We start from the raw sequence: 57,671 nt of genomic DNA, 5'->3' as shown, positions 1-57,671 counted from the left end.
TTGCGATTGGGGTTGAGCAGACATTGCTCGGTCGTCACCACCAGACCGGTGCCATCGCCGTCAATCGCGCCGCCTTCCAGCACCCAGTCATGCGTGTCCACCCCCAGCCCCGCATCGCGCGCTATGTCTGCGCCAATCTCGGTATCGCCGGGCATCTGATATTTACCGCCCCAGCCATTGAAGCCAAACCGTACGGCGCGGCGGGTCTGCCCGTCAGTCACGATCAGCGGACCTGTATCACGCAGCCAGATATCGCCATAGCTGCGTGTGTCCAGAGTAACCGCATCGCTGACCAGTTCCGCTGCACGCGCATGGTTGGCCGCATCACGCACCAGCAAGCGCACGTCTTGCCCGCTATTCGCAACAGCATTGGCAAAGGCGGCAATCTGCTCCTGCGCGCGGGCAAGATAGCCCGGCCATTCATCACCATCATGCGGAAAACCGACCCATATCCAGTCCTGCGGTGCCCATTCGGGCGGCACGGTGAAAGTCATGGATCGGCGTTTCCGGTCAGAGTGTCGGTCAGGTTTCAGCAACCGGTTTGGGAGGCGGCACAGCTTTCATCGCGCGTCGCTTTAAACTCGTCGCCTTCCACCCAGTTGGGCCAGCTCGTGCTGTTCGCCAGCATCCGGCCCAGGCGGTAAAACAATTGCAGATCGGCCATCACACCGCTCCAGTCCCAATCTTCGCTGAACTCGTCTTTCGGCCCGTGATAACGGTTTTCGCGGTAATCCTTCGATACCGCTTCACCCGCTTCGCGCCCGCCATCGACCAGATCTTCGCCGCCATCAACATACAGCATCGGTACGCCGCGCTTGGCGAAGGCGAAATGGTCCGACCGGTAATAATAGCCTGCTTCGGGAGACGGGTTGGGGGTTGCCACCCGGCCATCGTCTTCCAGCGCCTTGGTCAGGAAATCATCAAGCCGTGATTTGCCCGGGCCGACGACCGTCACATCCCTCGATGTGCCCGCAATCAGAAAGGCGTCCATGTTTATTCCGCCTACGGTCTGCGCCAGCGGGAAAACCGGATTGGCGGCATAATAATCCGCGCCGAGCAGCCCTTGCTCCTCTGCCGTCACCGCCAGGAAAACCAGGCTTCGTGCGGGCGCGCCCGCCTTCACATGCGCTTCTGCCAAGGCCACCAGAGCTGCGGTGCCGGTGGCATTATCGACCGCACCATTGCAAATATCATCGCCATCGGGCGCCGGGGTGCAGCGGCCCAGGTGATCCCAGTGGGCGGTGTGAATGACATATTCATCAGCCCGTTCGCTGCCTGGCAGAATGCCGATGACGTTCTGCGACTGGTAGGACCGCATATCATTGGCAAAGCGGGTCCCCGCGGTCAGACCAAGCGGGACCGGCGTGAAGCTTTCCTCTCTCGCCGCAGCGGAAAGCGTGGCCAGATCCTGTCCGGCAGCTTCCAGAATTTGCGCCGCCACCCCTTTTTGCAGCCAGCCATTCATAATCGTCAGCGGGGGGGCATTGTCACCGCGCTGGGCATAGGCTTGCGGACCGGACCAGCTGCTTTCGACCACGTTCCAGCCATAGGATGCGGGGTCCGTATCGTGAACAATCAGTGCAGCCGCTGCGCCCTGACGCGCCGCTTCTTCATATTTATAGGTCCAGCGCCCGTAATATGTCATCGCCTTGCCGTTAAACGGTCCCTCGAGGCTTTCGGTGCCAAAATCGGGATCATTGACGAGAATGACGGCGGTCTTGCCCGTCATGTCGATGCCTTCATAATCATTCCAGCCGCGTTCGGGCGCGTTGATGCCGTAGCCGACAAACACCAGCTCGCTATCGGCCAGAATGGTCTGCGCCTCTTCACGGTAACTGACCCCGACCCAATCTTTGCCAAAATCAAAGCTGAGATCAATGCCGTCCCCCCTCACCGCCAAGGGCGCAAAATCCTTGCCGGTAATCTCCACCAGCGGCACTTGCTGGACCCAGCTTTCCCCATTGCCCGGCTGCAGGCCCGCTTGCGCAAAGCGTTCGATCAGCAAGGCGACGGTTTTCTCCTCGCCGATGGTGCCCGGCATCCGTCCCTCAAATTCATCGAGCGACAATGTCCGCGTAATATCGACCATTGTATCCTGCGAGATTTCGCCCGGTTCCACATCGGGAATGTCAAGCTCGGCAGCCGGGGTACAGGCGCCCAGCGCGATCATGGCGGTTGCAGCAATCAGTGTGCGGATCATATCGATGTCCTAACAGTCGGGCGAGCCATCAGCATGGCTGGCAAAAACGGAAATGCGGGAAAAGGCCTCATGGCAAAGCCTCATTGCAAAGGAAGCCGATCGGGGCAAGAGTATAGCGATGGTAAGCAGCACAACAGACGGCGATTGGCCAGAAGGAGATTGGCAATCGGCCTTGGCGCGGGCGCAGAGCCATTCGCCTTTTTTGCGCGGCGCGCTGGCCCGGCAGCCTGAACTGGCGGCGCTGCTGGCAGAGGGAAACAGCGATGCCGCCCTCGCATTGGCCCTGATTGCGGGCGAGGGAACCAGCGACACCGGCATGGCATTGCGGCGCGAGAAGCTGGCGCTGGGTACCGTGCTGGCGATTGGTGATCTGGCCGGCGCCTATCCGGTCGATTTTGTCATGCAGCATCTGTCCGACTTTGCCGACCGGGCGCTGCACACAGCCATCGCCGCAGTGATCGCCAGGCGAGTGCCCGATAGTGCGCCTGCCGGTCTGATCGGGATTGCACTGGGCAAACACGGCGCGGGCGAGCTCAATTACAGCTCTGATATCGATCCGATATTGCTGTATGATCCCGATACGTTGCCCCGCCGGGCGCGCGACGAGCCGGGTGATGCCGCCCAGCGTTATGCGCGGCAGATTGTTCAGCTGCTGTCCGATGTAACAGCGCAGGGGTATGTTTTCCGTGTCGATCTGCGGCTACGGCCTGCATCCGAAGTGAGCCCGCTCGCCATTTCCACGCCCACCGCATTGTCGCATTATGAATCCTCTGCGCTGGCATGGGAGCGCGCTGCATTCATTCGCGCGCGCGCGGCAGCAGGTGACATTCCGGCGGGGGAAGCGTTTCTCGATGCAATCACGCCATTTGTCTGGCGGCGCAGCCTCGATTTCGGCGCTATTGACGAGATCACCCGCCTGACTATGCGCATAAGGGAGGCCTATCAGGGGCCGCTGGTCCCGTTTCCGGAGTATAATCTCAAGCAAGGCCGGGGCGGGATTCGCGAAACAGAATTTTACGCGCAGACGCATCAGCTGATACATGGCGGGCGCGATCCGTCTCTGCGGTCCCGCCGCACGCGTCAGGCGCTGGATGCGCTTGCCGCTTCGGCGATAATCGATCCTGAAGATGCGACTGCTTTGGGGGATGCATATGATGCGCTGCGCGTGATCGAACACCGGCTGCAAATGGTCAATGATCACCAGACGCATAGCCTGCCGGGGGGTGCCGCCTTGGATAATGTGGCGGCGCTGAGCGGCTATCGAGACAGCGCCGCGCTGCTGGCACATCTTGAAAGTATAACCTGCCAGGTCGCGCAGCGATTCGACCGGCTGATAGATGCACAGCCGCCGTCCGGGGCCGCTGCGTCAGCCGCGCAAGGCAGCACTGTGTTGCAGCGCATCAGCCAGCTGGGCCTTGCGGAACCGCACGCCCTGACGGCGCGAATTGCCGGATGGACAGACGGACATATCCGCGCGCTGAAAAGCAGTGCTGCCGTGGCCGCGTTCGAAGCGATTTTACCTGCGCTTCTCGATGCTTTGGCCGCTGCGCCCGATCCGCAGCGGGCAGTGGTGCGGTGGGAGGATTTTCTGCGGCGGACATCCAGCGCGGTCAATCTGTTCCGTCTGCTGGAGGCGCGGCCGGGATTGTTCGACCAGTTGATCCGTATTCTCACCCTGGCGGACCCGCTGGCCGATGATCTGGTCGCGCGGTCGGAACTGTTCGATACGCTGGTCGATCAAAGCGCGCTGGCATTGCCTGACACGCCCGCCGCGGTGGCCGGCAGTATGCTGCGCCCTGATCTGGGACATGATTATGAGCGCACTCTTGACCGCATCCGTATCGTCACGGGTGAAATCCGCTTTGCGCTGGGCGTGCAATTGATCGAGGCTGTGCATGATCCGCTGGACATTGCCGCCGGCCTGTCGCGATTGGCTGAAGCGGCCATGCTGGCAGCGGCGTCCTCCGCGACAGAGGAATTTGCTTCGGTTCACGGCGCCATACCGGGCAGCGAGCTGGCCATTGTCGGTTTGGGCCGTCTGGGCGGCGGCGCGCTGACGCATAGTTCCGATCTCGATATCATCTATCTTTTCAGCGGGGCGTTCGATGCGGTGTCAGATGGTCAGCGGCCTCTGGGTGCGACGCTCTATTACAACCGGCTTGCCCAGCGGATCAGCGCGGCGCTGAGCGTGCCGACCGCGCAGGGCGCGCTGTACGAGGTGGATACACGGCTCCGCCCGCAGGGTGCGCAGGGTCCGCTGGCGGTCAGCATAGACAGCTTTGCCAAATATCAGCGCGAGGATGCGTGGACATGGGAACATATGGCGCTGAGCAGAGCGCGGGTGATGACGGGGTCGCCCGCAATCCGGGCCGAACTGGACCGGACCATTGCGGATATTCTGCGCATCGCGCGCGATGGTGATGCATTGCACGCGCGCATCCTCGCAATGCGCAATCAGATGGCACAGCACAAAACCCCAAAAGGTCCGCTGGATGTCAAGCTGCTGCGCGGCGGGCTCGTCGATCTGGAATTTATGGTCCATTACCTCCAGCTTAAAACGCACACTGGCCTGGTGCCTGATCTGGGCCGGGCGACGCGCGCTCTGGCGGGCGAAGGATTGCTGCCTGATGCGCTGGTTCACGCTCATGATGTGATGACCCGGTTCCTCGTCGCGGCGCGCCTGCTTGCGCCTGGCCTGGAAATGCCCGTATCACACACAGCCGCGGCGCAATTGGCGAAATCCGCCGGATGCCGGGACCCAAATGCGCTTTCAGACGTGTTAACAGCCATACGGCGTGATGTGGCGGAGTGCTGGCAGCAGGTCTTTGGCGAGATATTGGAGATAGACAGATGACCACACCTCTCGAAGCCGGAAACGCGGTGCCCGACATTGCGATGGAAACCCCCGATGGCGGCCAGGTGACGCCATCCGATTTTGCCGGGCGCAAGCTGGTCCTGTTTTTCTACCCCAAAGACAATACGCCCGGCTGCACCAATGAAGCAAAAGACTTCTCCGCACTGAAAGCCGATTTCGAATCAGCTGGCACCGATATTCTGGGGATCAGCAAGTGTTCACCAAAGAAACATCTGAACTTTATCGCCAAGCATGATCTGACCGTCCGCTTGGCGACGGACGGGCAAGAGAACGGCCTGTCTGATGCGCTGGGGATTTGGACCGAGAAACAGATGTACGGCAAAACCTATATGGGCATGGTCCGCACCACGGTGCTGGTCAGCAGAAATGGCATTATCGCGCAGGTGTGGAACAAGGTGAAAGTGAAAGGGCACGCAGAAGAGGTGCTTGCCGCTGCGCAGACCCTCTAGCAAATTCGCGCTTTAGCAAACAGGCGCTATAATCCACCGCGTGAGCACACCGTTACCCTCCCTTAGCGCAGCCATCGCCGCTGCGCTGCTGACCGCTGACCCGCGCGCCAAGACAATGGCGGCGCGCGATGCGGCGCGTGACTGGCGGCTGGGCCGGTTGGCATTGACTTTCGATACGCCCATGCCGGACAGGCCCGCCTGGCCCGATGCGCCGCAGTTGCGTGACCCGCGCGATATGCCGCGACGAACAATGGGGCGCGGTAAGGGCGGGGCGGAAAAAGGGCGGATCGCGCTGTGGCACGCGCTGGCGCATATAGAATTTGTCGCGATTGATCTGGCGCTGGATATGGCTGGCCGGTTTGGCGCGCAGATGGGGCGTGAGTTTGTATCTGACTTCATGGCGGTTGCGGCGGATGAGGCGATGCATTTTGCCTTGCTTGACCGGAAATTGCGCCGGATGGGCAGCCATTACGGCGCGCTGCCTGCCCATGCCGGATTGTGGGAAACGGCCGCGCGCACATCGCATGATGTCGCGGCACGGCTGGCTATCGTGCCGATGGTGCTTGAAGCGCGCGGGCTGGATGTCACGCCTGCAATGCTGGAGAGGGTTCGTGCCCAAGGCGACAGTGGCGGCGCGAAAATTCTGGAGAGGATACTTGACGATGAAATTCGTCACGTCGCCATCGGAACCAAACATTTTATCGCGCATTGTGAAAATTCGGATTGTGAAGATTCGGAAAGATTACCGGGCGATTTACCGCAATCACCGCAAGAACGCTGGAAATCCCTGGTCAGAGAGCATTTTCGCGGAGGGCTTAAGGCCCCTTTTAACGACTCGGCGCGTCTCGCAGCCGGTTTGTCGCGAGACTTCTATGACAGCCTTGCTTCATAAATGTTTCGGAACGTAACCACATAATCAACGAACACGGGCCGGCACCTACACTTCCGGTTAGTTCAATAATGCTCCTCGCGGATATTGGTTCCGTAACCAAGGGAAACTTTGTGGTTGTATCGACTTTGAAACGCGGTTTTGCCGCCGCCGTTCTCGCTCTCGCCGGTTTTACAACCGTTGCTGCGGCACCTGCTCTCGCCAATACCAGCGCCTCTACTGCTGATGTAGCCGCCCCGGTCCGCGATGCGCAGGCAACCACGATCACTGGCGGAGATGCTCAGTTTAGCGAATTGTTCGCCCGGTGGGAAGCGTTGGACGGGGAAGACGAGATCGCACCGGCACCCACCGCTGCGGTGTCCATCCCTTCGCGCATGCCGCTCAACAGCGCGCGCCTTTCCAGTGGATACGGTATGCGGACTCACCCGGTTCTGGGCGGACGCCGGGGTCACAACGGTATCGACCTGGCGGCCCCAACCGGCACACCGGTATATGCGACCGCTGACGGTGTGGTGAGCCGGGCAAACCGCTTCAGCAGTTATGGCCTGTATATTTCCATCGAACATGGTGCCCAGTTGCAAACGCGGTTTGCGCATCTGTCCCGTCTGGCTGTTGCAGCCGGTGACGAAGTGAAAAAGGGCGATGTGATCGGCTATGTCGGTTCGACCGGCCGCTCTACCGGACCGCATCTGCATTATGAAGTGCGGGTTGATGGCCGCGCGGTAAATCCCATGCCCTATATGGCAGAAACCGAAGCGCAGAAAGCTTTCGCGCTCACCGCTTCTCAAAATGGACGCGGCGGCCAATAATTTTGATCTTACGGCATCCCGTTCAATAGGAGCTCTGGCAGATATAAGAAGACATCGGAGAGGGTGTCTGATTTTTGAAACGGCGGTCACCGGCCAATCGGTGACCGCCGTTTTTTATTATCCTTTGGTTTTTGCTTGCCGATCGGGACTGCGTGAATAGGGTGACGCCGAGAGAGGAATCCCCATGCACCCGATCCAGTTCGCTGAAAGCCGCCCCGATCATCCCGCGATCATCATGGCAGGGAGCGGGGAAACCGTCAGTTACCGGGCATTGGACGAAGCGGCCAACCGGCTTGCTCACTGGCTGCGCGCGCAGGGCCTGAAGGACGGTGATGCCTTTGGCGTGCTGATGCAGAACAATGCGCGCTATCACGAAGTGTATTGGGCATCACAGCGCGCCGGGACCGTGCTGGTACCGATATCGACACACCTGACCGCCAGTGAAATCGCATATATTCTCAGTGACAGCGATGCGAAGCTGTTGATCACGACACCGAAATTTGATGCCATCGTCGCCGATCTTCCGGTGGCGAGTGCGGATTTGCCCGCTCTTACATTTGGCGCAGGCGGCGAAGAGGCTCTTGCCGCCATGCCCGCACACCCGATTGCCGATCAGAGCGTTGGCCGCGTTATGCTCTATAGCTCGGGCACGACCGGCCGGCCCAAAGGCATTTTACCCGCGCCGCCCGAAGACCCTGATGTTAAAGCGCCCAGCCCGTTAATGGGTCTGGCGACTATGGGTTTCGGAATAAAAGCCGATGGCAGCGCCCGCTATCTCTCACCCGCGCCGCTCTATCATGCCGCGCCGCTTGGCTGGTCGAGCGCGATCCACCGATTGGGCGGTACGGTGGTGATTATGGAGAAGTTTGATCCCGAAGATGCGTTGGCCGCGATCGAAAAATACCGGATCAATTGCAGCCAGTGGGTGCCAACCCATTTCGTGCGGATGCTCAAACTGCCAGCTGATGCGCGCAGCCAGTATGATCTGTCTTCGCATGAATGCGCCATCCATGCTGCCGCGCCGTGTCCGGCGGACATCAAGCGCGCGATGATTGCGTGGTGGGGCCCGATTATTTTTGAATATTATGCAGGCAGCGAAGGCAACGGCATGACCCTGTGCAGCAGTGCCGATTGGGTCACGCATCAGGGGTCTGTCGGGCGCGCCATCTTGGGCATTATCCATGTCTGCGATGATGATGGCAATGAAATGCCCGTGGGCAAAGAGGGGGTGATTTTCTTCGAAAGCCCCTATCCGTTTCAGTACCACAAAGACGATGCAAAGACCAAAGAGGCCACGCACCCCAAGGGCTGGACGACTTTGGGCGATATCGGGAAGCTGGATTCTGACGGGTTCCTCTATCTCACGGACCGGCGCAGCAATATGATCATTTCCGGCGGAGTGAATATCTACCCGCAGGAAGTCGAGAATCTGCTGGTCAGTCATGACAAGGTCATGGATGCCGCAGTTATCGGCGCGCCATGCCCCGAAATGGGCGAACAAGTCGTTGCCGTGGTGCAGCCGGTGTCAATGGATGATGCAGGGGACGCTTTGCAGGCGGAGCTGACCGGATATTTGTCGGGCGTGCTCGGACGGCTGAAAATGCCCAGGATTTTCGACTTCCGCGCCGCGTTACCGCGCGAAGCCAATGGCAAGCTCTATAAACGTAAATTGAAGGACGAGTATCAGCAGGCCGCACGGCAGGAGGGGTAGCCAATGCGTGATGTTCCCACCATTCAGGGTGATCTGGCCCGCGCGGTGACAGACCCGGCCGCCTATGCCGATTGGGACACTCTGCTCGACACGTTCGACCATATTCGTGCCGCGGCGCCGGTGGTGAAGGTTCTGCCCGATACAGACGGCGTGTTCGATCCGTTCTGGCTGGTCACCGGCTATGATGATGTGATGCGGATTTCGAAGGATAATCAGACCTTCCTCAACAATCCGCGCGCGGTGGTATTTTCACTTGCCGAGGGGATCGAATTTGCCAGGCAGATGACTGGCGGCAGCCCGCATATGGTCGCCAGCCTGGTCACATTCGACGCGCCGATCCACATGAAATACCGCAAGCTGACGCAGGAATGGTTCATGCCCAAGAGCCTGCGTTCGGTGGAGGATGCGATCCGCGCATTGGCACAGGCCACAGTCGGGCGGCTGATTGATGCGGTACAGAACAACGCGGCCGAGGTGGATTTCGTACCGCTGGTGTCGGCCCCCTATCCGCTGCATGTGGTGATGCAGATCATGGGCGTGCCGGAAGAAGACGAGCCGCGCATGCTGATGCTGACCCAGCAAATGTTTGGCGGGCAGGATGAAGATCTCAACCAGTCAGGCATGAAAGATATGACGGCGGAGCAGATCACTCAACTGGTCGCCGGTGCGGTCAAGGATTTTGAAGCCTATTTTGCGGCGATCACCGCAGAAAAACGCGCGCGCCCCACCGGCGATGTCGCCAGCACTATCGCCAATGCCACCGTTGACGGCCAGCCGCTGAATGACCGCGATATGATGGGCTATTACATCATTCTGGCAGCGGCCGGGCATGACACCACCTCCGCCTCGACAGCGGGCGCGATGCTGGCTCTGGCGCGCGATCCGGAGCAGTTCGCGCGGGTAAAGGCGGACCGGTCATTGCTCGCCGGGATTGTCGAGGAAGCGATCCGCTGGACCAGCCCCGTGCAGCATTTCATGCGCACTGCGGCACAGGATGTGGAGATTGGCGGGCAGCGGATTGCGAAGGGCGACTGGCTGATGATCAATTATGTCGCGGCCAATCATGATCCATCGCATTTCAGCGATCCGCGCACTTTCGATGCGGCCCGATCCCCCAACCGGCATTTGGCGTTTGGCGCGGGCGGGCATCAATGCCTCGGCCTGCATCTGGCGCGGCTGGAAATGCGCATATTGTTCGACGTTCTGCTCGACCGGATTGCCGCGATTGAACTGGCGGGTGAACCAGCGCGGTCAAAATCAACCTTTGTCGGCGGGCTGAAGACGTTGCCCTTGAAAATAACGCCCTCGTAAACGGCCCGTTACGAGCAGCAACCGGCATCATCATCCGGCGGGCCCGTGCTGCGTGTCGGCGGCTCCAGCGGCGCTGCTCGGCGCGTGCTGCGACCACTCGCTTCACACCATATTTTGCCGGATCAACAGGCACTGACCGCCACAGCCGGGTGCCGGACTGATGCTGCGCTCGGCTATAATCCAAACCTTCCCTCGCGGCAGTATCGGCATATTTCCTACAATGTGAAGCTGCGCTAACATGGCGGCGCTCTTTCTCATTGCCGGTCTTACCCTGTCTGCTTGCGCAACGGGCTGTCGCAAGCCGCCTAAGGTCACATATGCCCACGGTAAAGGTCACAGCGTAATGCGGCCATTCGCCATTATATCACTGAAAATACGGTGGAAAATGGCAAATGTCGCAGCGTCAAAAAACCGCCTGACCGTCCCTTTCCTACTCAGCGTCCAACAGCCGCTGCGCCATTGCGCGGACGTCGGCGCCCATATCACCGCGCTCCAGTGCGAGCGCCAACGTCGCCTCGACAAAGCCCAGCTTGCTGCCGCAATCGAAGCGGCGGCCCTGGAATGTGACGGCGTTGAACGGCTGGGTGCCGATCATTTTGGCCATCGCATCGGTCAGCTGGATCTCTCCGCCTGCGCCCTTGCCCTGGGTTTCCAGTGTCCGCATCACTTCTGGTTGCAGAATATAGCGGCCCGATACGATCTTGTTGGACGGGGCCTGATCCACAGGCGGTTTTTCAACGAGGCCCTTCACTTCGGTGAGCGAGCCTGACGCTTTGCCCGGATCAATTACGCCGTAACTGCTGACTTCCTCATGCGGCACTTCCAGCACGCTGATCAAATTGCCGCCAACCTCATTATAGGCGTCGACCATTTGCTTCATGCAGCCCGTTCCGCCGCCTTTCTGGGCGACCATCAATTCATCGGGCAGCAGAATCGCGAACGGTTCATCGCCCACAATCGCGCGGGCGCACCAGATCGCATGGCCAAGGCCGAGCGGCACTTGCTGGCGCACGGTAATGATATCGCCCGGCGTGGCGCGGGTCGGATCGAGCACTGACATATCCTTGTCCCGCTCGTTCATTGTGGCTTCGAGTTCGAACGCGACGTCGAAATGTTCGACAATCGCGGTCTTGCCCCGGCCCGTGACGAAGATGATCTGCTCAATCCCCGCCTCGCGCGCTTCGTCCACCGCATATTGGATCAGCGGGCGGTCCACGATGGGCAGCAATTCCTTGGGGATCGCTTTGGTCGCGGGCAGAAAACGCGTGCCAAGCCCCGCAACGGGAAAGACGGCTTTCTTGATGGGTTTATGCTGTGTGGGTGTGTGTTGGGTCATGGGATCCCTGGTTAAAGCGCGGATTGCCATCCGGTCAACTGCCGCAAACCTATTTCGATTGGGTTACCTGCAGGGTTGGTATTGCCCTGACCGCGATTCTGGCTAAACCACCGCGATGGATAAAATCGTAATTCACGGCGGAAAACGCCTATCGGGCAGTATCCCCATCTCCGGCGCGAAAAACTCTGCGCTGACATTGATACCGTGTGCGTTGTTGACCGAAGAACCGCTGACATTGCGCAATTTGCCGCGTTTGGCCGATATTGACGGATTCCAGCATTTGATGACGCAATTCGGTGTGTCCACTGGCATTCGCGGCAACCGGCCGGAGGAATTTGGCCGGGTGGTCACCTATGAAGCAGCCCGGCTGACCTCGACTGTCGCGCCATATGATCTAGTCCGTAAAATGCGCGCCTCAATATTGGTGCTCGGCCCGATGCTGGCGCGGGCGGGAGAGGCGACAGTGTCGCTGCCAGGAGGCTGCGCGATTGGAAACCGGCCGATTGATCTGCATTTGAAAGTGCTCGAAGCGATCGGAGCTGAGATCGAACTGGCAGCTGGCTATGTCCGTGCCCGCGCCCCGGACGGCGGTTTGACCGGCGGTGATTTTACGTTCCCGGTCGTGTCAGTGGGGGCGACAGAGAATGCGCTGATGACCGCCGCCTTGGCCAATGGGACAACGCGGCTGACCAATGCGGCGCGCGAGCCGGAGATTGTCGATCTGTGCAATTTGCTTGTCGCGATGGGTGCAGAGATCGAAAATATCGGTAGCTCGGACGTAATCATTCACGGGGTGAAGACACTGAACGGGGCAACCTATAAAGTGATGGCCGACCGGATAGAGGCCGGCTCTTATGCATGTGCCGCAGCCATCACCGGGGGTGAGGTACGGCTGGAAGGCGCGAATGCAGATGATATGAGCTCAACCTTGCAGGCGCTACGGTCGATCGGTGTGGAGGTGGAGAGCGATAAACACGGCGTGACTGTCGCTGCCAATGGCCCGCTGAAAGCCACCGATCTCACTACGGCACCCTTTCCCGGCCTCGCCACCGATATGCAGGCGCAATTGATGGCTTTGCTGTGCAAGGCAGAGGGCACCAGCGTGCTCAACGAAACGATTTTCGAAAACCGTTTCATGCACGTGCCGGAACTGAACCGGATGAGCGCAAATATCGAAACCAATGGCCGCACCGCGATAGTGCGCGGGGTGCAAAAGCTGACCGGGGCAGAAGTGATGGCGACCGATTTGCGCGCCTCAATGAGTCTGGTGATAGCGGGACTGGCTGCAGAGGGTGAGACACAAGTGCGCCGCCTGTATCACCTGGATCGTGGCTATGAGAGGCTGGAGGAAAAGCTGCAGCTGGCCGGTGCTGATGTCGAGCGCGTGGGTGACGATTAAAACTGACCGAGCCGGTCCACCAACCACACCCGGATCGCGCTGGCAAGGCCCGGCGGAGTGTCGGCCTTGATCCGTTCTGCATCGATGCGCGCGACGAGTGCGTTAATCGGCACACCCTGTGTTTCAGCCGCATTCTTGAGCATATCCCAAAACACAGGCTCCAGACTGATCGAGGTTTTGTGCCGCGCAATCTGTACCGAGCGTTTCACCGGCGGGTGATAGGGCGGTGTGGTTGGCGGATCGCTGTCAGGCATCAGCTGCGTCTTAATACATGTGCTGTCCGCCATTAATGCTCATGGTTGAACCGGTCACAAAACCGGCATCTTCCGAACATAAGAAGGCTACGCTACGGGCGATTTCGCTAGCCTGACCCAGACGGCCGACAGGGATCTTCGCAACGATCTTCTCGAGCACTTCTTCGGGGACAGCAGCGACCATATCCGTATCGATATAACCTGGCGCGATAGCATTTACCGTCACACCGAATTTCGCGCCTTCCTGTGCGAGCGCCTTGGTAAAGCCGTGAATGCCCGATTTGGCGGCGGCATAATTTACTTGGCCGTATTGACCGGCCTGACCGTTGATTGAACCGATATTGACAATCCGGCCCCATTTGCGGTCACGCATCCCGCCAAAGCAGGCCTTCGCCATGTTGAAGCATCCGCCCAGATTGATCCGCATCACCTCGTTCCAGTCGTCAAAGCTCATCCGGTGCATGGTCCCATCGCGCGTGATACCGGCATTATTGACGACGACATCGACCGGGCCGATCTCTTCGGTCACTGCCGCGCATCCGGCGAGGCATGCATCATGATCGCCAACATCCCATTTGTAAGCGACGATGCCGGTTTCGGCAGTGAAAGCGCGGGCTTTTTCATCATTGCCGCCATAATTGGCCACAACAGTGAAACCGTCATCCTTCAAATGTTCGCACACTGCGCGCCCGATCCCGCGCGTGCCGCCTGTAACAATTGCTACCCGTGTCATAAAATCCTCGCTTCAATTACTGCATACCGGCAGTTCCCTTACGGCATTGCGAGTGAGGCGGGAAGTCTTGCCGTGAATCCAGCGAGCCGGCTCATACCTATTTATGTGGCTACGAATTTAAGAGCAGGGCAAGAATAAGGTGTAATTGCCAGCGTTTTAGAAGCGGAACTGCGTTCCGACGTAAACCGCCTGGCTATCCTGGACCGAATCGGTCAACGGGTCCAGCCGGTCGCGATCCTGCGACAAACGCACACCTGCTGTGACATCCAGGTTCTTAGTCACTCGATATGCACCGCCAACATCAACCGATTGTTCGCCCAAAGCATCCAAAGTGCGCGGGGCACGGCCGGTTTTTTCTTCCGCCTCCAACGCGATTCGCGGCTGGAAGCGGTTTGGTTTGCGTTCTGCTGTTCCGGTTACCGGTTTGAAATCGGACAAATCGGGCATCGATATATCACCGATTGCGGAGGAGCGTATTGCGCCTGACATCGATGGTTTGTCCGGCCCGCCCAATTGGGTCGTGAACCCTTGATAGCCGCGCGCCACACCCAGATTATACCGGGTCGGTGCAACCGCTATTGCGCGCGGTACTGCATTACCGCGAGCAGAAGACACAGCAGGCCGCACAGAGATCGCTTGAGCCGTTTCATCATCGATGCGGATCGCGACAGTGACAGTACGATTGCCCGCACTAACCGATTTTGCAGGAGTAAAGCCCAAATTCAGACCTTTATCCCGCATTGTTTTCTGCACCCGTTGGGCAAGCAGTGGATCCACACCGGCAGGCGTAAATGTTCCCAGACCCGTAATTTCCGGCGGCATCAGGGACAGAGCATTGCCGCCCAAGGCAAGACCTGCGCTCGGCAGAGCGAAGGCAACCGCAATTGCCGCGCCCAGCGCGGTTACCACTTTTCGCTTATTTGTAAGACGGGCCGGATTTACCATCGATACTCTGTCTTGCCTTTGTTTGCGCCGATTGTCTTACTGTGCATTGAAGCGTAATCTGCATGAACAGTCACTGACCATTTTTTGACCGCCGATCACTGATGTACGATTGTGAACCCCGCTTGACCAGCTTTTCCACATCATGCCGCCGTTACGGCACGCGACTGTTGCACTGTTCCCACAGATACCCACCACGGGAGGCAGCGAAAATGTGGATGTTCACATCGACATCAGCATGCAATTAAGCAGTCATTCACGGCCGATGGCGTGCTATGGCTTGCTGCTTTGCTGTGTCTGGCTATAGAGATAACCGAGTAGCAACAGGCGGGCCAATGCCAGGCCACTATGCCGGACATGAAGAATAAAGCGATCTGGAACGATTATGACTCTACGTGCGACCCCAAATTCACTTTCCCGGTTGCTGATTGGCACCGCTGCTGTGTCGATGCTGGCTGGCTGCGGGGGCAGTGACCGCCCTACCTCTGATCTCGCCGCAGCGCAGGTCACCACCATCGGCGTCAATTCCTACCTCTGGCGGGCATCGCTCGACACGGTCAGCTTTGCGCCCCTTCTTCAGGCGGATAGTGCAGGAGGCGTAATTGTCACCGCCTGGTACGCCAACCCGACCAATCCGGGCGAACGTGTGAAAATGACCGTAACCATTCTCGATCAGGATTTGCGGGCTGATGCGTTGCGGGTCGCCGCGAGCCGCCAAGTGGCTCAGGGCGGCGGCTGGGTCGATGCGCCGGTACAGGCTGCAACGGTCCAGAAACTGGAAGGAATCATCCTGACCAAAGCACGCGAACTCCGCCGCCAGTCACTGTCCAGCTAAACCGCTTTGCCTGACCGGGTGCCGGTATCTGGCGCGTTATTTTTTCTGATTTTCCGATAGGCCCGATCATGAGTGATACTGGTTTCAATGCCCGCTTTGAGCCAGGGCGGGCTGACACGCGCTGGCAACGGGCGTGGGACGAGGCCGGATGCTTTGTGGCCGATTCGGGCAGCCCGAAGCCGAAAAGCTACGTATTGGAAATGTTCCCCTATCCGTCGGGGCGGATCCATATCGGGCATGTCCGCAATTACACGATGGGCGACGTGCTGGCGCGCTATAAGAAAATGCGCGGGCATGAGGTACTGCATCCAATGGGCTGGGATGCGTTCGGGATGCCGGCAGAAAATGCCGCGATGGAAAATAACGTCCATCCCGGCGGTTGGACGCGGGACAATATTGCCAATATGAAAGCGCAATTGAAGCGGATCGGCTTTGCGCTGGACTGGACGCGCGAATTTGCGACCTGCGATCCGGAATATTACGGTCACGAGCAAGCATTGTTCATCGATCTGTTTAATGCCGGGCTCGTCTACCGCAAAGAAAGCGAAGTAAACTGGGACCCGGTCGATAACACCGTGCTCGCCAATGAGCAGGTGATTGACGGTAAGGGCTGGCGGTCCGGCGCGGTGGTCGAAAAGCGAAAATTGTCGCAATGGTTCCTGAAAATTACCGACTTTGCCGATGAATTATTGGACGGCCTTGGCGACTTGGAAGACTGGCCTGACAAAGTCCGCCTGATGCAGGAAAACTGGATTGGGAAATCGCAAGGTCTGCGGTTCCGTTTTGCCGTGACTGGTGATCGGGAGATTGCCGTCTATTCCACACGGCCTGACACAATTTTTGGCGCAAGTTTCGTCGCGGTTGCTGCAGATCACCCGATTGCGAAAGCAGTCGCGGCAGATAATCCCGAAGCACAGGCATTCATCGAAACATGCAAAGCGGGCGGAACGACTGCAGCCGAGCTGGAAACGGCCGAGAAGCTTGGGCTTGATACCGGTCTCAACGCCATCCACCCAATCACTGGCGGCGCTTTGCCCGTCTACATCGCGAATTTCGTGCTAATGGATTACGGTACTGGCGCAGTCATGGGCGTGCCCGCGCATGACCAGCGTGATTTCGAATTTTCGGCCAAATACGGCTTACCGATCCGGCGCGTTGTCGCGGATAATGATAGCGCAGCAGATGCCCCCGTTACAGAAGCTGCGACCGGTGATGGAGTTCTCGTCAATTCCGCCTTTCTCAACGGCAAAAGCGTGGATGAGGCGAAAGCGATGATCATCGCCCGTGCTGAAGACGAGCAATGGGGCGAGGGCCAGACGGTGTGGCGGCTGCGCGATTGGGGTGTTTCCCGCCAGCGTTATTGGGGCACACCGATCCCTTTTGTTCATTGCAGCGCATGCGGCGTGGTGCCTGCACCGAAAGAAAGCCTGCCGATTGAATTGCCCGAGGATGTCGATTTTCAGACGCCAGGCAATCCGCTGGTGCGCCACGAAACGTGGAAGCATGTCAGCTGCCCCAATTGCGGCGGCGCGGCGGAGAGGGAAACCGATACGCTGGATACATTTGTCGATTCCAGCTGGTATTTCCTGCGCTTTGCCAGCCAGCCTGACGATAAGCCGTTTGATGCAGAAGAAATCGCCAGATGGATGCCGGTCGAGCAATATATTGGCGGCATCGAACATGCGATATTGCACCTGCTCTATGCGCGGTTCTGGACGCGCGCCTTGTCGCATATTGGCCTGATTGAAGCCAGGGAACCGTTTGCCAGCCTGTTCACGCAAGGCATGGTGACGCACGAAACATATTCACGGCGTGACAATGGCCGCGAAACATATTTCACTCCGGGCGAGGTTGAGCGAGGCGGCGACAGGGCTATTCTGAAAGATGACGGGCAACCGGTCGACATTGGCCGCGTCATCAAAATGTCCAAATCGAAGAAGAATGTCGTCGATCCGGATACCATCATTGCCAATTATGGTGCGGATGCTGTGCGCTGGTTTATGTTGTCGGATAGCCCGCCGGAACGCGATCTTCCGTGGTCGGAGGCCGGTATTGAGGGGTGCTCGCGCTTCGTCCACCGCCTGTGGCGCTTATTTGGTCAGTTCGATGCGGCGTCACAGGGGCGCGACAAGGCGCTCGACCGCAAAACGCACCAGACCATTGCGGCGGTTGCCGGGGATATTGAAGCACTGTCTTTCAACAAAGCCGTGGCGCGGCTCTATGAATTAACCGGAGCGACCGAAAAAGCGGCGCCGTCCGAGAGCCGGAATGAAGCGATTCGTTCGATTCTGCTGATGGCATCCCCGATGATGCCGCATCTGGCCGAGGAAGCGTGGGCCAATCTTGGCGGCGAAGGCCTGATTGCGATGGCTGCATGGCCCGATGCTGATCCGGCGTTGCTCATCGATGATGAAGTGACGATTGCAGTCCAGCATAATGGCAAATTGCGCGACACTTTAACCGTGGCCAAAGGTCTGCAGAAGGGCGAAATGGAGGCACTGGCACTCGGCAGTGAGAAACTTATCCGCTCGATTGACGGGGCAGAAGTGCGCAAAGTGATTGTCGTTCCAGACAGATTGGTGAATATCGTTACCTGATGCGCACCGTTCTAGCCTTTCTCAGCCTGGTTATACTGTCTGGATGCGGTTTGCAGCCGCTATATTCTGGCGGCCCAAGCGGTACAGTTGCGCAGGGGCTGGGTGCGATAGATATTGCGCCGATCCCCGGACAGGCGGGCTGGCTGATGCGCAACGCCCTGCGCGACCGGATCGGTGTCGCGACCTCTGGCGAGACGAGGTATCGACTCGATGTCCGCCTTGATGACCGGCTGGAAGGGCTTGCTGTGCTGGGCGATGATACAATTGCCCGCGAACGCCGGATTTTACGCGCGCGGTATCAATTGGTCGACATCAGTGATGGAAGCATCATCCTTGATGCGACTGCTGGATCGGATGCGGGCATCGATGTGGTGTCGAGCGAATATGCCACTATTGCGGCGGAGCAGACCGCGCTGGAAAACCTTTCGCGCCAGGTCGCCGACCGGATCGTGACGCAAGTCTCGTTAACATTGCGTGCCACAGACCGCGACGGCGCGTGAAAGCGACGCAAAAGGATTTCGGCGCTGGCCGCGTCCCTCATGGCGCAAAATCCTGCCGCGTATTTTTCCTGTGCGGGCCCGACGAAGCGGGAGCCTCTGCGGCAGCGCGGTCTATCATTGCCGGGCTTCCCGATGCGGGAGAGGCTGTGGAATTGGCTGGACCGGACCTGCGCAGAGATCCTGTGCGGCTGAGCGATGAAGCGCGATCCTCCTCTCTGTTCGGCGATATGCGGCACATTCTGGTGCGGGCGACTGGCGATGAAGCCCATGATGCGGTCAAAAATCTGATCGAAGGTGCGGATTCGGGTGAGCCGGAGGCTTTCCCCGTAATAATCATCGCCACATCCGCGACCGATAAATCGCGCACGGCCAAGCTGATGGAAAAGCGCAGCGATGCAATGGTTGCGATGTTCTGGCCGCCAGATTTGCCATCGGTCACCGCTTCTGTGCGGACGATGGCCGATGCCGCCGGACTTCAACTCAATGGCGATATCGCCGAGCGGATCGCACGCGCGGCGGGGCTGGATGTGCGGCTCGCCCAATCCGAGGTTGAGAAGCTGGCGCTGTATCTTGATGCCTCGCCCGAAGCGCCTAAAGCGGTGGATATTGACGCGTTGGAGGCGATCGGAGCCAAGACCGAGGATGACGGTTTCATGCCGCTGGTAAATGCTGTTCTGTCGGGCGAGACGGGCAAATTACCGGGCGAACTGCGGCGGATGCATGAATTGTCGATCAATCCGGTCGGACTGTTGCTGGCGATGGAACGCCGCGCGGCGCAATTGGCGCAATTGTCAGCAAAAATCGGTCCGCATGGCGATATTGGCGGAACGATCCAGTCGGAAAAGCGCGCCCGGCGGATATTCTGGAAAGACGAACGCGACCTGTCTGTACAAATCCGGCGCTGGCGCGGGCGAAAGCTGGAGCGTTTGCTGGGCAAACTGACGGCCATGCACCGCGCATTGCTGAGCAACAGTCAATCTGCCGAACTGCTTTTGTCACAGGGCCTGACGGAAATAGCACGAGCCGCCGCCGCGAGACGAAACTAACCAATCTGGCTAATGCAATATTTTGCCTTAACCAAAATTAGGGATTATCAATTTTTGGGAACGGTAAAGGTGCCCGTCACACGCCCGCCAGATGATGATGTGCCTATGCTGTCATCGCCTGTGACAGAGGATGATCCTGACGCGCTGCCATCAACGCTGGAGACACCGCTTTGCAAGTCAATGACCAGGCGCCCACCATTCAGCGTGTCGCCGCCGCGCCGTAAGCGGACATTGCCCGCGAGCGTGATGATCCGCCGGTTAAAGTCATAAATCGCCGTGTCACCGCTGGCCGCTTCGTTGCCGCGCGTTACCTGGACACCGCCGGTCGCCGTAATGCGCTGAATCTGGAATGTGCCGACATCGGTATAGTTGATGATTGTGCGCGCTGCACGCAGCCGTAATCCGGCCTGCGTAATGTCGACATTGCCCGACAAGACGGCGCGTTTTTCGCGGTCCTGCAACTCGCTGCGATCGGCGGCGAAATTCACCGGTGCCTGCGAATTATGCGCGGCGATGGCCTGGGCTTGCAGCTGCATGCCGCCCATCGCAGCAAGCGTTATGACAAAGCCCAAACCGGCATGCTGGACGGCTTTTACAATTCTGGTTTTCATTGCGGCACTCCCAACCGGCCGGGGATCATACGTAGCTTGGTATCGCCTTCGAGGATAATATTCCGCGCGGAAAGATCAGCAGTCATCACATTGGCGGAAAAGGATCCTGCGTTGGATGATCCTTCTACACCGCCGCTGCCGACAATGCGTTTGGAATTAAGATCAACCGATACGCCGCGGGCAGTCAGAAAATATCCATCGGCTGCGGTTAATTTGACGGTGGACAATACCGTGATCACTTCGGAATTGATATCATACACGCCGCTATCGGTGGCGATCCTGCCCGGCCCTTCCGGCAGTAATATCCGTGCAACCAGATCCTGCATTCTCACCAAACCTTCGGCGCTTGATCGCTGGACCGCTTCACCTGCAGTGAGCGAAAATGGACGCCCAAGATCATCCTGCCCGCGATAAAGCGCATTATCAACGCGCAGCCGTTCATCGATAACCGCCACTTTATTACGATCGAGCAGAAAGCTGACCTCGCCGCGCGGTGAAAGCGGCGTGATAATCATTAAGGCCGCCAGAACGCCGACGCCCATCGGCAAGACCGCACCGAGAATTTTGACCAGCCGGTCGTGCGAACCACCCGGCACAGCAAATTGCTGCCGCGCGTTGCGCCGCTGCTTTGCCTGGTCGGTTTCGATCCGTCTTGCCTGGCCCATAGTGGGTGTCTCTATCCTGGGTGCTTAAGCGTGGCTGAAAATATCAAGTTCGGCCCAGCCAGCGATATCAAGCCGCGCGCGAGTGGGCAGGAAATCGAAACACGCCTGCGCCATATCCGTTCGCCCTTCGCGCTCAAGCCGCACCTGCATCACATCATGCAGACGGTGTAGATAACGGACGTCCGATGCCGCATAATCGCGCTGCGCATCATTGATTTCAGGCGCACCCCAATCTGAACTCTGCTGCGCTTTGGAAATTTCCCCGCCAAGCAGTTCGACGACAAGATTTTTCAGGCCATGCCGATCGGTGTATGTGCGCGTCAGCTTGCTGGCGATCTTGGTGCAGAATACCGGACTGGCTTCAACGCCAAGATAATATTCTATTGCCGCAAGATCGAACCGTGCAAAATGGTACAGCTTTGTCCGCGCCGGATCAGCCAGCACGGCCTTCAGGTTCGGCGCATCATAGGCGCTGCCGACTTTGAAGCGCACCAGATGTTCATCGCCCTGACCATCGCTGATCTGCACCACGCACAGCCTGTCGCGGGCGGTAATCAAGCCCATTGTTTCTGTGTCAACCGCTACCGGGCCCGGCGCCAATACGCCTTCGGGTAGATCTTCTTCATGGAAAAATACTGACATGTCCTATCCCTTAGGCGGGTTGGGGATGGAGGGAAAGGGGTGGCTGGTCGATGGCCAGATTGCGCGGTACCATCTCGCCATGAAGAACGATGCCCAAGCAGACGCAGTCCCCGAAAGTTGGCGGTCAGCGTTGACGCCGGTTCTGAAAAGCAGCGCAGCGCGCAAGCTGGGCGGATTTTTGTCGGCCCAGGAAGCGGCGGGCACGTCGGTATATCCCCCGCGTGGACAGCGATTGCGCGCTTTGGAACTGACACCGCTCGGATCGGTAAAAGCCGTGATTCTGGGGCAGGATCCATATCATGGGCCCGGTCAGGCGCATGGCTTGAGCTTCTCTGTACCCGAAGGGGTAAAAATACCGCCTTCACTGGCCAATATTTACAAGGAGTTGGCTAGCGATCTGAATATGCCGATTCCGCGTCATGGCAATCTGGAGGCCTGGGCCAGAGAAGGCGTGTTGCTGCTCAACACCGCGCTGACCGTTGAAGCGCATAAGGCCGCAAGCCACGCGGGCAAGGGCTGGGAACACATTACCGATGCGATCATCGCGGCAGTGGCGGCGCGAGAGGCGCCCACGGTGTTCATTCTATGGGGCAGTCACGCGCAGAAGAAAGCGGATATAATCTCCGGTTTGGCCATGCACACGCAGCATCTGATACTCAAAGGGCCGCATCCCAGCCCGTTATCGGCCTATCGCGGCTTTTTCGGCTCACGCCCGTTCAGTGCAGCCAATATATTTCTTGAAAGACATGGCAGGGGCGCCATTGATTGGCGGCTGTCGTCTGCTGGATAGTCCGGGGTCGAGGCCTCGTCGGCTAAATCTCGGTGCTTAGCAATTGCGTTTTCGGCCCGCTGCGCGCGGCCAATTTTCCAGCCGCGAGATCAGCGGCACGATAAACGATCGGGATTTCGGGTAAGAGCAACCCGTAATGCGGCTCGAAGGCACTGCGGCCTCTACCGCATTGGCATTACCGGTTGCGTCCTGCACTGGTTTTCGATGCCGATTGTTTAGCACTATCGCGGCACGCCAAGCGGCTTGCTGGCTCTTAACCGTACCATGTGCCCATTTGATCGCCATCAATGCAGCGATTGTCCATGTGTATGCAGGCTATGCTTTAAGCAATTATTTGGGGCTCTAAGCAATTATTTGGGGCTCTAAGCAATTAATCAGGGCTCTAAGCAGTTAATCGGGCAAATCGCTCACACCCATCAAGGCCTGATCGACGGCGCGCGCGCACTGGCGGCCCTCCCTGATCGCCCAGACGATCAGCGACTGCCCGCGACGCATGTCTCCGCAGGCAAACACGCCTGCCTCGCTGGTTGCGTAATCGGATGTGTTGGCATTCACATTGCCGCGCGCATCCAGTTCCACCCCGGCACGGTCAAGCAGTCCACGTTTCTTGGGGCCAGTAAATCCCATAGCCAGCAGGATAAGATCGGCGGGTAAAGTGAACTCACTGCCCTCAATTTCGACCATTTGCCGGTCTTGCCATTCGACTTTCACGCATTGCAGACCAGCCACATCGCCGTCTTTTTCGATAACTCGCTTGGCCAGCACCGACCAATCGCGCGCCGCGCCTTCTTCATGGCTGGAGGATGTGCGCATTTTCATGGGCCAGTTTGGCCAGGTCAAAGCTTTGTCTTCCTTTTCAGGAGGCTGCGGCATGATTTCCAATTGGGTTACCGATTTGGCGCCCTGCCGGTTGGAAGTGCCTACGCAGTCGGAACCGGTATCACCGCCGCCAATAACGATCACATCCTTGCCCGTGGCGGACAGCGTACCGCGCGGTGCGGCGCGGACTTCCTCGTCGCCGGCATTGCGCTTGTTCTGCTGCATCAGGAATTCCATCGCGAGCCGAACACCTGGAAGCTCTGCACCCGGCACATCCAATATGCGCGCTTCTTCGGCGCCGCCCGATAGGACCACTGCATCAAAATTTTCGCGCAAGGCGTTGAAGGAAATCTCTACGCCCACTTCTGCTGAAGTTTTGAATGTTACGCCTTCGGCTTCCATCTGCACCGCACGGCGATTGATCAAATGTTTTTCCATTTTGAAATCGGGAATTCCGTAGCGTAGCAAACCGCCGATCCGGTCGCTTTTCTCAAACACAGTGACAGCATGACCTGCGCGGGCGAGCTGCTGTGCGCAGGCCATCCCTGCAGCGCCAGAGCCGATCACAGCGACAGATTTGCCGGTTTCCCTCGCGGCAGGTTGAGGTTTGACCCAGCCTTCTTTCCAACCGCGATCAACAATTGCGCATTCGATACTTTTGATCGTGACCGGCTGGTCGATCAGATTGAGCGTACAGCTGGCCTCGCACGGGGCAGGGCATACGCGGCCGGTAAATTCAGGAAAATTATTGGTCGAATGCAGCACTTCCAGCGCATTCTGCCAATCGCCCTTATAGACCAGATCATTCCAGTCAGGGATGATATTGTTTACCGGGCAGCCATTATGGCAATAGGGAATGCCGCAATCCATGCACCGCGCAGCCTGGTTCTTCAGCTCGCTTTCATCCGGCTCGACGACAAATTCTTTGTAGTTTTTCAGTCGCTCGCTGGGGTCGATATAATCCCGTTCGCGGCGGTCAATTTCGAGAAATCCGGTGTCTTTACCCATGTTATCTACTCCGCTGCCACGGTTGCTGCCTCGGCGCGCTCTGCCTCCAGCTGGCGGAGTGCAGTTGCATAATCGCGCGGCGTGATTTTTCTGAATTTGGTCACTTCATTGTCCCAATCGGCGAGCAGTTCAGACGCGCGCTGGCTGCCTGTATGAAGCAAGTGCCGTTCGACCAGAATACGCAAGCGGGCGGCATCATGGCGAAGCATATCCCCCATACCAAAATCATGCACACTGGTGCCGCGTTGCTGCGGCAGGCCGGTACCCTCGTCCTCGTTTGCCTGTGCCGAAATATCTTCGATATCTACTTGCGCCATATTGCACAGATCGGCGAATGCCCCGTCCGGATCATAGGCATAGGCTATACCGCCAGACATGCCCGCCGCAAAGTTACGGCCGGTTTTGCCCAATACGCATACCACACCGCCAGTCATATATTCGCAGCAATGGTCGCCCGCGCCTTCAACAACGGCAATCGCGCCGGAATTACGAACCGCGAATCGCTCGCCCGCAACCCCTGCGAAATAGGCCTCGCCCGCGATCGCCCCGTAAAGGACCGTATTGCCGACAATGATATTGTTCGATGCCGTGCGGCTGACATCGCTGGGTTGTTTGACGATAATTCGCCCGCCGGACAGACCCTTGCCGACATAGTCGTTGGCATCACCGGTCAGATCAAGCGTGACCCCGTGTGCCAGCCATGCGCCGAAGCTTTGGCCCGCAACACCGGTCAGATTGATGCGTATAGATTCCGGCTTCAGGCCTGCATGACCATGCGCGCGTGCAATCTCGCCAGACAGCATAGTGCCAACGGTCCGGTTCACATTGCGGATTTCCATATCGATCTGAACGGGTTCGCCAGAATGGATCGCGCCTTTGCATTTCTCAATCAGGATAGTGTCCATTGCAGCGTCCAGGCCGTGATCCTGCGTTTCTGTATGATAGAGCTGCCTGCCTTCGGGTAGCTCAACCGAATGGAGCAGCTTGCCCAGATCAACGCCGTCAGCCTTCCAGTGACGGTCCACCCGCTTGGTGCTGATCCGGTCCACCCGGCCGATCATTTCCTGCACTGTGCGGAATCCCATCTCGGCCATTATCTGGCGCAGTTCTTCCGCGACAAAAAAGAAGTAATTAATCACATGCTCCGGTGTACCGGTGAAGCGTTTGCGCAAGACCGGGTCCTGCGTTGCCACACCGACAGGGCAGGTATTGAGATGGCATTTACGCATCATGATGCAGCCAGCAGCAATCAGTGGCGCAGTGGCAAAGCCGAACTCATCCGCACCGAGCAGCGCGCCGATGGCGACATCGCGGCCAGTCCTCAGGCCGCCATCGACTTGCACTGCGATCCGGCTGCGCAGATCATTCAGAAGCAACGTCTGCTGGGTTTCTGCAAGGCCGATTTCCCACGGGCTACCGGCATGGGTTAGGCTGGTCAGCGGGGATGCGCCGGTCCCGCCTTCATATCCCGATATCGTGACGTGGTCCGCGCGCGCTTTGGACACGCCAGCGGCAACCGTGCCAACACCTACCTCGGACACCAGCTTCACCGAAATCCGGGCGGTTGGCTGGACATTTTTCAAATCGTGGATCAGCTGCGCCAAATCCTCAATCGAGTATATATCATGGTGCGGCGGCGGAGAAATGAGACCCACACCCGGCGTGGAATGCCGCACCGCACCGATCCGTTTATCGACCTTATGTCCGGGCAGCTGGCCGCCCTCACCAGGCTTCGCGCCCTGCGCCATCTTTATCTGGATATCGTCCGAATTGACCAGATATTCTGTGGTGACACCAAAGCGGCCAGAGGCAACCTGCTTGATCCGGCTACGCATGGAATCGCCATTGGCCATTGGCGTAAACCGCGCAACTTCCTCTCCGCCTTCGCCCGTATTGGACCGTCCGCCAAGACGGTTCATCGCAATGGCCATAGTCGAATGCGCTTCATGGCTGATCGAGCCAAGGCTCATCGCTCCAGTGGAAAAGCGTTTGACTATGTCCGCCGCCGGTTCAACCTCGTCCAGCGGCACGGGCTGATCGGCGGGCTGCAATTCCATCAGGCCGCGAATGGTCAAAAGGCGTTGGGACTGTTCGTTGATAGACCGGGCGTAGTCCTCGTAATCTTTCACATCATTGCCGCGCACAGCATGCTGCAGGCTCGCGACATTGCCCGGCGTCCAGGCATGATCTTCCCCGCGCAGGCGGTATTGATAGATCCCGCCAACGTCGAGCATCCCCTTATAGAGCGGGTTCTCCCCGTAGGCGGCACTGTGACGGCGCACAGCCTCCTGCGCAACCTGCTCCAGGCCGATGCCTTCAATAGTTGTTGCGGTGCCTTTGAAATAATTGTCGATGAAGCCGGATGACAGCCCGACTGCGTCGAAGATTTGCGCCCCGCAATAGGATTGGTAGGTCGAAATGCCCATTTTGGACATGACTTTCAAAATGCCTTTGCCAACCGCCTTGATGTAGTTGCTCTCGATCTGCTCCTGAGTCATGTCAGGATATTTTTCGCCGCGCAGGTGCTCCAGCGTTTCAAATGCCAGATAGGGGTTGATCGCTTCTGCGCCGTAACCGGCAAGAACACAGTAATGATGCACTTCGCGCGCTTCGCCGGTCTCGACGACCAGGCCGGTTTGCATCCGCAAGCCTTGGCGCACCAGATGATGATGCACCGCCGCTGTTGCCAGCAACGCCGGGATCGGGATACGTCCGGGGCCCTGTCCGCGATCAGACAGGACCAGGATATTGTGATCTTGCAACACCGCCTCGGTCGCGGCCCAGCACATCTCTTTCAGCGCCAATGCAAGCCCGTCCGCACCTGTTGCAGCGTCCCAGGTAATGTCGATCGTTTCGGTGCGGAACGCGCCGTCCAGCGCGGCCTCGACAGAGCGAATCTTGGCCAGATCCTCATTGGTCAGGATCGGCTGGCTTACTTCCAGGCGTTTATGCGTTCCGGCATCGCGGCCAAGCAGATTGGGGCGGGGGCCGACCATCGACAGCAGGCTCATCACCAATTCTTCGCGGATCGGATCGATCGGCGGATTGGTGACTTGGGCAAAATTCTGTTTGAAATAGTCGTATAGAAGGCGGCTTTTATCAGACAGTACCGCCAGCGGCGTATCGGTGCCCATCGAACCGATCGGATCATTGCCGTCGGTCGCCATCGGCTCAAGGAACTTGCTGATGTCCTCTTGCGTGTAACCAAAGCTTTGCTGACACTGTAGCAGGCTCGCCTTGTTTTCCGGCACTGCCGCCAGCTCCGACTCGATCGTATCCAGATCCTGAAGCTTATATTGCGCCTTTTCAAGCCATTCAGAATAAGGCTGCGCGCCGGCCAAGTCGGCCTTAAGCTCGGCATCTTCAATAATGCGGCCCGCTTCCATGTCGATCAACAGCATCTTGCCTGGCTGCAAGCGCCATTTGCGGGTAATATCCTGCTCTTTGAAGGGCAACACGCCGCTTTCGGAAGCAAGGCAGACAATGTCATCTTTCGTCACGCAGAAACGGGCCGGGCGCAGGCCGTTACGGTCCAGAGTGGCGCCGATCTGGCGGCCATCGGTAAAGGCGACTGCTGCCGGCCCATCCCACGGTTCCATCAAAGCGGCGTGATATTCGTAAAATGCCCGGCGCTGCGGCTCCATCTGCGTGTTTTTGGACCACGCTTCGGGCATCAGCATCATCATGGCATGGGCAAGGCTGTAGCCGCCCGCCACAAGCAGTTCGAGCGCATTGTCCAGACAGGCCGTATCTGATTGACCGTGCGGAATAAGCGGCCACATCTTGTCAAGATCGGCTCCCAGCAATTCGCTTTCCATCGTCCGGCGCCGGGCATTCATCCAGTTCACATTGCCGCGAACGGTGTTAATCTCGCCATTATGCGCCATGAACCTGTAAGGATGGGCAAGCCGCCAGCTCGGAAACGTGTTGGTCGAGAATCGCTGGTGAACAAGACCCAGCGCGGAGATGCAATCCTCATCGCGCAAATCATCATAAAATGAACCAACCTGGTTCGCCAGCAGCAAGCCTTTGTACACGATGGTACGGCTTGAAAAGCTCGGGATATAGGTTTTGGTCAGTTCTGGCAGATCATGCTTTTCCGCCAATGTCGCGAGCGGATTGAGGGTTTGCTTGCGGATCACGATTAACTTGCGTTCAAACGCGTCTTGATCGGCGCAATTGTCACCGCGCGCGATGATGCATTGCTGCATAACCGGCATGGTATCAATAACCGCTTCGCCCAAACCATCAAGCGTAGTCGGCACGTCGCGCCAGCCGACCAGAGTCTGGCCTTCTTTGGCCACAAACCGTTCGAGCTGCTCGGTTACGAAAGCGCGCGCCTGTTCTTCTTGCGGCATAAAACACATGGCCACCGCATAATCGCCCGGTGGGGGAAGAGCATGCCCCGCTGAATCTGCCCATTTGCGAAAGAGCGGATCGGGCAGTTGCAGCAGAATACCGGCGCCATCTCCCAGTAATGGGTCAGCGCCAACGGCGCCGCGATGGTCGATATTGTTCAGAATTTCGAGCGCCTGCGAAACGATAGAATGTGATTTTTTACCCTTGATATGCGCAACCAGACCAACGCCGCAGGCATCATGTTCGTTACGCGGATCATACAGCCCTTCAGGCGCAGGGTATCCCATTCACTCAATCCCATCATGTCAGGTGCCAGCAGTGAGGTCTCGCCCCCGAACCGGCAAAATATCACGGCTTTCCTGCTGAAGGAACACACCCGGTCAGCGTTGGAAAGTTTCGCGAACCATAGTCATGGCGACATGAAAAGCTTTTTGCAACTGCGAAGGGGCAAGATATCGTATGCGCAGCCCAAGAGGAATCGCATCTGCACCCGGAGCTGGAGCGGCAGTGCACTGTGCTGCAACGGATGTTGCGAGACTTGCAGCTAAGCGATGGGCATCTGCTTGCAGATGGGCGAATTTACGCTGCGCCGCTCATGCGCTGCAATTTTTCGAGTGCCTCTTTCAGGGCCCGCTCGGTTTCGCCATTGCTGGACTGGCGCGACTGGGCCTGCATTCCAGCCGGTGCATCGAATGCGCGCGGCGCAGGGGCAGGCTCTGGCTCAGGAAATGCGATGCACGGCTTTTTGTTCTGGGCAATCGCCGATTGGCCCGGAAATACCACGCCGGGATCCGCCGGTGTGGGTTCGTCCAGATCAGCATCAACTCGGACGAATTCCTGTTTTGCTACGATCGAGCTCTTCATCGCAAGCAGCGAGCTGAAATCATCGGCAGCCTCGTCACGCTCTGCCTCGGGCGGGTTTGGCTCTGCATCGCGTGTCTCAGGCGCACCTGCTTTGCTGAAGGGCGGCGGCGGCACGTTGAGTGACAGGCCCAGATCGCTGACATCGCTGAACGTCTCGTCATCATCGTCTTCGTCAAAATCATCGAAGCCGAATGGTTTCATGCCCGAGGGTACACTACCGCTGGCTGCGCCATTCTGGGCGGGCGCTACAGCGTCTGCGGCAGCTATGTCCAAAGTCAAGGGTTCTGCGGCTTCTGGTGCGGGATTGGAGCGCCGGAAGACCGGCGGCTGAATATCAGCTGCGTCGGGAACGTTGGCACTGAAAGGGTTGTAAGGAGCGGCCGCAACGGGTTCTTCAGCCATCGCGGTTTCGGCTGCGTGCCGGGCTTTTTGCGTTTGCAACGCCAAAGCGAACCGTTCGATCAATTCAACCATCCCCAAATCGCCGAGCGCACGGTCGGACACTGGCATATTGGTACCTGCGTCTGTTTTTGCGTCTACCGCCTGTGCCGGTTGCGCTGGCTGCACCAGTGGGCGCGCATCATCGGCAGGCGTATGGGTGGCGGGATTTACGAACTGATTGGTCATAGCGGCGAGCTCCTCTCGCGGTGATACTGGTGCCGGTTCCCCGGCCGAGGCGTGAGTGGTGGGCGCGTCAAACGCACGGTCTTCAAAAGTAACCGGTGAACTGGTGCCGGGCGCGTCGACACCATTACGGCCGTCTGCTGCCGCGATGGCTGGGGCAGTTTCGCCGGGATCGAGGTAGGCCGCTTCGGGATCATCAATGTCCTCAAGCGCCTCTGTCAGATCGAGATCGCCAAGCGCAAGCGGCGCGTGTTCTTCGGGAAAACTGCGAAGGTCCTCCCCCAAGAGATCGTCAGAGGGCGCATCCTCAGCCCCGTTTTCGCTAAGGGTGTCAAATACGATGTCGCCGCCGGGCAAGGGTACGGTTTCTAAAAATTCGCTCGGCGCGCTTTCATCGGTTACTGCCAGGGACCGGCGCCGGACGCTCGAAAAACTAGGTTTGGCCTCACCCATATTGGCGTCCATATTGGCAAGCGGCGCGTCAAGACAATCTGAGCCCAGCTCCTCTCGCGCTGAAATCGGGCGTTTGTGCAGAAGGTGCGACGGCTTCTCGTTGTCGACCGGATCGGTATTGACGAATTTCGTGCTGCGATCTGCAGTTACCGGGCGCTGCGCCGCAGCGACCTTACGCGCAATTGCTACCCCCGCAACCGCGCCTAGCAACGCGGCTACAGCGGCAATCACGAGCCGCGCAGTGGTGCCCAGCGGCGGGGCCGCAGCTGGTATAACAGACGACACCCCGCTCGCTGTCGCCATAGTTTCAAACAGGATAACCGGGACGATCAGACTTCCCAGCCCAAGCAGCGCGGCAAACCATAGCGCGACCACCGCAGGGAACGTACGATGCGAGCTGATCGGGGCCGATTTAGCCGTATTTTTCAGCGTTATACCAAACACACCATCGCCTTTAATCTGTCGAGCATCCGTGCCATCCGGTTAGGCAGCAGCTTCAACGCTCTCATTTACAGCAGGCGATAGCAGGCGATGGTAAACGCTTTGATAACGGTGAATGTTATGCGCCCAATTATGCCGCTGTGCGATATGGTTTCTGGCGCGCTCGCGCATCGCGTCCCAATCAGCTCTGCCAGCGTATAAATCGGCCAGAGCGGCGGCACAGCCTGCTGGATCATCGGCGGGAAACAATGCCCCGGTTTGCCCATCTGTAATAAGTTCGCGGTGACCGCCGACATCCGATGCAGCAACAATTCGGCGCTGCGCCATTGCTTCCAGCGGTTTGAGCGGGGTGACGAGATCAGTCAGGCGGCTGGCCTTGCGCGGATAGGCCAGAATGTCGATGAGCGAGTAATAACGTTCCACTTCGCTATGCGGGACCCGTCCTGAAAAGTGAATTGATCGTGCAGATGATGAAGCTTTGGCCTGTTCGCGCAGAGCCGCCTCGCGCGGGCCGCCGCCAACCAGCACTAACTGTGCGTCCGGGCATGTCTGCTGCAACAACGGCATGGCGCGGATAAGATCATCGAGGCCCTCATAATCATAAAAGCTGCCAATAAATCCAATGATCGGGGCCTGCGCGGTTAGTCCGAGCTGCGCGGCCAGGCCGTCATCGCGCGGAGGCGGGTCACCAAATAGCGACAAATCCACACCGTTCGGAGAAATGCCAATCTTGCCGCCATTACAGCCCCGTCCGATCAGATCATCACGCAGTCCGTGACAGATAGTAAAGACCGCATCAGCGCCGGTGATAACGTGGTTTTCCAAAGCGCGGGTCATCCGGTATTTAAGCGAGCCCGCAGTGCCGGTACCATTGCCAACGGCGGCATCTTCCCAAAACGCCCGTATCTCATAGACCAGCGGAATGTTCAGTTTGCGTGATGCCCGCAGGCCGGCCTGTCCGCACAGAGCGGGCGAATGGGCATGCAGAATGTCCGGTTTCCAATCTGCGGCAAGGCTTTCAATGGCGTGCGTCAAGGCGGAAATCTCACGCAATTCGCGCATCCCGGCCGGGCCTTCAGCGGACCCGGCCGTCCGGTGGAAAGTCAGACCATCGACCTGTTCTACCGCAGGCCCGTCAGCAGCGTGGCGTAAGCCGGTGATCGCGCATACGTCCAATCCTGCCGCTTGCTGGCTTTTCAAGATAGCCCGCGTGCGGAACGTATATCCGCTTTGCAGGGGCAGGGAATGGTCGAGTATATGGAGTATCCGTGTCATCGCACGCTGCTTTAGCCAGGTAACCTTAACGCGCCGTCAACTCCGTGCTGTTACGTGCCGGGTGAACCACCGCTGGAGCTGCGCCCCGTATCGTGATTGATTATTTCGCCCTTGCATTGACTCATGGACTGATTTTGCTGGCGCTGATCCGTATTGCCGGGCGGGCAGAACTCGACCGCGAATCAGAGTTCGACAGACCGAATAAGCGGGCCAGAAAAATGGCCGATGCCGCCGCGCGGCAGGAGCATGACAATGCTTGATCTGGCGCTGTTTGGCTTCCTTATGGCCGTCCTTGCGATCGGCTTTCGCAGCCCGTTTGTTTGGGTACTGGCGTATATTTACGTAGATATTCTGGCCCCTGGCAAAATCGGGTACACCATCATGCCCGCGATCAGTCCGTCGCTGCTGTGCTTTGTCGCCGCTTTTGCCGGCTGGCTGTTGGCTGACCCCAAGAAGGGCGCCAAATTTACAGTCCGTCAGGGCCTGATCGCGGCGTTGTTGTTTTATTGCTGGTGGACCACGACCAATGCCGATTTCCCCGAATTTGCGGCAACCAAATGGGAATGGGTGTGGAAAGCGATGTTCTTCGCGATTTTCCTGCCCCTGACGCTGACCACGAAATTACGCATCGAAGCGGCGTTGTTGACGATGGTGATGACGGTTGGCGCCATTCTGATCAGCGCAGGCGTGAAAATTGTCCTGGGCGGCGGTGGATATGAACGCAAACTGTTCTTTGTGAACGATAATAGCGGTCTGTATGAAAGCTCGACATTGGCCACAGTGGCGATCTGCAGCATTCCGATCATCATCTGGTTCAACAAATATGGCACGATTTTCAAACCTGATTGGCGAGTGAAACTGTTTAGCGCCGGGCTGATTTTTTCGTGCCTGCTCATCCCCATTGGAACCGAGGCGCGCACGGGGCTGGTATGTATCGCGGTGCTGCTTGTTCTGGCCCTGCGCGATATCAAACGGCGGCTGACCTTTATCGTCGCGGGCGCGACTATGGTCTTTATCGCATTACCGTTTCTGCCGTCCTCCTATTACGAAAGGATGGCGACTTTGGGCAGCACGGACGGGGACGAATCAGCCTCCACTCGTTTGGCTGTGTGGGAATGGACGTTTGATTATGCGATGGAAAAGCCAACCGGTGGCGGGTTTGATTCCTTCCGCGGAAATTCCTTCACTTACGATATGCCCATTCGCCAAGAGGCAGGCAACACGACCTCGGTCGAATTCCGTGAAGTCGTTGATGAGGGGCGCGCTTTCCACTCGGCAATTTTTGAAATGCTGGGGGAGCAAGGCTGGCCGGGATTGTTTATGTGGCTGTGGATTCACGCTCTTGGTCTATGGCATATGGAAAGAATCCGCCGGAAATGGCGTACATTCACAGGCGACGGGGAACAATGGCAAGCGCCTCTGGCGACTGCGCTGCAATATGCGCAGATTATCTATCTGGTGGGATCATTGTTCCAGGGGATTGCGTATCAGCCATATGTTTTGATGGTAATTGCGCTGCAATGCGCGCTGTGGACCTATTGCAAACGGCTCGAATCGCACCGGGCCTTGCACGGCCCGCTTTCCGCACCGCCGGAACCGGAAGGCCCCAAACGCCGCGTGCCTCCACGTATGGCTGCTGCACAATAGGGCCGGGCGCCGTAACGGCAGGTTGACGTTTACGGAAACCTCGTTGCACTGGGCCGTCTAATGCTTCATGACGCTGTGTAATATTTCACAGCTTTACGGAGAGGCATATGACACCGCAGGATATCGCAGCCAAAGTCGGCGAAGTGATCGGCATCAGCCAATGGGCTGAAATGAGCCAGGAACGGATCAACCAGTTCGCTGATGCAACCGGTGATCACCAGTTCATTCATATTAACGAAGACGCTGCAAAAATGACGCCGTTTGGCGGTACCATCGCGCATGGTTTTCTCACGCTTTCCATGATCCCCTACCTCTCTGCTGAATCCGACATGCCCCGCATGGACGGTATTAAGATGGGGGTGAATTATGGCGGCAACAAAACCCGCTTCATCGCGCCAGTCCGCAGCGGCAAGCGCATTCGCGGCCATTGGAAACTTACCGAAATGGTAGAGAAACGGCCCGGCCAGTGGCAGCAGACCTGTGAGATCACTATTGAGATTGAAGGCGAGGATAAGCCTGCCTTGATCTGCGAATGGATTACCATGTTTTTCGTTTGAACCGTCATCCCGGCTCGGGCCGGGATCGCTCGCGGCCTGCGCAATGGTCGTTTTCCCTTTTATTAAAAGACCCCGGCCTCTGTCGGGGTGATGTGAGGATTTTATGCGTGACGCAGTAATCGTATCCACCGCCCGTACCGGTATGGGCAAAGCTTATAAGGGCGCTTTCAATGCCACTCCGGGCGCTACGCTGGGCGCCTATGCCTTGGCACCGGCGATTGAGCGGGCGGGCATCGAAGCAGGCGAAATCGATGATGTTGTGTGGGGCGCGGCTCTGCAACAGGGGGCTCAGGCGGGCAATCTTGGCCGCCAGGTTGCATTGCGTGCAGGCTGCCCGATTGGTGTTTCAGGCATGACGATTGACCGGCAGTGTTCTTCTGGCCTGATGGCCATCGCAACCGCTTCCAAACAGGTTGTTATCGACCGGATGGATATTGTGGCCGCGGGCGGTCAGGAATCGATCAGTCTGGTGCAAACGCCTGAAATGCGGATGATGCCCGACCCGTCGCTGATGGCGATGCATAATGCTGTCTACATGCCGATGCTGCAAACCGCAGAAACTGTGGCCCAGCGGTACAATATCGGCCGCGACGCGCAGGACGAATACGGTCTGCAATCGCAGCAGCGCACGGCTGCCGCACAAGACGCAGGTCTGTTCGACGATGAGATCGTCCCGGTAAGCACGACACACAAGGTGAAAGACCGCGAAACCGGCGAAGTATCCGATGTCGATGTCACCATCGCTAAGGATGAAGGCAATCGTCCGTCGACCACTCTGGAGGGTTTGCAATCGCTACAGCCAGTGCTCGGCCCCGACACAACGATTACAGCGGGTAACGCATCGCAGCTATCCGATGGGTCGGCTGCGGTTATCGTTATGGAAGCCAAGCTGGCGGAACAACGCGGTCTTCAGCCGCTGGGCCGCTGTGTCGGCATGGCGGTTGCCGGCACCGAACCTGACGAAATGGGCATTGGTCCAGTGTACGCCATCCCCAAACTGCTTGAGCGTTACGGCCTGACGGTTGATGATATTGATCTGTGGGAATTGAATGAGGCATTTGCCGTTCAGGTGCTTTACTGCCGCGACAAGCTGGGCATTGATAATGACAAGCTGAACGTCAATGGCGGCTCGATTTCCATCGGCCACCCTTATGGCATGACAGGTGCACGCTGCGTTGGCCATATTCTACGCGAAGGTCAGCGCCGCAAGGCCAAATACGGCGTCGTCACCATGTGCGTCGGCGGCGGTATGGGCGCAGCAGGCCTGTTCGAGATCTTCTAATCAGCTTGAATACTGGCAGCGGTGTTCAGCCGCCGCAGCGGCCCATTCTCCCGGTTTGAGAGGATGGGCCGTTTTGCGTGTACCGCGTATTACCGGTGTCGCGAGCGGTGCGCCATACCAGGCCTTGAGCCTGTTATCCTTGTGGTCTTAACTGCTGAGAATGTCTCGGCGGCAGGGTTGCCCTTTGCGGCCTGTAACACTCTCTATCAGGCGGGCGGCACTGCGGTAATTCTGCTTGCTTTGCGAATCGTCACATGGATAGTTGGCTCTGGCAGAATCGCTGCGGGACTTGCCGCGAAGCTGACTAGACCGCGTGCGCGGCAATAAATTCTTCCACCACGGGTGCCACCATATTGCGCCATTTGCTGCCGTTAAAAATGCCGTAATGCCCGGCGCCCTCTGCCATGTAATAGCGTTTCTTGTTATCGGACAATCTGTCCGCCAGTGTCAGAGCAGCTTTGGTTTGTCCCAGGCCGGAAATATCATCGCGCTCACCCTCGATCGCCAGGATTGCGGTTTTGGTAATCTCGTGCAGATCGACCACTTTACCGCGGTGAACGAACGTACCGTTAGGGATGGAGTGTTTCTGGAACACTTCTTCCACCGTTTGCAGGTAGAATTCGGCAGTCATGTCGCAGACGGCGCGATATTCGTCGTAGAAATCCTTGGTCGCCTGCGCGCTTTCATCATCGCCTTTATTCAGATGTTTGAATAGTTCATAATGGCTGAGCATGTGCGCGCCGAGGTTCATGCTCATGAAACTCGCGAGCTGGAGAAAGCCGGGATAGACGCGGCGCCCTGCGCCTCGGTGGTTCAGCGGCACGGTGGCGATAACCGTTTCACGAAACCAGCTGATTGGCCGGTCCATCGCCAGATCATTGACCGTGGTTGGCGACTGGCGTGTATCAATCGGCCCGCCCATTATGGTCAGCGTCGCGGGAGCGCAGGGATGATCGTCCCGGTTCATAATCGCCGTGGCAGCAAAGGCGGGCACTGATGGCTGGCAAACCGCCATCATGTTGGCGCCCTGACCGCTGCGCGGCCCGATATGCTCCATAAATTCGATGATATAATCAATATAATCATCAAGATCGAAATGCCCTTCGTGTAGGGGAACAGTTTTCGCATCGGCCCAATCAGTAATATAGACTTCGCAGCTGTCGATCATGCGTTCCACCGTGCCGCGCAGCAAAGTTGCAAAATGGCCGCTCATCGGGGCCACGATCAACAGGCGCGGCGCATCCGCTGGCAAATCGTCGCGCGCAAAGCGTTTCAAATCGCCGAATGGCTTGTTCACGACCGTGGCCTCGGTCACCGGATAGGTTTTTCCGCCAGTGGTAACAGTTTCAATGCCAAACGCCGGCTTGCCGTAAGGTGCGGCGGCATGAGCGAAGACCTCAAGCGCAGAGGCAGCGGCAGGCCCAAGGCCGAAATATCCCAAAGGCAGCTTTGGGTTGGACAGCAGTTCCGCGCTGATTCCGGCCCAGGCGCTGGCGCTAGACATCCAGGCGCGTTGCATTTCATAAGCGTGATAAAGCAATGTGTAACCTCTGCTACGACCGGGGAAAACCGGTCGCCTTGTTTATTGTGCACTGCACCATGCGCCCAATCAGCCAGATAGGCAAATTTTCTTTGCTCACTTTGCCGAACATCATGGATAAACCGGACCAAATCATGCCTACACGGTAGATTTCGCAAGGCTATCTCCCTATTTCTTAGGCATGAGCGGTGAAGAGAGCGTGGCAGATGGGCAGATGGCCGGTAGTAAGCGGCCATTATCCGGTCGTAAAAAGTCGGCAGCGTTGGATCGTAAAGCTGCCAGAACGCTCGGCCCGCTAAAAATGATCTGGGCTGAACTGGCCCATTATCCGGCCAAAGTCGCTCTCGCCTTGGTGGCCTTGGTGATTACCGCTGCGGCGACATTGGCCATACCTTACGGTTTCAAGCTGATCGTGGATGATGGCTTCGCTGCGGGCGGCGATCTGGATCAGATCGGTACTCTTTTCAAAGGATTGCTGGCGGTGGTTGTGGTGCTCTCCGTCGGCACGGCGTTACGGTTCTATTTTGTCAGCTGGCTGGGCGAGCGAGTGGTCGCCGATGTAAGGCTTAAAGTGCAAGCCAATTTGCTGCGTTTGGGCCCCGCCTTCTATGAAGAAAACAGCCCCAAAGAGATCAGTTCACGAATGACTGCCGATACGGCCCAGATTGAACAGGTTGTCGGAACCACGGTGTCAGTGGCAATTCGGAACGTCTTGATGGGAATGGGCGGTATTGCGATGTTGTTCTGGCTGGCACCGCGTTTGACCGTCGGTTTGCTGCTGGCGATCCCGCTGATTATTGTTCCGATCGTATTGTTCAGCCGCAGATTGCGCAATATCTCGCGTAGCAGCCAGGACCGTGTGGCGGATATTGGTTCAATGACTTCCGAAACGCTCGGAGCGATGAAAATTGTCCAGGCATTCAATCAGGAAAGCCGTGAGAAATCACGCTTTGCAGGGGCAGTAGAAGCGACTTTCGATACGGCCAAGCGCCGGATTTTGCTGCGTTCTGTTATGACGTCGATCATTATCCTGTTCATTTTTGGATCAATCACGATGATCATGTGGCAAGGTGCCATCGGGGTGAGCACGGGTGCTATTTCCGGCGGCACTATTGCTGCTTTCGTGCTGGTTGGCGGGCTTGTGGCAGGCGCGTTTGGCGCCCTGACAGAGGTTTATGGCGATCTGTTGCGCGGTGCCGGTGCGGCCAGCCGCCTCAATGAATTGCTCAATGCCAAACCTGGTATTGCGCCGCCGCCTCGCCCACAGGCTTTGCCCGAACCTGCGCGTGGGAGCCTGTCGTTTCGCGGGGTTACATTCCGCTACCCCACACGGCTGGAAACGCCCGCCATTCAGGATTTCACGCTGGAGGTAGAGCCGGGCGAAACGGTCGCCATTGTTGGCCCTTCTGGCGGCGGCAAGTCAACTATTTTCCAATTGGCAGAGCGGTTTTATGATCCGCAGGCGGGTTCCATCCGGATAGACGGTGTACCGCTAACCAGCGCCGACCCGGCGGATATCCGCCGCCGGATTGCTCTGGTTCCGCAAGACGGCGTTCTGTTTTCTGCCAATGCGCGCGACAATCTGCGTTACGGCAATTGGGAGGCAAGCGACGACCAGATTTGGGACGCGGCGCGCGCTGCCAATGCAGAACATTTCCTGCGCGATTTACCAGACGGCCTCGACACGTATCTGGGGGAAAGCGGCACTCGGCTGTCGGGTGGGCAGCAGCAACGCATTGCTATTGCGCGCGCCTTGCTGCGTGATGCCCCCATATTGCTGCTTGATGAAGCGACGAGCGCGCTTGATGCGGAAAGTGAGCAATTGGTCCAGCAGGCGCTCGACCGGCTCATGTCCACCCGGACAACTTTGGTGATTGCGCACCGGCTTGCAACAGTGCGTAATGCTGACCGGATTATCGTGCTGGAAGATGGCAGGATCGTCGAACAGGGTTCGCATGCCAATTTAACCGACGCTGGCGGGTTGTACAGCCGTCTCGCCGCGCTGCAATTCACCTCCAGCGAGACAGTGTGACGTGTCTTTATCGACCAACTGCAATTCTGGCCGATGAACCGCATCGCGCTGGTACGCTCTGCGCTATCAAGGCGCTCGCCGAACCAGTATCCAATTCCGTATCGCGCGCAGCGAATGCGGCCGCTTAGGGAGCACAAACTATGATCCACAGAGTTTTAACCGCTGGCACCAGCGCATTGGCGTTTATGATTGCGGCACCGGCCTTTGCCGACGACCATCCGCACCAGCATGTGGCCGGCGAGATCAAGGACTGGCTGACGGACGAAGCTGAAACCACCGGCGCGGCAGATGCGAATGATACCGCCGAAATTGCCACACCGACAATGAGTTTTGGTGAGTGGGGCGTTGACCCTGCGTTGATCGATAATGACATCCATCCTGGCGATGATTTCTTCGCGCACGTCAATGCCAAATGGCTCGCCGCGAACCCGCTGCCGCCGCAATATTCCCGGTTTGGGGCATTCAATCTGCTGCGCGAGAAATCGACCTCCGATGTCAAAACGCTTGTCGATGAACTGGTGGCTGCCGCCCCTGCTGCGGGCACCAGCGAGCGCCGGATTGTTGATGCGTATAATGCGTTTTATGATACGGACGCAATTGATGCGGCTGGCCTGACCCCCGCCTACCCCTATCTGACCGAGATTTTCGGGGCGACATCGCTCGAAAAACTGGCTGTTTTATGGGGCAAGCCCGGATATAGTTCGCCCGTTGGCGGATTTGTCACTGTCGATCAAAAACAGCCCGATACGTATACGGTCTATGTTTTCTCCGGCGGTCTCGGCCTGCCTGACCGTAGTTATTATTCTGATAGTAGCGAAAAGGGCAGGGAAATCCAGGCGGATTACCGCGCCTATCTATCGTTCCTGTTCAAAGAGGCAGGGTATGCCGATCCGGATGGCACGGCTGTTGCAGTCTATGCGTTTGAGGAAAAAATTGCGTCGGATATTGAATGGGACCGTGCTGTGCGCCGGAACCGTGATTTGAGCTACACCGCTTTCACAACCGACGAGCTGGTGGCTCTTGCGGGTGACTTTCCCATTGCCACCATGCTGGAAAATACGGGTCTGAATGCGTCTGAGAAGTTCGTCCTGACACAGGTCCCACCGAGCGCAGAACGCGCTGAAGAGCTGGGCCTTGACGCAGAAACACTGGCCAAGATCGGCAAAGGCACCCCAGGGATGTTTGCACTGCTCGCCAATACCGATGTGGCGACATTGCAGGCATGGACGACGGCACGTTTTCTGTCCGGCAATGCAGACGTGCTGCCAACCCGGTTCGATGATGCAAACTTCGCCTTTTACGGCCGGACATTGAGCGGACAGCCGGAACAGCGCGAGCGGTGGAAGCGGGCGATTTCAGAAGCCGAAAGCCATTTGGGCGAGGTACTCGGCAAAAGCTATGCCGAGCGGTATTTCCCGGCGGAAAACAAGGCTGCAATGGACGAGCTGGTGGCCAATCTGCGGCTCGCTATGGGCCAGAGCATTACCGATATTGAATGGATGAGCGAAGCGACAAAAGCCGAAGCGCGGGCCAAGCTGGACAGCTTCGATCCCAAGATCGGTTACCGTGATAATCTGGAAACCTATGAGGGCCTGACCATTGTCGGCGATAATCCGCTGGCCAACCGGATGGCCGCGGCACGGTGGGGTATGGAAGACAATGTCAGCAAGCTGGGCAAGCCGATTGACCGGACCGAATGGGGCATGTTGCCGCAAACTGTGAACGCCTATTACAACCCGTCAAAGAACGAGATCGTTTTCCCGGCAGCGATCTTGCAGCAACCGTTTTTTGGCATGTCGGTTGATCCGGCGGTCAATTACGGCGCGATTGGCGGCGTGATTGGTCACGAGATCGGCCACGGCTTTGATGATCAGGGCAGCAAAAGCGACGGCACCGGTAAATTACGCAATTGGTGGCAACCCGAAGACCTTGAAAACTTTGAGGCGCGCGGTGACAGGCTGGCTGCCCAATATGACGCGTTCTGTCCGCTCGACGATGGAGAAACCTGCCTGAATGGCCGGCTGACACTGGGCGAGAATATTGGTGATGTAGGCGGACTGAGTTTGGCCTATCGCGCCTATAAATTATCACTCGGCGGTCAGGAGGCACCGGTTATTGACGGGCTGACCGGCGATCAACGCTTTTTCCTCGCCTGGGCACAGGTCTGGCGGGCGCAAAACCGTGAAGAATCGATGCGCCAGCGCATTCGTGTCGGGCCGCATAGTTTGGAAGAGTTTCGGGTAAACGGCGTGGTCCGGCAAATGGATGCCTGGTATGAAGCTTTCGGCGTTTCGGAAGATCACGCCATGTATATCCCGCCAGAAGAACGCGTTCGTATCTGGTAGGGGATAATACTGGCCGCACAGGCGCCCCGCCTCCTTACAGGGAAGCGGGGCGGTTTGTTTTTGATTTGACAGATGTGCCCGGATGATCATGAGGCTACCGCATGGATCAGACAATCACTGCAATCTTGCTGGGCATTCTGGAGGGGCTGACAGAGTTTCTGCCGGTTTCATCCACCGGGCACCTTATTCTGGCGCAATCCTTTTTCGGGTATGATCCCGAGCGTTGGCGCCAGTTTAACATCGTAATCCAGCTCGGTGCGATTTTGGCAGTCGTGGTCGCCTATTGGTCGACTTTCTGGAATATGGGTATGGGCCTGCTGCGTCAGGAAGAACAGTCTTTCCGGTTCGTGCGGAACATTCTGCTCGCCTTTATTCCGGCGGCAGTGATCGGGTTGATGGCGAAAGATGCGATCGATGCGATGCTAACCAGTCCGATGATTGTCGCGGTTGCGCTGGTGGTTGGCGGAGCCGCGATCCTGGTGCTTGAAAAAACCATTACGCCAAAGGCGGATACCGGTGTCGCTGCGCTCAGCTGGAAAATGGCGATCGGGGTGGGCTTTGTCCAATGCCTTGCGATGATCCCTGGAACGAGCCGTTCAGGAGCAACCATCATGGGGGCATTGGCGATGGGTGTGGGCCGAAAAACTGCCGCCGAGTTTTCGTTTTTCCTTGCAGTGCCCACAATGATCGGCGCAGCGACAGTAAAAATTCTGGATGAGCCTGCCTTGCTGGCCGGCGAGGCATCGGTTGGCTGGACAGAGATTTCGCTCGGCTTCCTCGCGGCTTTTGTGGTCGCGCTGGCCGTGATCAAGGCATTTGTGGCCTATGTCAGCAAGCACGGATTTGCGCCATTTGCATGGTATCGTATCGTCCTGGGCTGCTTTGCCATTTACTGGTTTTCGGCTTGAGCCTGTCTGCTTTTTGGAACCGAACCGGTGCACCCGCCGTTCCTTTTTACGGTGTCTAGGTTTCAAAGGTTCAGAGATAGCGTAATGGGTTTGGCCATATTATTTGCAATCGGAAGTATCCTCGGGTGGCTGTCCTCGATCATCTTTTCGGCGGACACTAGCCGCGCGGTTCTGATTGACGTTGTATCCGGCGCGCTCGGCGCGCTGGTTCTGGGAATGGCCTTAACGACCAATTCATTGCTGGAAGAGATCAGTGCCAACACATTTCTGTTTGGTTGTATCGGCGCGGTAGCGGGCCTTGCAGCCGCGCATGCGGTCCGCCGGATGAGCATTGGCTAGAGTAAGGATACTGGATCAGACGGGGGCGGCTCCGCTGCCCCGGCCACCGCGCAACAAGTATTCCTGCGTACCGCGATTGACCACATAATCGACATCGATCACCGCCGAATTGGCGTAGGTGAATGCGGGCGGGAGGCTGGTATATAACCGGTCGAAATCGCGCTCAACCGTTTGCCGGAACAGATCGGCAAAGCTCTCAATGACAAAATAGGTCGGCTGCAAATCGCTGATGACATAATCGGTCCGCATGACGCGGTCCACATTCAGCATGATCCGGTTCGGGCTCGCCGCTTCGACTGCAAATTTCGCTTCTGCCGGCCCAGACAATATGCCTGCGCCATATGCGCGGATATCATCGCCTTCCATAATCAGGCCAAATTCGACAGTGTACCAGTAAAGCGCGCCCAGAGCTTTCAAGCGATTATATTTCATCGCCTTCCAACCGGCTTTGCCATATTCCTGCATATAATCGGCATAGATCGGATCGGTCAGCATCGGCACATGGCCAAAGACATCGTGAAAGACGTCGGGTTCCTGAATATAATCAAATGTCTCACGCGTGCGGATAAAATTGCCTGCGGGAAACCGCCTATTGGCCAGATGCCAGAAGAATAGGTGGTCGGGGATCAGCATCGGTACGGGCACCACGCTCCATCCGGTGAGCCTGCCCAATTCTTCCGATAATCGCCCGAACTCAGGCACGCCGCCCCGGCTCAGATCCAGCTTGTCGAGCCCGTCCATAAATGCTGTGGCGGCCCGTCCCGGCAATATACCCATTTGGCGGGCAAACAGCTCGTCCCAGATGGCATGATCCTCAACGCCGTAATCCGCTTGTTTGGGTTCCAGCCAGTCTGCTCCCAAATGTGCGGGCTTATGCAGAGGCGCCGTGAAAATATCTGCCGACATTTCAGGCAAGGCGGTAAAATCTGTCCGAGTTTCTGTTATGCTATTCATCGTTTTATCGGATACCATCTGCCGGGTCCCGCGTCACGCAAAACGCGCCCGCTGGCCGGGAAGGAAAAATTTTGGCTAAACTTAAACGGAAACAATATGACGCATTGCTTGAACCGCTGGAGCAAGAGCTGGTCGCGATGGCGCGCTGGGCGCGGCACACAGGCGCACGTATATGCGTGATTTTTGAAGGGCGTGATACGGCAGGAAAAGGCGGGGCGATCCGCGCGGTGAGCCAGAGGCTGAACCCGCGCCAATGCAGGATTGTTGCGCTCTCCAAACCCAGCGAACAGGAAATGACCCAGTGGTATTTCCAGCGATACACCGCGCATCTGCCCGCCGCTGGGGAGATCGTTCTGTTCGACCGCAGCTGGTATAACCGCGCGGGCGTGGAAAAAGTGATGGGTTTCACCGAAGATGCGAAAGTTGAACGGTTTTTGAAAGAAGCCCCCACCTTTGAAAAGATGCTGACCGATGATGGGATCTTGCTGTTCAAATATTGGCTGACGACCGATCAGGAAAAACAGGAAGAGCGATTGGCCGAACGGCTCGAAGATCCGCTGAAACGCTGGAAGCTGTCCTCCATCGATCTTGCCGCACGGGAAAAGTATGATGCCTATACGCAGGCGCGCGAGGCGATGCTGGCGGCGACGCATAGCGATCACGCGCCGTGGACTTTGGTCAATTTTAACGACCAGAAGCGCGGGCGGTTAACGCTCTTACGCAATCTGCTCGACCGTCTGCCAGACACCCATATCGAACCGCCCGAACTGGTTTTTCCTGATCTGGAGCATGTGCCGATTGCAGAGAGTTTCTGCGTGTTGCAGCCGATCAAGGAATATCCGCTGGATTGAGCATGTTTTTGGTGAGCGGTTTAAACCGCCCGTTCAAACAGCGCGGCAATTCCCTGTCCGCCGCCGATGCACATGGTCTCAAGACCAAACCGCGCGCGTGTATCGGCGGGGCGGCGGTGCATTTCGTAAGCCATATCGGCCAGAATGCGCCCGCCGGTTGCGCCAATCGGGTGGCCGAGCGAGATGGCTGATCCGTTGACGTTGAGCATGTCCATCCGGCTGTCATTCTCGCTCCAGCCCCAGCCTTTCAGAACGGCCAAGACCTGCGGAGCGAAGGCTTCATTCAGCTCGACCAGACCTATATCCTTCCATGACGTGCCGGTTCGCGCAAACAGACGTTCAACGGCCGGAACAGGACCTATCCCCATCCGCGCAGGGTCGCAGCCTGCCGCTGCCCAGCTATCGAACCATAGCAACGGTTCCAGGCCGAGTTCCTCCAGCTTGTCTTCCGCAACCACCAGACAGGCCGCCGCTGCATCATTTTGCTGGCTGGCATTACCGGCAGTCACCACAGCCTCAGAGTTGGTCTTGCTTTCGATCGCGCGCAATGCGCCAAGGCTGTCCATACTCGCATCTGCGCGGTAGCCTTCGTCGCGCGCGAAAGTCACCGGATCGCCGCGCCGCTGCGGTATTTCTACCGGCACCAATTGCGCGTCAAACTTGCCAGCGTCCCATGCAGCGGCAGCATTTTGATGGCTGCGTACAGCATAGGCGTCCGATGCTTCGCGGCTGATGCCGTAATCCTTGGCGAGGTTTTCAGCGGTTTCGATCATGCCGCTGATCACGCCGAAGCGTTCAATCGGCTGGCTCATCAAGCGGCCGCGTATCAGGCGGTCATGCAGGGTGAGTTCACCAAAACGGGCCCCTTTGCGAATAGCGGTGGAATAATGCTCAACATTGGACATGCTTTCAACGCCGCCGGCAACCACGACATCGGCGGCACCGGTCTGGATCATCATTGCGGCATTGATAATTGCTTGCAGGCCCGAACCGCAGCGGCGGTCGAGCTGGTATCCGGGCACTTCGATAGGCAGGCCCGCCGCGAGCCAGCTCCACCGGCCAATGGCGGGTGCCTCCGCGCTCCCATAGCCTTGACTGAACACCACATCATCTACCCGCGCCGGGTCAATCCCGCTGCGATCCATCAACGCTTTCAGGATCACTGCGCCCAATGCGCCCGCTTCCAACGGAGCAAGAGAGCCAAGAAATTTCCCAACCGGTGTCCGCAGGGGGTGTACGATGGCAACGCGTCTGAGAGTCATGATCGTGTCCCCAGAGTATCGGCGTCGCTGGTGGCGACAACGCCTTCATCGATCAGTTTGCCGATAGCGCCCGTTCCAAGGCCCAGCCGCTCTGCCAGTATTTCTTCGCTATCGGCTCCTAAATACGGGGCTGAATGCGGGGCGCCGCGCTCTCGCTGTGGCATATTCGCAAACGGGCCAGGTGCAGGGTAGCGGAATCCGCTGGGATTTTTCGGAGACTGACCAAATAGCGGGTTGTCATCCACCAGAACCCGATCATTCGCTGCCTCGTGCATAGTGCGGTAGCGTTCAAAAGTCGTGCCCGCCCGCGCCAGTCGCTCGGCCATGACGTCATAATCGAGCGTATCAGCGACGCCTTGAAACACGGCAAATAATTCATCTCGGTGAGTGAAGCGGTTGTGATCGCTTTGCGCAAATTCGACATTATGTGCCGCTTCAATCGCCGCGACTTGAGGTGCGATATCAAACGCCTCGACCAGTCCGGCCCATTGTTTGGATGTCAGCGCAGCAACCATAAAACGTTTGCCATCACGGCTCATGAAATCGCGCCCGAATGCACCCCAAATGGCGTTGCCCAGCCGTTCCCGGTCGCTCCCGCGATACAGCATTTCCGCCATCGCGCCGCTATTGGCGACCGTGCCAATGGCGACATCGCCTAGCGGTATACGCAGCTCGCTACCTTCGCCGGTCATATCACGGTGACGCAACGCCGCCAGCAATGCGAATGCGGTATAGGCACCGCAAATGAAATCCCATGCCGGCAGCAATTGATTGACCGGGGGCGCCGTGTCAGCATCCCATTCTGCGGGGCCTGTCATCAATGGATAGCCGCTGGCCGCGTTCACGGTAAAGTCCATCGCCTGGCGGCCATCGCCCCAGCCCATAATCCGCGCGGTGATGATATCCTCTCGCGCAGCTTTCAGCGCGGCATGGTTGAGGAAGCTCTTTTCCGGCACATTGGTGATCAGCTGGCCGGTTTTGGCGGCGAGTTCCTGCACCAGTTCCCGGCCCTTAGCGGTACGCATATCGAGCGCGACGCTTTTCTTGGCCCGGTTGAGATTTTCCCAACTGAGCGAGCGGCCTTCTGTGGTTAATTGGTAACGGTCATAGTCAAGACCCCCACCGATCTGGTCCACGCGAATGACTTCTGCCCCCATTTGCGCGCAATATAATCCTGCCGTGGGTGATGCGACGAAGCTGGAAACTTCAATCAGCGAAAGCCCGGATAAAAGCTGGTACATCAGGCAATTATTCCGGCGGCGAAATTGCGCAGCATCTGTTTGGCGATGACCAATTGCATAATCTGGGTGGTCCCTTCATAAATCCGGTAAATGCGGGCATCGCGGAAAAACCGTTCGGCCTCATATTCAGCCAGATAGCCGGCGCCGCCGTGAATCTGAACGCAGCGGTCGGCCACCCGCCCGCACATTTCCGAAGCGAACATCTTGGCACTGGCACATTCGATGATGGCTGTGCCGCAATTGGCTTTTGCGCTCGCATCGCGCAGCATACACTCGGCTGCGTAAATCTCCGCCTCACTATCGGCGAGCATCGCTTGAATGAGCTGGAACTGCGCAATCGGCTCGCCAAAGGCTTTGCGTTCATTGGCGTATCTGACTGCGGTGTCGAGCATCCGGCGGGCATAGCCGCAGCTGGCGGCAGCGACAGAGAGGCGCCCATTATCCAGGCTCTGCATAGCGGTTGCAAAGCCGCGCCCCTCCTCTGCGCCGAGCAGGGCACTACCGGGTATTTTCACATCGTCGAGATATATATCAGCAATATGGCTGCCGCTTTGCCCCATTTTGCGATCAGCTTTTCCGATCGTAATCCCGGCTGTGTCCATATCGACGAGAAACGCACTGATATGCGCGTTTTTGGGCAAGGCTGCGTCATGGGTTCGCGCCATGATCAGGCCCAGTTTCGCGTGCGGTGCGTTGGTTATGTACCGCTTCGAGCCGTTCAGGACATAACCATTGCCTGCACGCTTCGCGGTGGTGGCCATCGCGGCACTGTCAGAACCGGAACCCGGCTCTGTCAGGCCGAAACACGCAATTTCTCCGGCTGCCAAACGCGGGAGCCATTCGGTTTTCTGCTCCTCGGTCCCTGAATTTTTGAGCGCCGAACACACCATGCCAAGATTGATTGACGCCATTGAGCGATAGGCTGGCATCGCATAGCTCAGCACCCGAACCGTTTCGGTATATTGCGGGATATTCATGCCCGATCCGCCATATTCTTCGGGCATCGTCAGGCCAAAAAGCCCCATTGCGCGCATTTCGTCCACCAGATCAGCGGGGATCATGTCATCGGCGATCACTTGATCTTCCGCCGGGATTAACCGCTCGCGTACATAGCGTTGCAGCTGGTCAATAAACTGGCCGAAGGTTTCTGGGTCCATACCGGCATTGGCCATCGTTCGTTCCTCTGTGATCAAACTGCAAAAGGTGATCGGGCGACCTAATCGTTGACTGGTATGCCCTCGCCGACAGGCTCGCCGGTTCGGTCTGGCGGTGCCTGCGCCTCTGCCTCCTGCGGAAGACGCTTGGCCTCGATCATCGCGGCTGCTTCGTCGAGTGCTTTGGCTTCGCCAACGCTGACACCGCCCGGTCCGGGGTCATTATCGGAGGCGCCGCAAGCAGAAAGCAGCAGCAGCGCGGCCACAGGTATAATCATGTTCATCGCATCACCATAGCGTGATTGCGGCAAAGGAAAAGCGGGCGTATCGTCAGAACAATTCGCCCGCTTCCACATATCAGCACCGTTTTGAGCAGCGCCGGGCAGTGCTTACATCTTGTCCTTTGCGCTATCAGCGGCTTTATCGATCATCTCATTGGCTTTTGCTTTGGCAGCGTCACGTGCAGTATTTTTCACGTCTGTACCTGCAGCAGCGGCGGCAGCTTTCACATCCGCTGCAGCGGCAGCAGCGGCATCGCCGGCCACATCAGCTTCGGCCGCCACCTCTTCCGCTGCGTCCGTAGCGGCGGTTTGCGTAGCGGTTTCTTCGCTGGCCACTGCATCAACCGTTGGCACGTCGGCTTCGGTAACGCTCTCCATAGCGTCATCAGCAGCAACTTCTACTGTGTCGGCTTCGGCTTCGACCGATGCATCATCAGCACTGCCACAGGCTGCCAGAGCCAGAGCGGCAGTTGAAGCGAATGCGGTATATGCAAATTTTTTCATGGATATGCTCCCGTGTTAAATTGGGCCGCTCGGGCAGTTCGGAATTGAACGCGCAACCGGCATGCGCACTTTAGACGAGCATTACGCCCCTGGCCAAGTGCAAATATGTGGGTAACGGGATGGGCGCATCCTCATTGGTCTGGCAAGAGGCGGCGGATGAACACCGATATTCCGCCAGTCAGTGACAGGTCTGACGCTCTCAAAGCAGCCCGCGAAACATTGCGGGCAATATTTGGGTTCGATGCATTTAGAGGCCGTCAGCCAGACGTTATTGCGCGCATTCTGGATGGGCGGTCGGCGTTGGCCGTGATGCCGACAGGCGCGGGCAAATCGCTTACGTATCAATTGCCCGCCACAATGCTTCCGGGCACCTGCATCGTGATCTCGCCGCTCATTGCTTTGATGCACGATCAATTACGCTCTGCCAGGGCAAATGGGATTCGCGCAGCGACGCTGACTAGCGCCGATGCCGATTGGCGCGAGACGATGGATGCATACCGCGCAGGTGAACTGGATTTGCTGTATGTGGCCCCTGAACGCGCCAGTCAGCCAGCGTTCTGTGACTTGCTAGCCGCTGCGCCGATTGCTTTGTTTGCTATCGATGAGGCGCATTGCGTGTCGGAATGGGGGCATGATTTCCGGCCCGATTATCGCCAGTTACAGCAGCTGATGGACCGCTTTCCCGATGTTCCGCGACTGGCATTGACCGCCACGGCAGACCAGCGGACCCGCGCGGATATTCTGGCGCAGCTCGGTATCCCAAAAGAAGGACTGGTACTGGCCGGATTTGACCGGCCCAATATCCATTACGCGATCCGCCACCGCGATAATCCGGTACGGCAAATTTCTGCCTTGATCGATGAATTGCCGGGGCCTGGAATTGTCTATGCGACCACGCGCCGCAAGGTGGAGGATCTCGCCGATAAACTTGGCGCAGCGACGGGCCGCCCTGTTCTGCCCTATCACGCAGGCCTTCCAACAGAGCAGCGCGCAGCCAACCAGGCCGCGTTTGTGGCGTCGGAAGAGATGGTGATTGTCGCCACAATCGCGTTTGGTATGGGCATTGACAAACCCGATGTCCGGTTCGTTGCGCATGCTGGCATACCCAAATCAATCGAAGCCTATTATCAGGAAACCGGCCGGGCGGGCCGCGATGGTGATCCGGCGAAAGCGGTCATGTATTGGGGCGCAAGCGATTTTGCACAGGCGCGCCAGCGTTTGGGGGATTTGCCGCAAGAACGGCTGAAAGACGAGCGTGCGCGGCTCGATATGCTGGCAGCTTTGGTGGAAACACCCACCTGCCGCCGCGCCGTTTTGCTCGCTCACTTCGGGGAAGCCCCGTCTGCTGATTGCGGCAATTGTGACAATTGCCTCAATCCGCCCGGGGTTACGAATGTTACCGAAACGGCGCGCAAACTGCTCTCTGCCGTATACCGCACCGGCCAGAGTTTCGGGTTCGGCCATTTGCAGAAAGTCCTGACCGGCAGCCGCGACGGGCGTATTGTGCACAAAGGGCATGATGCGCTGAGCGTATACGGCATCGTGGATGAGGACGAAGCGCGGTTGCTGCAACCTTTGTCACGGGCGCTGCAAGCGCGCGGGGCCCTCGTTGCAACCGAGCATGGGGGGCTGGCTCTGGGCGGGGATGCCAAGGCCATTCTGAAAGGCGAGCAAGAAGTCGAGATTGTCATTCCTCCCAGGCGTGTCGGACGGCGAAGTAACAGAGGCGGTGCGGCGCCCCATGTGGCGAGCAACCCAGTGGGCAATCCGCTGTTTGATGCGTTACGCGAACAGCGCCGCGAACTTGCCGAGCAGCTTGGTGTTCCGCCCTATGTGATTTTCCATGATGCCACCTTGCGCGAATTTGCCCAGCACAAGCCGGGCTCTCTTGCCGAATTATCGAATATTACTGGCGTGGGCGCAAAAAAGCTGGAGGCTTATGGTGATACTTTCCTGGCGGTTATCCGGCAATTTTGACAGCATTGCCCGCAGACCCGATTTTCTGCTGGAAAGCGTTAGCAACGCGTTAACCTTTTCCGGTTAATCCGTCCGTCATGGAAAACTATGCCCCTTATCGAACCGCCAGGCCTTCGTTGAAATGGATCGGCGTGATTGCCGCCATCGCGGTGGCCGCCATCCCGGCCGCCGCAGTTTTGGCGCAAAGCCCGGCCAATTTCACGGTCGTAGAAACGGGCCGCGGGTTCAGCAGTCTGCAAGATGCAGTCAATGCTATCGGCAATGGCAGCGGAACGATCGCCATTGCGGCTGGGACGCATAGCCAATGCGCAGTCCAAAGCGGGGGTTCGGTATCGTATATGGCATCGCAGCCCGGCACGGCGATTTTCGAAGGGGTCACCTGTGAAGGCAAGGCTGCGCTTGTATTGCGCGGGCGCGAGGCCAATATTTCGGGGCTGGTATTCCGCAAAATGGCGGTGCCTGATTTCAACGGCGCAGGCATCCGTCTGGAGAAGGGCAATTTGACCGTTGCCCAAAGCTGGTTCCTTGACAGCCAGCAGGGTATTCTCAGCGGCAATGATTCCTCTGGCCGGATTGTCATCGATAAATCCACATTTTCTGGGCTTGGAACCTGTGAAGGCGCGGGCGGCTGTGCCCACTCGCTTTACATCGGCGATTATGGCCATTTGCGCGTGACGCGCAGCCGGTTTGAAAAGGGGCGCGGCGGGCATTATGTGAAAGCTCGTGCTGCGCGGGTTGATGTGGCATCCTCTAGCTTTGATGATTCCGCTGGCAGTTCCACCAATTACATGATCGACCTTCCTGCCGGTGCAGTGGGTCAGTTGACCAATAATTGGTTTGTGCAAGGGCAGAGCAAAGAAAATTATTCGGCATTTATTGCTGTTGGCGCAGAGCAGCAATTGCACAATTCTGATGGCCTCGTGATCGCAGGCAATGATGCCCGCCTCGCACCCAATGTGCGCCGCAACACTATATTTGTGGCGGACTGGTCGGGCGCGCAGCTGCGATTGGCTGACAACACTCTGGGGTCTGGCCTGACCGCATTTGAACGGCGGTAAAACGCTTAAGAGATTGAACCGGCCTGCAGTGCAGCGTAACGGCGTATTTCCCGTTAGCTGCTTTATGCGGAGCCATGCATGCTCAACCCATTGTTTATCTGGCTGCAATATATCGTGCCGCAGCATGCATTGTCGCGTCTGGCAGGGCGGATCGCCAATAGCGAGCGTCCGCAATTGCGCGACGAGCTGATCAGCTATTTCATCAAGTCATACGATGTGAAAATGGCCGAGGCGGATCGGCCAGAAGGCCAGTATCGCCATTTCAATGACTTTTTCACGCGCGCTTTGCGGCCCGGCGCGCGGCCACTGGCTGATGTGAGCAAGAAAGTGCTGTGCCCCGCCGATGGAGCCATAAGCCAGATTGGCATCATCACAGATGGCCGCATCATTCAGGCCAAAGGGCAGGATTACAGCGCCGCAGAATTGCTCGGCGGTGATGCTGACCTAGCAGCAAAGTTTGACGGCGGTAATTTCGTGACGATTTACCTGTCGCCCAAGGATTACCACCGTGTCCATATGCCGGTTACCGGCACGCTGGACAGCACCACTTACATTCCCGGTGATTTGTTCTCCGTCAATACAGTGACGGCGGACAATGTCCCGCGCTTGTTCGCGCGGAATGAGCGCCTTTCTTGCGTGTTTGATACGCATGTAGGAAATGTTGCAAGCGTCATGGTCGGAGCAATGATCGTCGCCAGCATAGAGACTGTATGGAGCGGGCTAGCGCCGCCGCATGGCAAAGAGTTGATAAAGCAAAGCTTTGACGGCGGCGATGCGCCGGTTTTGCAAGCGGGTGATGAAATGGGCCGGTTTTTGCTCGGCTCAACCGTTATTCTTTTGTTTGAGCCCGGCAAAATGACTTGGGACAACAGCCTGCAAACAGGCGCCGCCGTGGGTATGGGGCAGGCTTTGGGCGATTGGCTCTGATACGGTCCGGGAAAGTTTATCGAAAAGCCTTTGCATATCGGACAGTGCCGGTTGGCCGGGCTCCGCCGATGACCAATCGCTGAAAATATTCGGCGGGCGGCCCGGGATATTGCAGCTCGGGATCATGGATAAAATCGAAACGCGAATAATATTCAGGATTGCCGAGCAGGATAATGCCGCGCGCGCCGCGCCGCGTCATTTCGGTAATTCCGCGATGGACCAATGCCGACCCGGTGCCACGATTCTGTTGAGAGGGCATCACCGAAACCGGCCCCAACCCATACCAATGTTGTGTCCCGTCGCTGATGGTCACCGGGGAAAATGCGATGTGGCCGATAATGGCCCGGTCAGTATTTTCGGCAACCAGCGATAGAGTCAGATCGCCATCACTGCGCAAGCGATTGACCAGATGATGTTCGGTACCATCGCTGAATGGCATGGTTCTGAAAGCGGTCTCGGTCAGTGCGAAAATCGCAGCTAAATCCGCTGGCTGTTCGTGCCGGATAGCCAACCGGGAACGGGATTTCTCGGTCAAAGCAGCAAATGCCCCGACCGGTCACGTTTGGTGGCCAGATATTCGCGGTTATGCGGATTATCGGGCAATTGGTGTTGAACTCTTTGGCAAACCGCCACGCCGGCAGCTTCCAGCGCCGCCACCTTTTTCGGATTGTTGGTCAGGAGCCGGATAGTGCGCACGCCCAGCAATTCCAGCATCCGTGCAGCAACCGGAAAATCGCGCGCTTCATCGGGGAGGCCGAGCCGCTGATTGGCATCAACCGTATCAAAGCCCTGATCCTGCAGCTGATAGGCGCGCAACTTGTTGATCAGCCCGATCCCGCGCCCTTCCTGCCGCATATATAGGAGAATGCCCCACCCGCCGGTTTTGGCCTCATCTGCCATCGCCTGCAGCGCCGCATCCAATTGGGGCCCGCAATCGCATTTCAGGCTGCCCAGAATATCGCCGGTCAAACACTCTGAATGCAGCCTTACGAGCGGTTCGCGCTCTGCATTGTGATCGCCGATTATCAGCGCCACATGTTCGCGCATATCATGGGTACTGCGAAATGCGGTGATGACCGCATCTGTACTGGCTGCCACTGGCAGCCGCGCGCGGGTGGCAATGATCAGCTGTTCGGTGCCGGTCCAAGCGGCCAGATCGCTGGCGCGCACCGCTTCGGCTTCACCCGCATGGTCCGGGTTGACCAGAAATGCCGGTAAAATCCCCGCAAGCCGGGCCAGTTCCAGGGCCGCCACTGCATTATCGTGCCACCCAATGGTTTCAGCCTTGAACGGCCCTTTCATCGGATGCGCAAGATCGAGCGCAGGGTCGGCAATCGGCAGGCCGTTCTGCAATGTAATGGGGTCAGCGCCGCGAATGCATACGGGTGCATGCGGCGTAGCTGCGTCCTTCTGGTTAGCCAGTTTGAGTGTCGCTGCCCGCGCGCCAGTAATCAGCATGTGCTGTGCTGTAGCCTCTGCGGCAATAGCAGTTTCGACCGGCAGCAGGATGATCCCGTCATCCATTGCAATCGGCCAGCCATGACGCAGCGCGTCGATTGCCCGCGCCGCGCGCCGTGCCGGGCTGGCGGAGGAGCGCGCGGGAGTGCGGGCGGGTATGCCGGTCAGAGATCAAACTCCGTCACCAGCGGGATATGGTCCGAGGGTTTTTCCCAACCCCGGCAATCCTCGTGAATCCGGTGCGCCGAGGCTTTGCCAGCCAGACCGGGGGAGGCCCACATATGGTCGAGCCGCCGCCCGCGATCACCAACGCGGTAATCCTTGGCGCGGTAACTCCACCAGCTATAGTAGCGGTCTGGCGCTTTCATAAATTCACGCCCGATATCAATCCAGTCATGCGCCCGCTTAAACCGTGCCAGCGTATCCACTTCTAGGGGTGTGTGACTGACGACTTTGAGCAGCTGTTTGTGGCTCCATACGTCGCTTTCCAGCGGCGCGATGTTGAAATCCCCGACGATCAGGGTGGGGCGCTCAATTGTGCTGGCCCAATCGGTCATGCGGCCCAGAAAGTCGAGTTTCTGCCCGAATTTCGGGTTTATGTTGCGGTCAGCCACATCGCCGCCAGCCGGGACATAGACATTCTCGATCACCATATCCTGGCCCGCGCCCAACCCCCTGCCGGTAAGCTGGACGCCAACATGCCGCGCCTCCCCATTGGCTTGCCAGTCGTGGCGGCTATATTCCTGCATGGGAATGCGGCTGACGGTTGCCACGCCGTGATAGCCCTTCTGCCCGTGAACCGCGTGATGGGTATAACCCAGCGCATTAAACGCTTCAAAAGGAAAGGTCTCCTCGACCGTCTTGATTTCCTGAAGGCAGAGCACGTCGGGTGCGTGCTCTTGCACAAAGCGTGCGACAATCGGCATACGCAGGCGGACCGAATTAATATTCCAGGATGCAATAGAAATCATGGCAGCCGCGATAGGGCGGCGGTGATGCCGTGTCTATTGTTGGGCCGTAATCAGACAGAAAAAACCCCCGCGCCGGGGGCATTGGCACGGGGGTTTCGTCTTAGCGTTCGTCACGCTGTGCAAAGCGATGATTTGAAAGAGGACCGGGTAACAGGGGGAAACCCGAATCCACTCGCTTTACTGTACAAGATTATCCGTGCCGTGCTTTCACCCTCATGAACGAACCGGTGCAGTCCGCCGCATCGGGGCAACACCCCATCGGCTTGCAGAGCGTTAGCGGCGGCGTGTTGTCCGGCGCGGGTCACGATAGGTAAATTGCTTGTCAGATACTGACATGCCATATTTGTGATTGCGCAAACGCACCGTGGTGCGGTGATTCTGCGAATCCAGCGCGACCCAATTGGTCAGTTGCCATCCCCCGGGGGCCGATGATTTTTTGGTAAAGATCAAAGTGATCACGCCGAATTCGGGCCGGTTCGGGTCGCGGACTTCGACGCTCAGTACATCGCTGCGGCCAGTATCAATCAGCTTGCCATATTTGGCGATATCCCGGCTGGGGTCAAGCAAGGCACCGAGCGGTGAATTGCGGATTGGCCAGCGCTGGACCTGGTTCACCTCATAATCGACCAAAGTCAGTGATTTCCCGTTGGAGACCACCAATAACGGAACCCCGTCCTGATACTGGAAGCGAATTTTTCCGGGACTTTTCAAAGTCATCACGCCGGCAATGCTTTGCCCCTGGCGGTCTGTCTGGGTGAAGTCGGCCTTCATTGTGCTAATGGATCGCAAGGCGGCGACAGCACTATCAAGATTGCCTTGCGCTGCCTCAACAGGTTCCGCAGGCGCGAGCAACGCCGCCGGAGCGGCCAGCAACAATGCGGCCGCACAGGCCGTGCGTACCGAATTACGAAGGAGGGGTAATGCAAAGGTCATGACTGGAGCCAATAGCGGCAGCGAATTGAACCGTCACTGAATTATCGCGCAGATCGCTGTTCAGATTGCCATCATGCGGTGAGGCGATCTCACTTGATTTTGGCTTCCTTGAACTCGACATGCTTGCGCACGACGGGGTCATATTTGCGAAATGTCATCTTTTCAGTGATGTTGCGCGGGTTCTTTTTCGTTGTGTAATAAAACCCGGTGTCTGCGGTCGAGACGAGCTTGATCTTGACGGTTGCTGGCTTCGCCATGACGGTATCCTAAAAATTGCTGAGGCCCCAATCAGGCCGGAAAACAATAAACGACGCGATCAAGAATCGTGTCCCGCCGCTCTGCAAGGCGCGGCAGATGGGGTAAAAGCATGAAAATGTCAAGCATTCTGCGCGGCTGAAAAACACCCCCCGATTGCGGTAGTAAGCGGCGCGCAATTGGCGCGGCCCTAATAGTCCACCCTGCCGCGCCCGGCCTTGATCGCGCCGCGATTCTTCTTGGCCTTGATCCGCTTCTCCTTGCCGATCCTGTTGAGGCGACTTTTCTTGCGTGTTTTGGGCGCTTTCTGGGCATCTTCAAGCAGAGCCGTCAGTCTTGCGCGTGCATCATCACGGTTTGCTTCCTGAGTGCGGTAATTGCGCGCCGTTAGAATGATCTCGCCTTTGGATGTCATCCGGCTACCGGCAGCGGTTTTCAGCCGGTTGAATATTGGCGGTGGCAGCCGCAGCGCAAATACGTTCAGCCGCAATTGCACCGCAGTGGCGACTTTGTTCACATTCTGCCCGCCCGGCCCGGAGCTGGCGATGAAGCTTTCCTCCGCTATTGCCAGCGCGCGGCTGACAATATCCTGTGTGGCTGGATTGTTCATACTCACCCGATATCGGCAAAACCGAGCGCCTTGAAATCATCAGGCATCGGAGCAGAGGCTTCAATCGCGGGCTTGCCGTGCCGCTCGACCGTGATTCTGGCGGCATGCAGCATGGTCCGCCGCGCTCCGGTCGGCTGCCCGTGGATGG

Annotated in this window: 51 protein-coding genes (2 of these 51 running past the window's edge); 24 read left to right on the top strand and 27 right to left on the bottom strand. The window is 57.9% G+C overall.

Features of this window, described 5'->3' with window-relative positions; translation table 11 throughout:
* Positions 1-494: the 5' portion of an agmatine deiminase family protein gene (locus WA922_RS09250; RefSeq protein ID WP_424771410.1), read on the bottom strand. It extends 496 nt beyond the left edge of the window; the window shows 494 of its 990 coding nt (coding positions 1-494); the start codon lies at positions 492-494; its stop codon lies beyond the left edge, outside the window.
* 35 nt (positions 495-529) lie between these two features.
* On the bottom strand, positions 530-2,200 hold the full coding sequence (locus tag WA922_RS09245) for a M28 family metallopeptidase (protein WP_424771409.1): 1,671 nt from the start codon (positions 2,198-2,200) through the stop codon (positions 530-532).
* A gap of 118 nt (positions 2,201-2,318) precedes the next feature.
* On the opposite strand from WA922_RS09245, the gene glnE reads away from it, so the two are divergent.
* The 6 genes from glnE (at position 2,319) to WA922_RS09215 (ending at position 10,244) form a co-directional block, all read left to right on the top strand.
* Positions 2,319-5,054: a bifunctional [glutamate--ammonia ligase]-adenylyl-L-tyrosine phosphorylase/[glutamate--ammonia-ligase] adenylyltransferase gene (glnE, locus tag WA922_RS09240; RefSeq protein ID WP_424771408.1), complete on the top strand. Its 2,736-nt coding sequence runs from the start codon at positions 2,319-2,321 to the stop codon at positions 5,052-5,054.
* Positions 5,051-5,524 carry a peroxiredoxin gene (locus WA922_RS09235; RefSeq protein WP_424771407.1) on the top strand — a complete coding sequence of 158 codons (474 nt, stop codon included), beginning with the start codon at positions 5,051-5,053 and terminating at the stop codon, positions 5,522-5,524. The genes glnE and WA922_RS09235 overlap by 4 nt, the downstream gene beginning before the upstream one ends.
* Before the next feature lie 40 nt (positions 5,525-5,564).
* A complete protein-coding gene (locus WA922_RS09230; RefSeq protein ID WP_424771406.1) occupies positions 5,565-6,416 on the top strand; it encodes a ferritin-like domain-containing protein in 852 nt (283 codons plus the stop codon).
* A gap of 68 nt (positions 6,417-6,484) precedes the next feature.
* Positions 6,485-7,222 (top strand): M23 family metallopeptidase, encoded by a 738-nt coding sequence (locus tag WA922_RS09225; RefSeq protein ID WP_424771405.1) that lies wholly within the window; start codon positions 6,485-6,487, stop codon positions 7,220-7,222.
* A 184-nt stretch (positions 7,223-7,406) separates the two neighbouring features.
* A complete protein-coding gene (locus tag WA922_RS09220) occupies positions 7,407-8,933 on the top strand; it encodes an acyl-CoA synthetase (protein WP_424771404.1) in 1,527 nt (508 codons plus the stop codon).
* 3 nt (positions 8,934-8,936) lie between these two features.
* The gene (locus WA922_RS09215) at positions 8,937-10,244 is read left to right on the top strand and encodes a cytochrome P450 (protein ID WP_424771403.1); all 1,308 of its coding nucleotides are present in this window, start codon (positions 8,937-8,939) and stop codon (positions 10,242-10,244) included.
* 430 nt (positions 10,245-10,674) lie between these two features.
* On the opposite strand, the gene galU is transcribed toward WA922_RS09215, so the two are convergent.
* Entirely contained in the window at positions 10,675-11,580 is a 906-nt protein-coding gene (gene galU, locus WA922_RS09210) for a UTP--glucose-1-phosphate uridylyltransferase GalU (protein ID WP_424771402.1), read from the bottom strand.
* A 115-nt stretch (positions 11,581-11,695) separates the two neighbouring features.
* Here galU and murA point away from each other — a divergent pair, with 115 nt between their 5' ends.
* Positions 11,696-12,979: a UDP-N-acetylglucosamine 1-carboxyvinyltransferase gene (gene murA, locus WA922_RS09205; protein ID WP_424771401.1), complete on the top strand. Its 1,284-nt coding sequence runs from the start codon at positions 11,696-11,698 to the stop codon at positions 12,977-12,979.
* Here the strand turns inward: murA and WA922_RS09200 are convergent.
* From WA922_RS09200 to WA922_RS09190, 3 genes are all read right to left on the bottom strand, one after another.
* Complete coding sequence (locus WA922_RS09200; protein WP_424771400.1) at positions 12,976-13,233, bottom strand: ribbon-helix-helix domain-containing protein; 258 nt, start codon at positions 13,231-13,233, stop codon at positions 12,976-12,978. The genes murA and WA922_RS09200 overlap by 4 nt on opposite strands.
* Before the next feature lie 10 nt (positions 13,234-13,243).
* Positions 13,244-13,966, bottom strand: coding sequence for an acetoacetyl-CoA reductase (phbB, locus tag WA922_RS09195; RefSeq protein ID WP_424771399.1), 723 nt, complete (start codon positions 13,964-13,966; stop codon positions 13,244-13,246).
* A gap of 156 nt (positions 13,967-14,122) precedes the next feature.
* Positions 14,123-14,875: a hypothetical protein gene (locus WA922_RS09190; RefSeq protein WP_424771398.1), complete on the bottom strand. Its 753-nt coding sequence runs from the start codon at positions 14,873-14,875 to the stop codon at positions 14,123-14,125.
* A gap of 418 nt (positions 14,876-15,293) precedes the next feature.
* Here WA922_RS09190 and WA922_RS09185 point away from each other — a divergent pair, with 418 nt between their 5' ends.
* From WA922_RS09185 to holA, 4 genes are all read left to right on the top strand, one after another.
* Positions 15,294-15,743, top strand: coding sequence for a DUF3576 domain-containing protein (locus tag WA922_RS09185; protein ID WP_424771397.1), 450 nt, complete (start codon positions 15,294-15,296; stop codon positions 15,741-15,743).
* Positions 15,744-15,811: 68 nt separating this feature from the next.
* Positions 15,812-18,340 (top strand): leucine--tRNA ligase, encoded by a 2,529-nt coding sequence (leuS, locus tag WA922_RS09180; protein WP_424771396.1) that lies wholly within the window; start codon positions 15,812-15,814, stop codon positions 18,338-18,340.
* Complete coding sequence (gene lptE, locus WA922_RS09175; protein WP_424771395.1) at positions 18,340-18,840, top strand: LPS assembly lipoprotein LptE; 501 nt, start codon at positions 18,340-18,342, stop codon at positions 18,838-18,840. Before leuS ends, lptE begins: the two co-directional genes overlap by 1 nt.
* Positions 18,837-19,886, top strand: a complete 1,050-nt coding sequence (holA, locus tag WA922_RS09170) for a DNA polymerase III subunit delta (RefSeq protein WP_424771394.1) — start codon at positions 18,837-18,839, stop codon at positions 19,884-19,886. Before lptE ends, holA begins: the two co-directional genes overlap by 4 nt.
* A gap of 47 nt (positions 19,887-19,933) precedes the next feature.
* Here the strand turns inward: holA and WA922_RS09165 are convergent, their stop codons facing one another.
* From WA922_RS09165 to WA922_RS09155, 3 genes are read right to left on the bottom strand one after another with little or no spacing between them, the layout of a single operon-like run.
* On the bottom strand, positions 19,934-20,497 hold the full coding sequence (locus tag WA922_RS09165) for an LptA/OstA family protein (RefSeq protein ID WP_424771393.1): 564 nt from the start codon (positions 20,495-20,497) through the stop codon (positions 19,934-19,936).
* Positions 20,494-21,162, bottom strand: a complete 669-nt coding sequence (locus tag WA922_RS09160) for an LPS export ABC transporter periplasmic protein LptC (RefSeq protein WP_424771392.1) — start codon at positions 21,160-21,162, stop codon at positions 20,494-20,496. The genes WA922_RS09165 and WA922_RS09160 overlap by 4 nt, the downstream gene beginning before the upstream one ends.
* Before the next feature lie 24 nt (positions 21,163-21,186).
* Entirely contained in the window at positions 21,187-21,804 is a 618-nt protein-coding gene (locus WA922_RS09155) for a ribonuclease D (protein ID WP_424771391.1), read from the bottom strand.
* A 79-nt stretch (positions 21,805-21,883) separates the two neighbouring features.
* Between WA922_RS09155 and ung the strand changes: the two genes are divergently transcribed.
* A complete protein-coding gene (gene ung / locus WA922_RS09150) occupies positions 21,884-22,594 on the top strand; it encodes a uracil-DNA glycosylase (protein ID WP_424771439.1) in 711 nt (236 codons plus the stop codon).
* 390 nt (positions 22,595-22,984) lie between these two features.
* Here ung and WA922_RS09145 read toward each other — a convergent pair whose 3' ends face one another.
* The 4 genes from WA922_RS09145 to WA922_RS09130 form a co-directional block, all read right to left on the bottom strand.
* On the bottom strand, positions 22,985-24,421 hold the full coding sequence (locus tag WA922_RS09145) for a glutamate synthase subunit beta (protein ID WP_424771390.1): 1,437 nt from the start codon (positions 24,419-24,421) through the stop codon (positions 22,985-22,987).
* 5 nt (positions 24,422-24,426) lie between these two features.
* On the bottom strand, positions 24,427-29,067 hold the full coding sequence (gltB, locus tag WA922_RS09140) for a glutamate synthase large subunit (protein ID WP_424771389.1): 4,641 nt from the start codon (positions 29,065-29,067) through the stop codon (positions 24,427-24,429).
* Between the two features lie 292 nt (positions 29,068-29,359).
* Complete coding sequence (locus WA922_RS09135; protein WP_424771388.1) at positions 29,360-31,165, bottom strand: hypothetical protein; 1,806 nt, start codon at positions 31,163-31,165, stop codon at positions 29,360-29,362.
* Between the two features lie 39 nt (positions 31,166-31,204).
* Positions 31,205-32,437 carry a TIGR04063 family PEP-CTERM/XrtA system glycosyltransferase gene (locus WA922_RS09130; protein ID WP_424771387.1) on the bottom strand — a complete coding sequence of 411 codons (1,233 nt, stop codon included), beginning with the start codon at positions 32,435-32,437 and terminating at the stop codon, positions 31,205-31,207.
* 92 nt (positions 32,438-32,529) lie between these two features.
* On the opposite strand from WA922_RS09130, the gene WA922_RS09125 reads away from it, so the two are divergent.
* The 4 genes from WA922_RS09125 (at position 32,530) to WA922_RS09110 (ending at position 35,923) form a co-directional block, all read left to right on the top strand.
* The gene (locus WA922_RS09125; protein WP_424771386.1) at positions 32,530-32,697 is read left to right on the top strand and encodes a hypothetical protein; all 168 of its coding nucleotides are present in this window, start codon (positions 32,530-32,532) and stop codon (positions 32,695-32,697) included.
* Complete coding sequence (locus tag WA922_RS09120; protein ID WP_424771385.1) at positions 32,690-34,084, top strand: DUF5935 domain-containing protein; 1,395 nt, start codon at positions 32,690-32,692, stop codon at positions 34,082-34,084. The genes WA922_RS09125 and WA922_RS09120 overlap by 8 nt, the downstream gene beginning before the upstream one ends.
* A gap of 107 nt (positions 34,085-34,191) precedes the next feature.
* On the top strand, positions 34,192-34,641 hold the full coding sequence (locus tag WA922_RS09115) for a MaoC family dehydratase (protein WP_424771384.1): 450 nt from the start codon (positions 34,192-34,194) through the stop codon (positions 34,639-34,641).
* A 103-nt stretch (positions 34,642-34,744) separates the two neighbouring features.
* Positions 34,745-35,923, top strand: a complete 1,179-nt coding sequence (locus tag WA922_RS09110; RefSeq protein ID WP_424771383.1) for an acetyl-CoA C-acyltransferase — start codon at positions 34,745-34,747, stop codon at positions 35,921-35,923.
* Between the two features lie 304 nt (positions 35,924-36,227).
* On the opposite strand, the gene WA922_RS09105 is transcribed toward WA922_RS09110, so the two are convergent.
* Positions 36,228-37,463, bottom strand: a complete 1,236-nt coding sequence (locus WA922_RS09105) for a polyhydroxyalkanoate depolymerase (protein WP_424771382.1) — start codon at positions 37,461-37,463, stop codon at positions 36,228-36,230.
* Positions 37,464-37,644: 181 nt separating this feature from the next.
* Between WA922_RS09105 and WA922_RS09100 the strand changes: the two genes are divergently transcribed.
* The 4 genes from WA922_RS09100 to WA922_RS09085 all read left to right on the top strand — a co-directional run bounded on the left by WA922_RS09100 (position 37,645) and on the right by WA922_RS09085 (position 43,087).
* The gene (locus tag WA922_RS09100; RefSeq protein WP_424771381.1) at positions 37,645-39,495 is read left to right on the top strand and encodes an ABC transporter transmembrane domain-containing protein; all 1,851 of its coding nucleotides are present in this window, start codon (positions 37,645-37,647) and stop codon (positions 39,493-39,495) included.
* Between the two features lie 140 nt (positions 39,496-39,635).
* The gene (locus WA922_RS09095) at positions 39,636-41,840 is read left to right on the top strand and encodes a M13 family metallopeptidase (protein ID WP_424771380.1); all 2,205 of its coding nucleotides are present in this window, start codon (positions 39,636-39,638) and stop codon (positions 41,838-41,840) included.
* Between the two features lie 101 nt (positions 41,841-41,941).
* Positions 41,942-42,748 (top strand): undecaprenyl-diphosphate phosphatase, encoded by an 807-nt coding sequence (locus WA922_RS09090; protein ID WP_424771379.1) that lies wholly within the window; start codon positions 41,942-41,944, stop codon positions 42,746-42,748.
* An 84-nt stretch (positions 42,749-42,832) separates the two neighbouring features.
* Positions 42,833-43,087: a hypothetical protein gene (locus tag WA922_RS09085; protein WP_424771378.1), complete on the top strand. Its 255-nt coding sequence runs from the start codon at positions 42,833-42,835 to the stop codon at positions 43,085-43,087.
* A 15-nt stretch (positions 43,088-43,102) separates the two neighbouring features.
* Here the strand turns inward: WA922_RS09085 and phhA are convergent, their stop codons facing one another.
* Positions 43,103-43,993 (bottom strand): phenylalanine 4-monooxygenase, encoded by an 891-nt coding sequence (phhA, locus tag WA922_RS09080; RefSeq protein ID WP_424771438.1) that lies wholly within the window; start codon positions 43,991-43,993, stop codon positions 43,103-43,105.
* Positions 43,994-44,112: 119 nt separating this feature from the next.
* Here phhA and ppk2 point away from each other — a divergent pair, with 119 nt between their 5' ends.
* Entirely contained in the window at positions 44,113-44,892 is a 780-nt protein-coding gene (gene ppk2, locus WA922_RS09075; protein ID WP_424771377.1) for a polyphosphate kinase 2, read from the top strand.
* A 20-nt stretch (positions 44,893-44,912) separates the two neighbouring features.
* Here ppk2 and WA922_RS09070 read toward each other — a convergent pair whose 3' ends face one another.
* From WA922_RS09070 to WA922_RS09050, 5 genes are read right to left on the bottom strand one after another with little or no spacing between them, the layout of a single operon-like run.
* Positions 44,913-46,154, bottom strand: a complete 1,242-nt coding sequence (locus WA922_RS09070; protein WP_424771376.1) for an acetyl-CoA C-acetyltransferase — start codon at positions 46,152-46,154, stop codon at positions 44,913-44,915.
* Complete coding sequence (locus tag WA922_RS09065) at positions 46,151-47,395, bottom strand: CoA transferase (protein ID WP_424771375.1); 1,245 nt, start codon at positions 47,393-47,395, stop codon at positions 46,151-46,153. The genes WA922_RS09070 and WA922_RS09065 overlap by 4 nt, the downstream gene beginning before the upstream one ends.
* Positions 47,395-48,567 carry an acyl-CoA dehydrogenase family protein gene (locus WA922_RS09060; protein ID WP_424771374.1) on the bottom strand — a complete coding sequence of 391 codons (1,173 nt, stop codon included), beginning with the start codon at positions 48,565-48,567 and terminating at the stop codon, positions 47,395-47,397. The genes WA922_RS09065 and WA922_RS09060 overlap by 1 nt, the downstream gene beginning before the upstream one ends.
* 44 nt (positions 48,568-48,611) lie before the next feature.
* The gene (locus tag WA922_RS09055) at positions 48,612-48,905 is read right to left on the bottom strand and encodes a hypothetical protein (protein WP_424771373.1); all 294 of its coding nucleotides are present in this window, start codon (positions 48,903-48,905) and stop codon (positions 48,612-48,614) included.
* 33 nt (positions 48,906-48,938) lie between these two features.
* Entirely contained in the window at positions 48,939-49,334 is a 396-nt protein-coding gene (locus tag WA922_RS09050) for a hypothetical protein (protein ID WP_424771372.1), read from the bottom strand.
* A 156-nt stretch (positions 49,335-49,490) separates the two neighbouring features.
* Here WA922_RS09050 and recQ point away from each other — a divergent pair, with 156 nt between their 5' ends.
* The 3 genes from recQ (at position 49,491) to asd (ending at position 53,296) form a co-directional block, all read left to right on the top strand.
* A complete protein-coding gene (gene recQ, locus WA922_RS09045) occupies positions 49,491-51,311 on the top strand; it encodes a DNA helicase RecQ (RefSeq protein WP_424771371.1) in 1,821 nt (606 codons plus the stop codon).
* A gap of 77 nt (positions 51,312-51,388) precedes the next feature.
* Positions 51,389-52,369 carry a right-handed parallel beta-helix repeat-containing protein gene (locus WA922_RS09040; protein WP_424771370.1) on the top strand — a complete coding sequence of 327 codons (981 nt, stop codon included), beginning with the start codon at positions 51,389-51,391 and terminating at the stop codon, positions 52,367-52,369.
* Between the two features lie 78 nt (positions 52,370-52,447).
* A complete protein-coding gene (gene asd, locus WA922_RS09035; protein WP_424771369.1) occupies positions 52,448-53,296 on the top strand; it encodes an archaetidylserine decarboxylase in 849 nt (282 codons plus the stop codon).
* 16 nt (positions 53,297-53,312) lie between these two features.
* Here the strand turns inward: asd and WA922_RS09030 are convergent, their stop codons facing one another.
* The 7 genes from WA922_RS09030 to WA922_RS09000 all read right to left on the bottom strand — a co-directional run.
* Entirely contained in the window at positions 53,313-53,807 is a 495-nt protein-coding gene (locus WA922_RS09030; protein WP_424771368.1) for a GNAT family N-acetyltransferase, read from the bottom strand.
* 20 nt (positions 53,808-53,827) lie between these two features.
* Positions 53,828-54,820 (bottom strand): GTP cyclohydrolase II, encoded by a 993-nt coding sequence (gene ribA / locus WA922_RS09025; protein WP_424771367.1) that lies wholly within the window; start codon positions 54,818-54,820, stop codon positions 53,828-53,830.
* 98 nt (positions 54,821-54,918) lie between these two features.
* Positions 54,919-55,725 carry an exodeoxyribonuclease III gene (locus WA922_RS09020; RefSeq protein ID WP_424771366.1) on the bottom strand — a complete coding sequence of 269 codons (807 nt, stop codon included), beginning with the start codon at positions 55,723-55,725 and terminating at the stop codon, positions 54,919-54,921.
* A 273-nt stretch (positions 55,726-55,998) separates the two neighbouring features.
* Positions 55,999-56,658, bottom strand: coding sequence for a LolA family protein (locus WA922_RS09015; protein ID WP_424771365.1), 660 nt, complete (start codon positions 56,656-56,658; stop codon positions 55,999-56,001).
* An 89-nt stretch (positions 56,659-56,747) separates the two neighbouring features.
* On the bottom strand, positions 56,748-56,915 hold the full coding sequence (rpmG, locus tag WA922_RS09010) for a 50S ribosomal protein L33 (protein ID WP_160601956.1): 168 nt from the start codon (positions 56,913-56,915) through the stop codon (positions 56,748-56,750).
* Positions 56,916-57,103: 188 nt separating this feature from the next.
* A complete protein-coding gene (gene arfB, locus WA922_RS09005; protein WP_424771364.1) occupies positions 57,104-57,523 on the bottom strand; it encodes an alternative ribosome rescue aminoacyl-tRNA hydrolase ArfB in 420 nt (139 codons plus the stop codon).
* Positions 57,524-57,525: 2 nt separating this feature from the next.
* A protein-coding gene (locus WA922_RS09000) for an RluA family pseudouridine synthase (RefSeq protein WP_424771363.1) crosses the window boundary here: on the bottom strand, positions 57,526-57,671 show its 3' portion. Its footprint extends 559 nt past the window's final position; the window shows 146 of its 705 coding nt (coding positions 560-705); its start codon lies beyond the right edge, outside the window; the stop codon is at positions 57,526-57,528.

Source organism: Pontixanthobacter sp., assembly GCF_049682855.1.
GTDB lineage: Bacteria > Pseudomonadota > Alphaproteobacteria > Sphingomonadales > Sphingomonadaceae > Pontixanthobacter.
Note: the sequence above shows the minus strand (reverse complement) of the source record. Positions and strands in the feature narration are given on the sequence as shown.

Coding starts and splice junctions, on each gene's coding strand:
- WA922_RS09055 (WP_424771373.1), bottom strand. CDS start 48,905: ATGTGGAAGCGGGCGAATTGTTCTGACGATACGCCCGCTTTTCCTTTG.
- WA922_RS09095 (WP_424771380.1), top strand. CDS start 39,636: ATGATCCACAGAGTTTTAACCGCTGGCACCAGCGCATTGGCGTTTATG.
- WA922_RS09100 (WP_424771381.1), top strand. CDS start 37,645: ATGAGCGGTGAAGAGAGCGTGGCAGATGGGCAGATGGCCGGTAGTAAG.
- WA922_RS09145 (WP_424771390.1), bottom strand. CDS start 24,421: ATGGGTAAAGACACCGGATTTCTCGAAATTGACCGCCGCGAACGGGAT.
- lptE (WP_424771395.1), top strand. CDS start 18,340: ATGCGCACCGTTCTAGCCTTTCTCAGCCTGGTTATACTGTCTGGATGC.
- WA922_RS09065 (WP_424771375.1), bottom strand. CDS start 47,395: ATGTACCAGCTTTTATCCGGGCTTTCGCTGATTGAAGTTTCCAGCTTC.
- WA922_RS09070 (WP_424771376.1), bottom strand. CDS start 46,154: ATGACTCTCAGACGCGTTGCCATCGTACACCCCCTGCGGACACCGGTT.
- galU (WP_424771402.1), bottom strand. CDS start 11,580: ATGACCCAACACACACCCACACAGCATAAACCCATCAAGAAAGCCGTC.
- WA922_RS09020 (WP_424771366.1), bottom strand. CDS start 55,725: ATGATTTCTATTGCATCCTGGAATATTAATTCGGTCCGCCTGCGTATG.
- WA922_RS09225 (WP_424771405.1), top strand. CDS start 6,485: ATGCTCCTCGCGGATATTGGTTCCGTAACCAAGGGAAACTTTGTGGTT.
- recQ (WP_424771371.1), top strand. CDS start 49,491: ATGAACACCGATATTCCGCCAGTCAGTGACAGGTCTGACGCTCTCAAA.
- WA922_RS09115 (WP_424771384.1), top strand. CDS start 34,192: ATGACACCGCAGGATATCGCAGCCAAAGTCGGCGAAGTGATCGGCATC.
- phbB (WP_424771399.1), bottom strand. CDS start 13,966: ATGACACGGGTAGCAATTGTTACAGGCGGCACGCGCGGGATCGGGCGC.
- glnE (WP_424771408.1), top strand. CDS start 2,319: ATGGTAAGCAGCACAACAGACGGCGATTGGCCAGAAGGAGATTGGCAA.
- gltB (WP_424771389.1), bottom strand. CDS start 29,067: ATGGGATACCCTGCGCCTGAAGGGCTGTATGATCCGCGTAACGAACAT.
- asd (WP_424771369.1), top strand. CDS start 52,448: ATGCTCAACCCATTGTTTATCTGGCTGCAATATATCGTGCCGCAGCAT.
- arfB (WP_424771364.1), bottom strand. CDS start 57,523: ATGAACAATCCAGCCACACAGGATATTGTCAGCCGCGCGCTGGCAATA.
- WA922_RS09155 (WP_424771391.1), bottom strand. CDS start 21,804: ATGTCAGTATTTTTCCATGAAGAAGATCTACCCGAAGGCGTATTGGCG.
- ung (WP_424771439.1), top strand. CDS start 21,884: ATGAAGAACGATGCCCAAGCAGACGCAGTCCCCGAAAGTTGGCGGTCA.
- WA922_RS09110 (WP_424771383.1), top strand. CDS start 34,745: ATGCGTGACGCAGTAATCGTATCCACCGCCCGTACCGGTATGGGCAAA.
- WA922_RS09185 (WP_424771397.1), top strand. CDS start 15,294: ATGACTCTACGTGCGACCCCAAATTCACTTTCCCGGTTGCTGATTGGC.
- WA922_RS09130 (WP_424771387.1), bottom strand. CDS start 32,437: ATGACACGGATACTCCATATACTCGACCATTCCCTGCCCCTGCAAAGC.
- murA (WP_424771401.1), top strand. CDS start 11,696: ATGGATAAAATCGTAATTCACGGCGGAAAACGCCTATCGGGCAGTATC.
- WA922_RS09015 (WP_424771365.1), bottom strand. CDS start 56,658: ATGACCTTTGCATTACCCCTCCTTCGTAATTCGGTACGCACGGCCTGT.
- ribA (WP_424771367.1), bottom strand. CDS start 54,820: ATGGATGACGGGATCATCCTGCTGCCGGTCGAAACTGCTATTGCCGCA.
- phhA (WP_424771438.1), bottom strand. CDS start 43,993: ATGTCGGCAGATATTTTCACGGCGCCTCTGCATAAGCCCGCACATTTG.
- WA922_RS09235 (WP_424771407.1), top strand. CDS start 5,051: ATGACCACACCTCTCGAAGCCGGAAACGCGGTGCCCGACATTGCGATG.
- WA922_RS09245 (WP_424771409.1), bottom strand. CDS start 2,200: ATGATCCGCACACTGATTGCTGCAACCGCCATGATCGCGCTGGGCGCC.
- WA922_RS09165 (WP_424771393.1), bottom strand. CDS start 20,497: ATGAAAACCAGAATTGTAAAAGCCGTCCAGCATGCCGGTTTGGGCTTT.
- WA922_RS09220 (WP_424771404.1), top strand. CDS start 7,407: ATGCACCCGATCCAGTTCGCTGAAAGCCGCCCCGATCATCCCGCGATC.
- WA922_RS09090 (WP_424771379.1), top strand. CDS start 41,942: ATGGATCAGACAATCACTGCAATCTTGCTGGGCATTCTGGAGGGGCTG.
- WA922_RS09040 (WP_424771370.1), top strand. CDS start 51,389: ATGGAAAACTATGCCCCTTATCGAACCGCCAGGCCTTCGTTGAAATGG.
- WA922_RS09060 (WP_424771374.1), bottom strand. CDS start 48,567: ATGGCCAATGCCGGTATGGACCCAGAAACCTTCGGCCAGTTTATTGAC.
- WA922_RS09160 (WP_424771392.1), bottom strand. CDS start 21,162: ATGGGCCAGGCAAGACGGATCGAAACCGACCAGGCAAAGCAGCGGCGC.
- WA922_RS09085 (WP_424771378.1), top strand. CDS start 42,833: ATGGGTTTGGCCATATTATTTGCAATCGGAAGTATCCTCGGGTGGCTG.
- leuS (WP_424771396.1), top strand. CDS start 15,812: ATGAGTGATACTGGTTTCAATGCCCGCTTTGAGCCAGGGCGGGCTGAC.
- WA922_RS09200 (WP_424771400.1), bottom strand. CDS start 13,233: ATGCCTGACAGCGATCCGCCAACCACACCGCCCTATCACCCGCCGGTG.
- WA922_RS09050 (WP_424771372.1), bottom strand. CDS start 49,334: ATGAAAAAATTTGCATATACCGCATTCGCTTCAACTGCCGCTCTGGCT.
- rpmG (WP_160601956.1), bottom strand. CDS start 56,915: ATGGCGAAGCCAGCAACCGTCAAGATCAAGCTCGTCTCGACCGCAGAC.
- WA922_RS09120 (WP_424771385.1), top strand. CDS start 32,690: ATGCTTGATCTGGCGCTGTTTGGCTTCCTTATGGCCGTCCTTGCGATC.
- WA922_RS09215 (WP_424771403.1), top strand. CDS start 8,937: ATGCGTGATGTTCCCACCATTCAGGGTGATCTGGCCCGCGCGGTGACA.